Genomic DNA, 56,885 nt, shown 5'->3' on the forward strand with positions numbered 1-56,885 from the left:
GAAGTGAACTTCGACAGGCGCGAGGCCGTCGTCACCTTCGACGATGCCAAGACCAACGTCGCGGCGCTGACCAAGGCGACCGCGGACGCCGGTTATCCGTCTAGCGTCAAACGCTGATCTGCCAACTCAACCTAAGGAATTGGACACATGGGACTCCTCACACGCATTGCCGATAAAACCGGCACATTCGGCAGCATCGTTGCCGCGATGGGTTGTGCGGCCTGCTTTCCCGCCATCGCCAGCTTTGGCGCGGCCATCGGGCTTGGTTTTCTTGGCCAGTACGAGGGGCTGTTCATCAGCCGGCTACTGCCGCTGTTCGCCGTGATCGCCCTCATCGCGAATGCGCTTGGCAGGCTGAGCCACCGGCAATGGCACCGCAGCGTGATCGGCATGGTCGGACCAGCCATCGTGCTCGTCGCCACGTTCACCATGGCGGAGAAACTGCTCTATGCCGGCCTGGCCACCATGATGGCCGTGTCGATCTGGGATCTCGTCTCGCCGGCACATCGCCGCTGCGGGCCGGACGGCTGTGAACTGCCCGCTAAACGCGGATGACGGTTCTGGGCGCTCATGAAACGAAAGGAATGCAGTATGACCACGCTGAAGATCACCGGCATGACTTGCGACTCGTGCGCTACGCATGTCAAGGAAGCCCTGGAGAAAGTGCCCGGCGTGCAGTCGGCCACCGTGTCCTACGCCAAGGGGGCGGCGCAGCTCGCCCTTGACCCCGGCACCGCACCGGACGCGCTGATCGCCGCCGTGGTCGGGCTCGGCTACCAGGCAACGCTCGCCGATCCCCCACCACCGGACGGCCGCACCGGGCTGATCGACAAGGTGCGGGCCGCCGACGAAGGCGGCGACGGCGAACGCCCGCTGCACATCGCCATCATCGGCAGCGGTGGCGCGGCGATGGCGGCGGCGATCGAGGCGGCCGAACGCGGGGCGCGGGTGACCCTGATCGAGCGCGGCACCATTGGCGGCACCTGCGTCAATGTTGGCTGCGTGCCCTCGAAAATCATGATCCGCGCCGCGCATATCGCCCATCTGCGCGCGACGAGCCCGTTCGATGCCGGCATTGCGGCCGCGGCGCCCAGGATCGATCGCACCCGACTGCTGGCCCAGCAGCAGGCGCGGGTCGAGGAACTGCGGCATGCCAAGTACGAAGGCATTCTGGAAGGCAACCCGGCCATCACCGTGCTGCACGGTGAAGCCCGGTTCATGGACGCACGGCACCTTGCCGTCCGCCTGAACGCCGGCGGCGAGCACACGCTGGCGTTCGATCGCTGCCTCATCGCCACCGGCGCCCGCCCGGCCGTGCCGCCGATTCCGGGCCTGCAGGACACGCCGTACTGGACCTCCACCGACGCGCTGGCCAGCGACCACATTCCCGAGCGCCTGGCCGTGATCGGCTCGTCAGTGGTGGCGGTGGAGCTGGCGCAGGCCTTCGCCCGGCTGGGCAGCCAGGTCACGGTCCTGGCGCGCAGCACGCTGCTGTTCCGGGAGGATCCGGCGATCGGCCAGGCCATCACGGCCGCCTTCCGTGCGGAGGGCATCACCGTGCTGGAGCACACGCAGGCCAGCCGCGTCGACCATGAGGACGGCGCATTCGTGCTCGCCACCGCGCGCGGCGATCTCCGGGCCGACCGCCTGCTGGTCGCCACCGGCCGCACACCGAACACGCGCGAACTGGATCCCGACGCCGCTGGCGTGGCCGTGAATCCGCAGGGTGCCATCCGCGTCGATCGCAGCCTGCGCACCAGCGCCCCGCACATCTACGCCGCCGGCGACTGCACCGACCAGCCGCAATTCGTGTACGTCGCGGCCGCCGCCGGCACCCGCGCCGCGGTCAACATGACCGGCGGCGCGGCGACCCTGGACCTTGCCACGATGCCGGCGGTGGTGTTCACCGACCCGCAGATCGCCACCGTGGGACTGAGCGAGCACGAAGCCCGCGTGGCAGGCATCGAAACCGACAGCCGCACGCTCGCCCTCGACCACGTCCCGCGCGCGCTCGCCAACTTCGATACCCGCGGCTTCATCAAGCTGGTGACGGAAGCCGGCAGCGGGCGCCTGATCGGCATGCAGGCGGTCGCGCCGGACGCGGGCGAACTGGTCCAGACCGCCGCGCTCGCCATCCGCAGCCGGATGACGGCGCAGGAACTGGCCGACCAGCTGTTCCCGTACCTGACGATGGTCGAAGGCCTGAAGCTTGCGGCGCAGACCTTCCGCAAGGACGTGAAGCAGCTTTCCTGCTGCGCGGGGTGAATCCAGCACAGCCTGCTGCCCGTGAGCCGGATTTTTGAATTGCCCCTGATCGAGAGAGATCGACCAAGGGGCAATCGCTCATCCAGGATGTCACGAAGCAGGTTCTGTCGTCCCTCTCTGCCCTTCCGCACGTGACTGACGCATCAGCCGATAGGCCGCCGGGATCACGAACATCGACAGCAGTGGGGCGGTGATCATTCCGCCCACCATCGGTGCGGCGATACGGCTCATTACCTCTGAGCCGGTACCGCTGCCAAGCAGGATCGGGAGCAGACCAGCCAGGATCACCGCCACCGTCATCGCCTTGGGCCGCACCCGCAGCACCGCGCCCTGGTGTATGGCCTGATCCAGCACGTGTCCGCTCATCACCAAGCCCCGCTCTTGTCGCTCGGCGATGGCCTGTTTGAGATAAAGCAGCATCACCACCCCAAACTCCGCCGATACGCCAGCCAGCGCGATGAAGCCCACGCCGGTGGCCACGGACAGGTTGTAGCCTGCCAGATAGACCAACCACACCCCGCCCACCAGTGCGAATGGCAACGTCGCCATGATCAGCAACGCATCGTCGAATCGGCGGAAGGTCAGATACAGCAGCACGAAGACGATGAGCAGGGTCGCCGGCACCACCAGCTTCAAGCGCGCATTGGCCCGTTCCATGTATTCGAACTGACCGGAGTAGGCCAGGCTCATGCCGGGCTGCAGTTTCACCTTGTCGGTCACGGCCGCGCGCAAATCAGCCACCACCGACGCCAGGTCGCGCCCGCGCACGTCCACGTATACCCAGCCCGTGGGACGTGCATTCTCGCTCTTGAGCATCGGCGGACCGTCGCTGACCTCGATGCTGGCGACGGTGCCCAGCGTGATTTGCTGACCCATGTCGGTCACGATCGGCAAATTGCGCAGGCCATCCAGCGAATCGCGCAACTCGCGCGGGTATCGCACGCTGATCGGATAGCGCGCCAGTCCCTCCACCGTCTCGCCGACGTTTTCTCCGCCGATGGCGGAGGCAACGATGGATTGCACGTCCGCAATGTTGAGGCCATAACGCGCGGCGGCTGCGCGGTCGATCCTGACATTCACGTAGCGGCCGCCGGTCAGACGCTCGGCCAGCGCCGAACTGACGCCGGGCACGGTCCTGGCCACTCGTTCGACCTGCTGCGTCACCTGGTCGATCTCGGCCAGCCTGGTTCCGGACACCTTGACGCCAATCGGGCTCTTGATGCCGGTGGCCAGCATGTCGATGCGGTTGCGAATCGGCGGCACCCAGATATTCGCCAGGCCAGGCACCTTCACCACCCGGTCCAGTTCATCGACCAGTTTGGCGGGCGTCATGCCGGGACGCCACTGATCGCGCGGCTTGAACTGGATGGTGGTCTCGAACATCTCAAGCGGTGCCGGGTCGGTGGCACTTTCCGCTCGTCCCGCCTTGCCGAACACGCTGGCGACTTCTGGCACAGTCTTGATGAGCCGGTCGGTCTGTTGCAACAATTCGCCGGCTTTGGCCGCCGACAGCCCGGGCAAGGCAGAAGGCATGTACAACAAGTCGCCTTCGTCGAGCGGCGGCATGAATTCACCGCCGAGTCTGGCGATCGGCCACGCGGTGGTCAGCAGAGCAAGGCCCGCGATTGCGAGCGTGGCTTTGGGGTGCCGAAGTACGGCATCGATCAGGGGGCTGTAGCCGCGGATCAGCCAGCGGTTGAGCGGGTTTCGATGCTCATCGGGAATGCGCCCACGTATCCAATAGCCCATCAGCACCGGAACCAGCGTCACTGACAATCCTGCTGCGGCGGCCATCGCATACGTCTTGGTCAAGGCCAATGGACCGAACAGCCGCCCTTCCTGCGCCTGCAAGGTGAATATGGGGATGAAGGACAGCGTGATGATCAGCAGGGAGAAGAACAGCGCCGGACCGACTTCGGCCGCCGCCTCTCCAATCACCCGCCAATGGGCCTCGCCTTGCAGACGTTCACCGGGATGATGGTGTCGCCACGCCTCGATGTGCTTGTGTGCGTTCTCGATCATCACCACGGCAGCGTCCACCATCGCACCGATGGCAATGGCAATGCCGCCAAGCGACATGATGTTGGCATTGACGCCTTGATAGCGCATCACGATGAAGGCCATCATTACGCCCAGCGGCAAGGACACGATGGCGACCAGGGCCGAGCGCAGGTGCCACAGAAAGATGCCGCAGACTACCGCCACTACAATGAACTCTTCGAGCAACTTGTGCGACAGATTTTCGATGGCGCGGTCGATCAGCTGGCTGCGGTCATAGGTGGGCACAATCTCCACCCCACTCGGCAGACTCTTTTGCAGTTCTGCCAACTTTTCCTTCACGGCCATGATGGTTTCGCGCGCATTCTTGCCAGAGCGCAGGATGACCACGCCGCCTGCCACTTCTCCTGCCCATTCAACTCGGCGATGCCACGCCGCATTTCGGGGCCGATCTGAATGGTCGCCACCTCGCCCAAGGTCACAGGCACGCCAGCCGACGTCGTGGCGATCGGAATGGCGCGGAAATCGTCCAGCGTCTTCAGGTAGCCTGACGCCCGTACCATGTACTCCGTTTCCGCCAGTTCCAGCACGGAGCCGCCTGCCTCCTGATTGGCCTTTTGAATCGCCTCGATCACCTTGGACTGCGGGATGCGGTAGGCGGCCAGTTTCACCGGATCAAGCACGACCTGGTACTGCCTGACCATGCCGCCGATGGATGCGGCCTCAGCCACATTGGGCAGACTCTTCAACTCGTACTTCAGGAACCAGTCCTGCAGGCTGCGTAACTGTGACAGGTCGTGCCCGCCGGTTTTATCGATCAGCGCGTACTCGTAAATCCAGCCGACACCGGTGGCATCCGGCCCGAGCGAGGCCTTGGCCGCCGCTGGCAGGCGGCCTTGCACCTGGCTCAGGTATTCGAGCACACGCGAACGTGCCCAATACAGGTTGGTGCCATCCTCGAACAGAACGTAAACGAACGAATCGCCAAAGAACGAGTAGCCGCGTACCGTCCTGGCTCCCGGCACCGACAGCATCGTGGTGGCCAGCGGGTACGTGACCTGGTTCTCGACAATCTGCGGTGCCTGGCCGGGATAGCTGGTGCGAATGATGACTTGCACATCCGACAGGTCAGGCAGGGCATCGACCGGCGTGGTGTTGACCGCCCACACGCCCCATGCGGACAGGAACAAAGTGGCGAGTAGCACCAGAAAGCGGTTGGCAATCGACCAGTGAATGAGTTTCCCGATCATTGCCCGCCCCCCGTCTTGACGAGCTGCTCGATGACGAAGCTGCCATCGCCTTTCCGGAAACCGAAATGCACGCGATCTCCTTTCTGGATGCCGGCGGCGAGAGCTGGTTGCGCAAGCTGGAAGGACATCGTCATGGCACCCCAGCCCAGCGATTGGACCGGACCATGCGACAGCGTGATTTCCTTGCCAGAGATGGATTCCACCCTGCCGTCAGCCTCATGGAGCGTGGCGGCCGACGTGGTCGCCGGTGGCTTCGACATCGGCATGGGGACGTCTGCATTGGACTGGCGGGCCAGTATCCCCTTCAGGCTGGCCTCGGAATCGATCAGGAATTGCCCGGACGCTACGACGCTTTGCCCTTCCGTCAAACCGTCCAGCACCACGACCTTACCGCCAGCTTCGCGTCCAAGCTTGACTTCGATGGGCTGGAAGCGTCCGCCACCCAGCGCTGCCAATACGATGTTGCGTGTCCCCGTGCGGATCACGGCCTCGCTTGGCACCAGCAGTGCCGGGGCATCGTTGCTCGTTCCCAGGCCAAGTTGCGCGAACATGCCCGCTCTGAGGCGGCCGTCGTGGTTGGGCAGTTCGACGCGCACGCGCAGGGTACGGCTGTCGATGTTCATTTCCGGCAGGATCGCGGTCACCTTGCCTGTCAGGCGAACACCCGGATAGGCGGCCAGCGTCACGTGCGCCGGATTACCCACCGCGATAGTGCCCGCCGAATGTTCCGGCACGGCGGCTTCGATCCAGACCGGATCGATTCCATTGATCCTGGCCAAAGGCATGCCGGCACCCAGCGACATACCGCTGCGCACGTCCAGCGCCTGGATCGCACCCGCGATGGGGGCACGGATCGTGATGACGGGGCGTGTCTGGCCTGTGGCCTCGACCTTGGCAATCAGCTCCGGCGGCATGCCGAGCAACTTCAAGCGCTCGCGCGCTGCCTGCAACAAAGTGCTGTCGCCGGTATTGCGCAACGCCAGGAACTCGGCCTGCGCACCCGCCCAGTCGGGCATCAGCAGATCGGCGAGCGGCGCGCCCTTAGCGACCATGTCGCCCGGTGCGCGCGCATAAACGCGCTCGACGAATCCAGCAGTGCGGGTCTGTACGACGGCCACCTGGCGGTCGTTCCACTGCACACTACCAGCTACTTCCACGGGTGTGGCCAATACGCCGCGCTCGACCCTGGCCAGGCGCAGGCCGAGGTTCTGCATCACGCCTGGATCGATCTTCACGCTGGTTGCATCGCCGCCTTCGTCGGCATACCTGGGGACCAGTTGCATGTCCATGAACGGCGATTTGCCCGGTCTGTCGAAATGCTGGTTGGGCACCATCGGGTCGTACCAGTACAGCACCTTGCGGCCATCAGTGGCGTGATCTGCTGATCCTGCCGCCGGGGCCTCGGCAGATGCAGGGTGACGGTGCATGGCAAACCAGTAGCCGCCGCCGATGCCGGCCAGCAGCGCCGCCAGTACGGCCAGTAGCAGCATCGTCTGTTTATGCAGGCTCATTGCGCATTCTCCTCATAAGCAAAGTAGAGCCGCGCCGCCACACGAGCCAGGCTGTTCTCCAGATCGATGATGCGCAGACGTTGCTCGATGCGCTCCCGGCGCGCCATCAAAACGACTGCGAGATCACCTTTGCCACCTTGATAACTGGCGGTTTGCAGCATGACCTTCTGCTCCAGCAGGGGCAGCGTCACCTGTCTGGCGCGCTCCAGTTGCCGGCTGAGGGCCACGTACTCGGCCAGATCACTCTCAAGCTCGCTGGCGTGCTCGCGCAGCATGTTTTCACGCTCGGCATCGATACGGTCCAGCTCACGCTGCTTGGCCACAATCAAGGGCTCTTGCCGGGTCGATGGCGATACCGGCAGGTCGAACGTGAACTGGATCGAGACCATGTTGCCGAATTGCGGCGCGCGGCGCTGGTAGGCCAATTCGATGCCCCAGTCGGGCTTCTTCGTGGATCGGGCCTCGCCAAGCTCGGCTTCGGCCTTGTGTGTCTCGGCTGCGAACACCAGCAGTTCGGGATGCCGATGCAAAATCCCCCTTAGATGCTGTGCATCGATGACCAGGTTGGGTGGATCTCCCGTCAGGAGATCATCCGCAGCGCGGCCTACGAATTGCCGCAACCTCGATCTTGCCTGTGCCTGCGCACTGGACAGATCATCGCGCCGATCCGCGATTTCGACGGCTTCCTGCTGGGGCACCACGGCATCGGCCGCCTGGGCGCGACCGCTGGCGATTTGCGCCTTCACAGTCTGGGTGAGAATGGCGTTCTCCAGGTCCAGTTCGGCGAACAGGGCCTCCTTGCGTTGCAGGTAGTAGAGCTCGAGCCAGGCCATTGCGGTGTCTCGGCGCACGGCCAGCCGTTCCGCCCTGCGCCGGGCTTCGGCTACCTCCACACCAGCGGCGGCCACGGCTTTGCGGGCGCGGCGCTTGTCGGCGTTGGGAACGTCTTGCATCACGCCGATCTTCTGCATCGTCATGAAGTCAGCCTGCAAGCGTCCCGCTTCGGGGCCGGATACCGGGAAGCTGTCGATACCAGCGAATATCTTGGGGTCAGGCAACGCCCCAGCGGAGATCGCTGCCGAACGCGCTGCATCGATCTGCGCGTTGATGGCGGCCAACTTGGGAGATTGACGCTCGGCCTGTTCGAGCGCCGCTGTGAAACTCAGGGTTCCAGCCTGGGCAAGGCCGACCGCTCCTGCCAACAATAGGGGCAGGATGGCTTTCTTTCGTGCATGAGGTGACATGCTCCAACTCCATGACGGATCGATACGCAGCAAGGCGCACGCATGAACGACCCGCACAGCCAGGCCGCGCGGGTCACCAGTCGTCAGGAATCAGAGCGAACGAGGAGGTCGCCATAACCCACGTGGGTCATGGGAAGAAAGGCCAAGAGTCGAGAAACGGGCCACCACTTGCCCGATATCAGGGAAAGAACCCGCCGGCGAGCTCATCGGGATCACGACACAGGCGCCACACGCCTTGCATGCCTGGCCCACCTTGCACGCCTTGGATTGGGTTTGGTCCGTCGAACCGTGCGCGCAGCAGTCATGCATGCTGGTCATTGCAGGCGAGTCTCCGCCGCCTGTGTGCATCTGGCACCCGGTCAATACGGGCATCACAACGCTCGCCGTAGCCATGAAGGGCATGACAAACGCGATGATGACAACCGCTATGAACCGGATAAAACCCATCTTGCGGGTGATTCCAACGCAGCGACTGCGCAATGATAACCATAGATTTGCCCGGCAGCGAGGACCGAGCCGGACGCGGGCGAACTGGTCCAGACCGCCGCGCTCGCCATCCGCAGCCGGATGACGGCGCAGGAACTGGCCGACCAGCTGTTCCCGTACCTGACGATGGTCGAAGGCCTGAAGCTTGCGGCGCAGACCTTCCGCAAGGACGTGAAGCAGCTTTCCTGCTGCGCGGGGTGAAGCGCGATTTCACAGCAGACGGCTCATGCCCCACGCCACCCCCGCCGCCAGCGGCAGGGTCAACACCCAGGACAGCAGGACGTTGCGCAACGCCTGCCAATCCAGCGTGCGCGCGCTGGCGCCCACCCCGGCGATCGCGCCAACCGAAACGTGCGTCGTCGAGACCGGCAGCCCCAGTTTGCTGGCGAACAACACCAGCGAGGCGGTGATCAAGTTGGCGGCAAGGCCCGAGGTGTGATCCAGCCGGGTGACGCGCTGGCTCATGGTGCGTGCCACGTTTCTTGCGAACAGGACGCCACCCAGCGCCATCGCCAACGCAATCACGCCAACAGACACGTAAGAATTCCCGAGACCGTGCGCCATCAGCAGCAGGGCGACCAGCTTGGGCGTGTCGTTGACGCCGCGCGCAAGGCAGATCGCCATGGCCGATCCGATATGCAGGCGGTCGAGATGCCGTGCGATCGAAAACCGCACCGGCAGCGCCGCCCGCTCGCACTCGCTCTCCTTGTCGATGACGACGACCGGAAGCATGACGGACACCTGTTGTGCAGAGCCTATCGCCGGTGCGACAACGGGTTCGAGTGCAACGCAGGCGCAATCTTTCTCGATGGGTCTTGCCTTGAGCAGACGATAGGCCAGCACGCCCAGCGCGGCCGCAAGCAAGGGGCTGACGAGAAGCGGCAGCAGGAAGGCATCCGCCAGCCTGGCGACATGCACACCACCCGCCTGTGCCGCGCCAGCGCCAACCAGTCCGCCGATCAGCGCATGGGTCGTTGAAATCGGAAAACCCAATCGGGAGGCAAGAAATACCGTCAGCGCTGCGCCCATAGCGACGCTGACGATAAACGGCGGGCTCTGGATCGCACTCGCGGCAACCAGCCCCTTGCCGGAGAATTGCTGCACCAGGCCATCCGCCAGCACCCACGACAGCAGGCTGCCCACGACGGTCGCAAACGTTGCAAGCCAGAGCGCTTCCCTATAGTCGAGCGTGTCCGAGCCCCATACGGTGGCGAAGCCCTTGAAGTTGTCATTGGCGCCGTTGAAGACAGCCAGAAAAATAGCCGTGAGAAGCAATGGCAACACCATGCCCATGCTCCTTACGCCAACGCCCGCAGCCTGTCGGCGAGCGCCTGCGCGGTCAATTCTGGCTGCAGTTGCGGGCGCAGCGATTCGATGCGCGCACGCATCGCATCGAACGTCGCTGCGAATGCGGCTGACGCCACTTCTGCGGGCGCGGCGGCCGGATCTGCAAAGCCCCAGTGCACGTGCAGTGCCGCGCCTGGAAACACCGGACAGCGTTCCTGTGCGGCATTCGCGCAAACCGTCAACACGACATCAATCGGCTTATCCGAATGCGTTTGGGAAAACTGATCCCAACTTTTGCTGCGATAGGACGAACCATCGTCACCCAAGTGAGTGCGGATCTGCTCGAGGGCAAAAGGATTGACCCGACCCACGGGGTGGCTTCCGGCGCTGACGGCCCGAATCCACGGCTTACCCAGATGATTGAATAGCGCCTCCGCCATGAGGCTGCGCGCGGAGTTGCCGGTGCACAGCACCAGGATCGTCAAGGGACTGACCGCCACGCCAGCGGTGTGCGACTGGACGTCCGTCTTCAGCAGCATGCGCCACCTCCCGCCGCGCCGGCCGCTTCCGTATCGAACGGCATGCGGCTGCCGCACCCTTCGAACAGGCCGTAATGCCGGCTGAAATCGCCAATGAACTGGAAGTGCGGTGCAAAGCGGGTGCCGTGCAGCATGTGCCAGGTATTGCCGCATACCGGGAACACTTTCCCGGTGGAGATGTCGTGGTGCTTGTCCAGCACGAAACGGTGCGGGTGGTTGGGAACCGTCCCCTGGTAGATCACCGCCTGTCCGTAGTCCTCGCAGGCGCTCTCCAGCCCATCGAGCCTGAACAGGCGATAGGTCGCCGAGTAGAAGTGAACGTTGCCTGCCCGTTCCGCCAGCGCAGGGTCGGTGATCGCCAGCGGCCGGTCCTCGACCAGTCGCGGGTCGGCAAAGCCTGCAGCGTGCGCCAGGCGCAGGAAATCGTTCCAGTACAGCGCCCCGCCCAGGCACTCGCCGTACAGCACCGGGTCGCTGCGCACCGCCTCCGGCACACGGCGGTCGGCATAGACATCGGAGAAGTAGAACTCGCCACCCGGCTTGAGCAGGCGCTGCACACCGCACAGCACCGCCGGTTTGTCCGGCGAGAGATTGACCACGCAGTTGGAGACGATGACATCGAAACTTTCCGGCGCGAGATCGAGCGCCTCCAACTGTTCGATGTACCCATGCACGAAACGCACGTTGTCGAATCCGAAGGATTCAGCGTGATACGCCTGATGCTGGCGTGCCACATCGAGTTGCGCCTCGGTCATGTCCACCCCGACGACCTCGCCGCGCGGGCCGACCAGCTGCGCCAGCGCGTACACATCACGCCCGGCGCCGCACCCAAGGTCCAGCACGCGGCAACCCTCCAGCAGCGGCGGGCACACCAGTCCGCAGCCGTAGTAGCGGGCGAGCACGTCCGGATGGATGCGCGCCAGCAGTGGCTTCAGCCAGTCGGGCATCCGGCTTGCATCGCAGCAGGCGCTGGTCTTCAGATCCTGCGACCCCTGCAGCTGGCGGCCGTAATAGTCCTGGACGAGTTCATGCATGACGCATAACACCTGCGGAAAAGGGATACGCGTCAGTCGCCGTCGCAGGATATTTTCTTACAGCCTCATGGCAGCCCTGCGCCACCGCGTCATCCGTGCTTGCCGGGCGTCCAGCCGTGACTGCCGAGCACATCATTGGCCAACGCCTGCGCATCCGGCTCCAGGGTAGTGGCCATGCTGTCGTTCCAGCGGTTGAGGAACCCGAACAGGCTGATCACGCCCAGCAGTTCGACGATCTCGCCCTCATCCCAATGGGCGCGCAGCTCCGCCGCGATCGCGGCGTCCACGGCGTTTGGAATGCTGGCGGCGGCCACGGCGAATTCGAACGCGGCCTTCTCCGCCGGCGTGAACAGCGGGCTGTCGCGGAACTCCCACAGCGCCCGCAGGCGATCGGTGCTGGCGCCGTAGCGCTGCGCCGCCAGCGCTGCGTGCGCCTGGCAATAGCGGCATCCGGCGGCATTGCTAGCCAGCAGCGCGACCAGCCGCTTCTGCTCGCTGGTGACACGTCCATGATTGACCATCACCGCGCGGTTGAGCGCCACGAAGGCGCGCGCGATGGCCGGACGGTAAGCCATGGTGCGCACGCTGTTGGGCACGAACCCCAGGGTTTCCTGGAAGAACGCCATCAGCTCGGCCAGTTCGGGATCAGGGATGGCGGACGCGGGTGGCAAGAGAGGCATGGTGGTCATACTCAAAGACAATGGAAGCATGGCGACCGGGCGAAGACGCGCTCCAGTCGGGCGGTAGTGCCGCCAGATCGGCGGGCTCGTCGATGTCGTGCAGTGGCGGCCGACGCGCCAGGGTCCAGCCCAGCTGGCACAACCGCTCCTGCGTCTGGGCGGCGACCTGCGGCGTGCTCCAGGCGATGCCCTGGAACAGCTGCGGGCTGAAACGGCGCAGCCCCAGCAGCACGTAGCCGCCGTCATGGCTCGGAACCATCACCGCATCATGCGCGGCCAGCTGCGCCGCCGCATCGCGCAGCCGCGCGGCGGTAAGCCCCGGGCAATCGGTGCCGATCAACAGCACGGACGCACCGTGCGCCAGAGTCCGGGCGGCCGCGAGTGCCAGGCGATCGCCCAGGTCGCCATCCCCTTGCCCTTGCCATCCCAACGGCCAGGCCAAGTCGCGGAACGGCCGCCACACGGGGGTCCGCGGGTGCGGCGTGACGCACAGCTCGACCGGGCCCAGCGCGGCCGCCAATGCCTGCTGCACGGTGTACCGCAACATGCGCTGCGCGAGCAGCGCCGCTCCCTGCGCGCCCAGGGCCGGGATCAACCGCGTCTTGACCCTCCCCGGTTGTGGCGCCTTGGCAAAGATCACCGTACGCACCTGCTCGCTCACCGCGCTCATCGGTAGGTCCTCGCCAGCTGCTCTACTGGCGCGCCGCAGAAATGCCGCCAGCGCAGCCACCACATCAGCGCGATGGTGCGCCATACGCCGCGGGTCTCCCAACGCCGGCCGGAGGTGCGCGCGTGCAGCCGCAGACAGGCAGGCCGACCGAGCCTTCGCTTGAGTGCCCGGCAGATGTCGATGTCCTCCATCAAGGGCTGCTTGGGAAAGCCACCGACCGCATAGAAAGCGGCACGGGTCATGAACAACGCCTGGTCGCCGGTGGCGATGCCCGACAGGCGCGAACGCAGATTCATCATCATGGCCACGACCGGCAGCATCCTCGATGTTCCCTCGATCCGCACGTCGAAGCGCCCCCAGGCGCGCCCCTGCAACGCCTGCAGCAGCGCGAGGAGCGCGCCATCGGGCAGGCGCGTATCGGCATGCAGGAACAGCAGCGCCTCCCCCGTGCTGGCATGCGCGCCGACGTTCATCTGGCAGGCGCGGCTGGGGGTGCTGTCCAGCACCCGCAATCCCGCCGCGCGGGCGATCGCCGCGGAACCATCGCGACTCCCCCCATCCACCAGCAGCACCTCCGCGCCCGCACGCGCGAACCTCATCAGATGCGCGCACAGTGCCGGCAGCTGCGCCGCCTCGTCGAGCATGGGGACGATGATCGACACCCGCATGGTCAGTGCCTGCCGTCGTTGAGGCGCCAGTCGTAGTCGCCGAAACGCACCGGCAGCGCACCACTGCGCAGCGCGCTGGCCTGTGCCTGGCTGAGGCCCAGGTCCGCGGCGTGGCCGGCCAGGAAGTCCTCGAGGCGGTGCCAGCCGCCAAAGCCCTGCTCGAAGTCCCCGCGGTACCACTTGAAGATCGGCGAGACGACCAGCGCCTCGCCGCGCACCCCGTTGCGGCTCCGGTCGGAGAGGAAACGCCGCATCTGGTCTTCCAGCTGCGCATCGAGCCGCTCCGCGGCGTAGGCTTCCGGGCGCAGGGCCGGGCAGCCGATGCTGGCGCAGTTGAGTGCGAAGTGGATGCGTGGATCGCGGTAGCGTCTGGAGCCGCGAATCAGGCCATGCTCGATGTCGTCGAGCGAGCGGGTCTGCCCGAGCAGGGGAATGAACGGCTTCTGCCACGGAGAACGCAGCAGCGAGCCGAGGTCCTTGATCGACGCGATCCCCGGATAGCCGGTCAGGATCAGTTCCACCGTCCACGCGTTGTAGGCATTGATCAGGAACGCAAGCTGCGCCTTGTCCGACCATGTCTTAAAGGTCTCCGGCCGGACGGCCGGGAGGGCGGCGAGATAGGCGCGCAGCGCGACGCGGTCCGCCCGCATGCCGGCGTAGTCGACGGTACTGGCATGGCCATCGGGGCTCCAGTGGACGTGGGCCGCGAGAAGACGGTTCCACGCAGCGTGCTCGGGCCCGGTCTGGGCCGCTGCCGAAACCGCGAAGGCCCAGAGCCCGAGCGCGAGGACAACGGCGCGGATCCATGCATGCGATGCAAGGGAAGCGCGCATCGTTCAGCCCCGCATCCAGTCGTGGTAGCGCGCGAGCATGCGCAGCAGCGCTTGCGGGGCGTGCGCACGTTTCCATTCGCCGGCGGCGTACTTGTTTCCCTCGGCCCAGGTCGGGTACGGATGAATGGTGGCGAGGATCTTGTTCAATCCGAGCCCATGCTTCATCGCCAGGGTGAACTCGGCCAGCAGCTCACCGGCATGCACGCCGACGATGGTCACGCCGAGGATGCGGTCCTTGCCGGGCGGTGTCAGCACCTTGATCCAGCCTTCCGCGTATCCCTCGGCGATGGCGCGATCGAGATCGTCCAGCCCGTAGCGGGTGACCTCGAAGGCGACACCCCGCTCCCGCGCGTCCTGCTCGTTCAGACCGACGCGCGCCACTTCCGGATCGACGAAGGTCACCCACGGGATGACGCGGCCGTCCATCTTGAAGCGGCGGAAACGCCCAAACAGGGCATTGACGGCGGCATACCAGGCCTGATGGCTGGCGGTGTGGGTGAACTGCCATGGCCCGGCCACGTCGCCGGCGGCATAGATATTCGGATAAAGCGTCTCCAGGTATTCGTTGGTTTCGACCGTACGCTGGGCGGGGATGCCCAGCGCCTCCAGGCCATAGCCTTGCAGTCGCGCCTGCCGGCCCACCGCGACCAGCAGTTCGTCGAATCCGAAGCGCACCTCGCCATCCGGGCCTTCCGCCACCAGGTACCGCGCCTCGCCTTCGCGCTCGACCCGCAGCGCCCGATGCCCGGCGCGCACGTCCACGCCTTCGGATTCGAGCTTTTGCTGGACGAAGGCTGAAACGTCTTCATCCTCACGCCCCATCAGGCGCGACGCCATTTCCACCTGCACCACCTGTGAACCGAGGCGGGCAAAGCTCTGCGCCAGCTCGCAGCCGATCGGCCCGCCGCCAAGCACGACCAGCCGCTGCGGCGGCTGGTCGCGGTCCTCGAGGCGTTCCCACAGGGTGTCGGAAGTCAGGTAATCGACCGCCTCGAGCCCCGGCAGCGGCGGTACGGACGGGCACGCGCCGGTGGCCAGCACGATGCTGCGCGCGGTCAGGCGCTCCTTGCCGCCCCCGGGCGCGGTGATCTCCACCGTCCACGGATCGACCAGCTGCGCATGCCCCTGGCGTACGTCCACGCCGAGCGCGGTGTAGCGCTCCACGCTGTCATGCGGCGCCACCCGGGCAATGACCGCGTGCACCCGCTGCATCACCCGGCGGAAAGCGAATGTCGGACTGACGGGCGCAAATCCCCAGCGGTCGGCATGGCGCATCTGGTACGCGAGCCTGGCGCTCTGGATCAGCGCCTTGCTCGGCACGCAGCCGTAGTTGAGGCAGTCGCCGCCCATCTTGTGCGCCTCGACCAAGGTCACCTTGGCCTTGACCGCGGACGCGATATAGGCCGTCACCAGCCCCGCCGCACCGGCGCCAATCACGATCAGGTTGCGGTCGAAGCGCGCCGGACGCCGCCAGCGGGCATACACCCGCCGCCGCCGGAAGCGGGCGATGAGAACGCGCGCAAGCCACGGAAACAGGGCCAGCAGGGCGAACGCGCCGATCAGCTGCGGCGAAAGCACATCCCCGGGCGTCTGCACGTGCGCAAGCCGGGTACCGGCATTCACGTACACCAGGGTGCCGGCCAGCATGCCGAGCTGGCTGACCCAATAGAAGGTCCAAGCACGCATGCGGGTGAGGCCGAACAGCAGGTTGATCAGGAAGAACGGGAATACCGGCACCAGGCGCAGGCTGAACAGGAAGAAGGCGCCGTCCCGCTGCACGCCCTTCTGGATGGCCGCAAGGCGTTGCCCGAAGCGCGCCTCGACGGCCTCGCGCAGCAGGTAGCGCGAGGCCAGGAAGGCCAGGGTCGCGCCCAGCGAGGAGGCGAACGATGCCAGTATCGTCCCCCCGACGAGCCCGAACAGGGCGCCCGCAAGCCAGGGTGAGCGCCGCGGCGCCGGGCAGCGACAGCGCAGCGGTCAGCAGGTACAGCAGGAAGAAGCCGGCCAGGGCCAGCAGCGGATGGGCATCGCGCCATGCCGTCAGGGTGCCCAGACCCTCGCGGAGAGCCGGCAGCGACAGCCAGTGCTGGCCGCCGAACGCAATAAACAGCACGACCGCAAAGGCAATCAGCAGCAGCAGAATGCGCCTGCCGCGGGTCATGCCGACGCCCCAGGGTTCAGCGCGCCGCCGCAGCTGCTGCCGCAACCGGCGGTGCAGCCGTAGCAGTGGTCGGCCACCGCGATGGATTCGCCGGCGAAGTCTTGCGCCAGTAGCTCGCGCAGGTGGCGGCGGCGACCGGACAGCGGCAATTCGAGCTGCTGGTTGAAGTCGCAGTCGTACAGGTAGCCCTGCCAGTCCACGCTGATCAGACTGCGGCACATCACCGCATCGAGGTTTTCGTCATGGTGGTTGTCCTTGAGCAGCTTCATATAGGGCACGAACTGGCCCTTGGAAATCAGCCACGAACCGAAGCGGTTGATCGGCAGGTTGGCCAGCGCGAACAGGCGGTTGAAGACGATGCCGAAGTGTTCGGCGAGTTCGCGCTTGTAGGCGGCCTCCAGCGTCGCCTGTGCGGGCGGCAGGCTGGGGCCCTGTGGGTTGTAGACGAGGTTCAGCACCAGCCCACTGCCCGGCTGGCCGTAGCCCAGCGCGTTGAGGTTCTGCAGCGCCTTGATGCTCTTGTCGAACACGCCCTTGCCCCGCTGCTTGTCCACGTTGTCTTCGCTATAGCACGGTAGCGAGGCCACCACCTCGACCTGCTGCGCGGCGAGGAACCCGGCGAGATCCTCCTGCCCGGATTCGAACAGGATGGTCAGGTTGCAGCGGTCGATCACCTGCACGCCCAGCGCGCGTGCCTGCCGTACCAGCGCGCGAAAGCCCCCGTGCAACTCCGGCGCGCCTCCGGTCAGGTCAAGGGTCTGGATGTTGCGTGCCTGCAGCACCTGCGGGATCAGTGCCAGCGTCGCGGCATCCATCATCTCCTTGCGGTTCGGGCCCGCATTCACATGGCAATGCACGCAGGACTGGTTGCAGCGATAGCCAAGATTGACCTGCAGCGTGGCGAGCGCCTGGCGCGCGATGGCGGGGAAGTCACTGACCGCAAGCAGTGGCAGGGTGGCATGCATGAAACAGCTCCAGAACCGGCGAGCGCGCAGGTGCGCACGTGATCGCGATGGGACTCTGTCGCGTGCGCCAGCCGCTTTCTTACATCGCCCATTTGTCAACATGGCCTGCGAAGGGATGTGAAGACGGCGCACATGCGGAACGCGCTCCCCTCACCAGGGCCGGGATGGCCATGCGTGTAAGAACCACGCCCGCTCATCCGACCAAGCCCCCGTCCACGAATGCAGGCCGCGTATCGCCCGCCTTTGCGGACACCCACATCGACCGATCCACGCCACAATCCAGGAGAGTCCCATGAAATCCAGTCCCCAGCTCACCCTCGCGCTTGCCCTCGGCACCCTGCTCACGGCGGCCGCCCTGCCCGCCGCCGCACAGGACATGAAGTCCGGCGCGCACGACATGATGGCCGGCAAGGAAAAATGTTTCGGCGTCGCCCTCAAGGGCAAGAACGATTGCAAGGCCGGGCCTGGCACCACCTGTGCCGGTACCGCGAAGAAGGACTACCAGGGCAATGCCTGGAAGCTGGTGCCGGCCGGCACCTGCGAGAAGACCGTATCGAAGACCTCGCCGACCGGCTTCGGCCAGCTGGCCGCGTTCAAGGAAAAGGCCTGAGCCGGACGGAGCGCCGTGCGATGATGGCCTTTCCCTCCCGTCTTGCACCGTCACGCACGGCGCTCCCACCGCGTGCGGGCCTGGGGCTCAAGCCCGAGCACCTACGCGACATCTTCGCGGACGAGGGTGCCGCCGATCTCGGCTTTTTCGAAGTCCACGCGGAGAACTACATGGTGGAAGGCGGTGCCTTCCACCAGCACCTGGCCGCGATCCGCGAGCGCCATGCGCTATCGGTGCATGGCGTCGGGCTGTCGATCGGCGCTGAGGCCCCACCCGACCGCGACCATCTGAAGCGGCTGCGCGCCCTGCTCGAACGTTACCAGCCAGAAGCGTTTTCCGAGCATCTGGCCTGGTCCAGCCACGGCCGCAATTTCTACAACGACCTGCTGCCGCTGCCCTATACCGATGCCACCTTGCACCGCGTATGCGCGCATATCGATGCCGTGCAGTCCGCGCTCGGGCGGCGCATGCTGCTGGAAAATCCGGCCACCTACATCGAGTTCACCGCGTCCACCTGGGACGAGGCCGAGTTCATCGCGGAAGTCGTCCGCCGCAGTGGCTGCGGCCTGCTGCTGGACGTCAACAATGCCCACGTCAGCGCCGTCAACCACGGCCGCGACGTGGATGCCTACCTACAGCGCCTGCCGCTGGCGGCGGTCGGAGAAATCCACCTGGCGGGCTTTGCCGAGGAGCGCGACGCCGCAGGCGAACGGCTTCTGATCGACAGCCACGGCGCGCCGGTCGCGGATGCGGTGTGGACGCTGTTCCGGCAGGTGATCCAGCGCCTGGGCCCGCGCCCCACGCTGATCGAGCGCGACCAGAACATTCCTCCCTTTGCCACCCTCATGGGCGAAGCGCGCGCCGCGCAGGCGATCCTTGACGACGCGCGATCCCGGCAGCCCCATCACCTGCGGGAGACCGTGTGATGGACGCGTTCGCCCGCGCCCTGCTGGATCCGGACCAACCGCCGCCGCCCGGCATTCGCGTGCGCACCGGTGCCGATTCCGCCTCGCGCTTCGCGGTCTACCGCAACAACGTGACGGTCTCGCTGATCGAAGCGCTGGCGGAGACCTATCCCGTCGTGCGGCAGCTGGTGGGAGAGGCGTTCTTCGCCGCCATGGCGCGCGAATATGCACGCTGCCATCCGCCCATCTCGCCGGTGCTGGCCTGGTATGGACGGGACTTCCCCGAGTTCATCGCCGGCTTCGCCCCGGCGGCGGTGCTGTCCTACCTGCCGGACATGGCGCGCCTGGAATGGGCCTATGGGTGCGCCTTCCACGCCGCCGATGCGTCCTCGCTGCCAGCCCAGGCCCTGCTCGAACGGGCGGCGCAGCCCGAACTGCTCGCCCGCACGCGCCTGCGCTTCGCGCCCGCCGTGCGGCTGATCCGGTCCGCGCATCCCGTCGTCTCGCTCTGGCAGGCCCATCAGGTCGAGGGCGAGATCACGCTCTCCGGGGTCGACATGGCCCGCGCCGAGGCGGCGCTGCTGGTGCGCCCGCAGTCGCACGTCCTGGTCTTGCCGATGCCGGCCCATGTTGCCGCGTTTCTGGACGAACTGATGGCGGGTGAGCCGCTCGGCCCTGCATTCGAGCGCGCTTCGGCATCGGGCCCGCTGCCGCTGCCCGAACTCTTTTCGAAACTGCTGGAGATGGGCGCCGTGGTGGCGCTCGATCCCGCTTCACCCCAGACGGGAGAGATCGCATGACATCGCAAGCCAGCGCCTGGCCAGTCAGCGTCGCGCAGCGGTCCATCGCGCTGCTATCGCGGATACCGCACTCGCTCATCGCCTTCATCGGCCGGTTTTCGATCGCCGCCGTGTTCTGGCTGTCCGGCCAGACCAAGGTCGAAGGCCTGGCCATCAACCTGGTGAGCGGCGAGTTCCAGCCTGGCTGGCCGCACCTGTCGGACAGCGCGCTCGATCTGTTCCGCACCGAATACGCCCTGCCGCTGCTGCCACCGGAGCTGGCCGCGCTGATGGCCGCAACGGCCGAGCACGTCTTCCCGGTGCTCCTGCTGATCGGGCTGGCTACCCGGTTTTCGGCGCTGGGGTTGCTGGGCATGACCGCGGTCATCCAGATCTTCGTGTATCCCGACGCCTACCCCACCCACGGCACCTGGGCGACGCTCCTGCTGTACCTGATTGCAAGAGGCCCCGGCGTGTTTTCGCTCGACCATTGGATCGCCCGACGCTGGATGCCGAACGGCTGCTAGGATTGCACCGCATGAATGCCGTGCTCTCCCGCCTCGGCGCCGGTCTTGCTGGATACCTGTCGCGCCCAGTCCACGTGCATGGCACCGCACCCGCGGTGCCCGCGGCGAAACTGCTGGCCTGCCTGCAGCCAGGCGACGTACTGCTGGCGGAAGGCAACAGCCGCATCAGCACCGCGATCAAATACCTGACCCAGTCCACCTGGTCGCACGCCGCTCTGTTCGTCGGCTTCGACGCGCTGCAGCAGGCCGGGCGACCGCCAGCGCACTGCTTCGTCGAAGCCGACATCGTGGAGGGCATCCGCAGCGTGGGCGTGGAGGAGTTCGCAGACCTGCACACGCGCATCTGCCGGCCGGTGGGGCTGCGGGAGGCGGACCGGCAGCGCCTGCTCCGCTATGCCATCGACAGGATCGGATACCGCTATGACCTGCGCAACGTCCTCGACCTCGCACGCTACCTGTTCCCGACCCCACCGGTGCCGGCGCACTGGCGGCGCCGGATGATCCGCCTCGGCAGCGGCGATCCGACCCGCGCCATCTGCTCGACCTTGATCGCGCAGGCATTCCAGTCCATCCGCTACCCGATCCTGCCCATCATCGAAGAGCGGTCCGCGGACTACGCAGACTGCCCAGGCTGCGTCGGGGAAATCCTGCAGGCCCGCAATTACAGCCTGTTCGTCCCGCGCGATTTCGACGTGTCCCCGTATTTCGCGGTGATCAAGCCTACGCTGGAGGGCGGTTTCGATTACACCGCCCTGCGCTGGGATGCCGGCGAGGCGTGAGCATCGCGCCTCATTCTTCACCGTCCCTCATCTTCGTCCGCTTTCCGTTCGCGCCCGGCCCGCGCCCTTTCATCGGCGCCCCGGGCGAAGGCGCGGGTGGCCTGTCGCAGCACCCCAAGCTGCCGATCGAAGTTGCGGCAGCCGCTGCACAGCACAAGGTGCATGCGCAGGGAGATCGCCGTCGCCAGAGGCAACGGATGCTCCTGGGATTCGGACATCAGGCGGGTGGCCTCTTGGCAGTTCAACATGGCGCTTCTCGCAGGAACCAGTGGTTTTCGAGGCACTCGCGCAGGCGCAGTCGCGCGCGGTGCAGGATGACGTTGACATTGCCAACGCTCAGGCCGAGCGCCGCGCAAATCTCGGCGGTATCGAGCTCCACGAATTCGCGCATCATGAACACCTGACCCTGACGCCCTGGCAAATGCGACAGGCAGGTCTCGAACACGCGCCAGAACTGGGCGTTCTCGATCGCGCCCTCGGGATCATCCCAGCCGCGTGGACGCTCGTCGCGCCGCCAGTGCCCGTTGCGTTCGAACAGCATCTCCAGCACGTCCTTGTCCTCGTCGTCGCCCGCCAGCTGGCTGGCCTCGACGAGCCGGCTGCGTTGACGCAATACATCGGCGATCTTGTTCTTGAGGATCGCAAACACCCAGGTCTTGAACGCAGCGCGACCGGCGAACTTTCCAGCATTGGTCATCGCCCCGATCAGCGCCTCCTGCACCGCGTCCTCGGCCAGCTGCGCATCCGACAGCTGCAGGCTTGCAAAGCGCACCATCTGCACCCGCAACTCGGCCAAGAAAACCGAATCCCGCAGGGCATCCGTTGCGCTGGCCTGTTCCCCGGCCCGCCCGCTTCCTGCCTCACTCCCCATCCACTCCCCTCCTGTCGAGCTCGTTGCGCACCGCGGAATGACTGGCCACCAGATACGGCACCAGATAGTTGAGCGCCAGCCGCCAGCCATCCAAAGGCTGTCCATGCCACCAAGCACCGCCCTGATTGAGCAGATTCAGCAATGTACCGACGACCAGGCTGACGCGAACGGCCGCCGCCAGTATGCGCGGCGAGCACCACAATTGCAGACAGTCACGCACGGCTCAGCCCCCGGAAACCTGGCACAAGCGGATCAGCGTGTGGGACGGCAATGCTTCCACGGGACCGCCCACGCCATCGCCATCAGGCTGGCCAGCCATTGCCCAACCTGGGCGGCGAGCACCTGCGGATCGACACAGTCATCGTCGCTGGCGAGCCAGCGTTGCAATGCATGCCTCCGCTTCATCTGCGTCCCCCCATGCCGTTCACGCGTATTCGGTCCAAATGGCGTCCGCAGGCCACTGCTGGCGCGCGATGAAGCGGCGATCGATGGCGTCCTTCCAGCGCCAGGCCCAGCCTCCCTCGGCGCTCAACCCGCCCCAGGACACGATCGCGTGCTGCGCACCGCAGGCGAGCAGATACAGCGAGCGCCGGCGCGGCCGGTAGGCGCGCAGGCGCCCGCCCGACAGGCTCGCCAACAGGTTGTGCGCCAGCACCGGGCCCGCGTGCACGGCATGCACCCCGGAATGCGCCAGCGCCACGTCGGTGCGCCCGCAGACATCACCCGCAGCGAACACCTGCGCGTGCGAGAGCGAACGATGGCAGGCATCCACTGCGACGAAGCCGCGCTCATCCAGCACCAGGCCGGAGCCGGCCAACCACGCGGGCGCGCGCCCGCCGGTCGCGATCAGCGCAAGATCCGGCTGCAGTGAACGCCCGTCGGCCAACAGCAGCCCCTTCGCAGCTCCGGCCGCCACCTGCCGCTCCAGCACGATCCCGGCCCGTTCCAGGCAGCACTGCGCACGGCGCCGTACGCCTGCGGCATGGCCGGGTAGCAAGCCGGAATCTCCGGCGACCAGCGTCAGTTCCACCTGTCCGACCTGACGCAGGGCCGTGCGGGCGGCCAGCGCCAGTTCGAATCCGGCCGCGCCGCCGACGACGACCGCCAGCCGCACCGGCCCGTGCGCGGACACCCCGGCGCGCCAGGCGCTCCATCGCTCCACGAAATGCGCCAGCGGGCGAACCGGCAGGGCGCGATCCCCCAGCAGCGCGAACCAGGAAAGATCGATCTCGCTGCCGACATCCAGCGACAGCAGATCGTAATCCAGCGCTCGCCCATCGCCCAGCACGGCACGCCGGCGGTCCGCCTGCAGGCCCGCCAACTGACCTTCGATCAGGGTCACGCCCGCCGCCGCGCACAGCGGGGCGAGATCGACACGCAAGGCCTGCAGCGGATAGTGACCCGCGATCCAGCCGGGCAGCATGCCGGAATACAGGGCATACCGGGACGGCGTCACCAGGCAGGCCTCGAGCCCGCCGGGCCGCGCACGCGCCAGCGCGTGCAGGACGGCCAGCTGCGCATGCCCGCCGCCGGCCAGCAGCAGGCGTTTCATCCGCACGCCAATCCAAACCGACGCCACGCCGCCGGCGCCCCTTCGGGACCATCGCCGCCCCTGTAGCGCAAGCCAGCTTCGACTCCAGCCCGGAACGGGCGCGGCTCATCGACCATGAAGGCATTGGGCCTGGCCGGCAGGACGTTGGTGGACATCGCGATCTCTCCAGGCTTCTCTTCCAGGGATTGGTCGCAACAGACACCGGATTCTTACAGCGCCCCCCGGCTGGCCGCAGACGCGGCCTGCGTCTGCTCAATCGAGCTTGGGCAGCTCGCGCACGGCCAGCTGGAAGGCGGTTTGCAATGCCGCCACGTAGGCGGGCGCGCGGCGCGTGCCGGCGTCCTCGATCGCGCTCTGCAGCCCCTTGACATAGGCCACCCGCAGCTCACGCGCATTGAACTGCTCGCCCAGCTCGCGCAGCGTGTGCAAGGCCGCATCGCGCACGTGCCAGTCCACGTTCGCGCCGGTTTCAGCCTGGCGCGCGAGATCGATCACCTTGAGGACATGCGGCGTGACCAGGCCGACGACGGTCGCTTTCATGGAGTCACCTGCGGGGGAACAGGAACGCAGCGCGACGATACCGCAAGCGCCATGGCTGGCGCACGCCAGGCAGGCGATTCAGCCGGCCAGGTGCCAGCCCAGGGTTTCGCCCTGCGCCAGCGGCACCAGGGTGCGTGCGCCAAACGGCAGCTCGGCCGGGATCACCCACTCCTCCCTGCGCAGCGTCACCGTGCCGGTATTGCGCGGCAGGCGGTAGAAATCGGCGCCGAAGTGGCTGGCGAAGCCTTCCAGCCGCTCCAGCCGGCCCGCGGCCTCGAACGCGGTGGCGTACAGTTCCAGCGCGTGCAACCCGGTGTAGCAGCCGGCGCAGCCGCAGTCGGCCTCCTTGTCGCCGCGCGCATGCGGCGCCGAGTCCGTGCCCAGGAAGAAGCGCGTGTTGCCGCTGGTCGCCGCCTCCAGCAGCGCCTGGCGATGCGTCTCGCGCTTGAGCACCGGCAGGCAGTAATAGTGCGGGCGCAGGCCGCCGCTGAAGATCGCGTTGCGGTTGTACAGCAGGTGGTGCGCGGTGATGGTCGCGGCGATCCCGCCCTCGGCCTCGCGCACGTAGTCGGCCGCGTCCCGGGTGGTGATGTGCTCCAGCACCACGCGCAGGCCCGGAAAATCGCGCCGCAGCGGGATCAGCACGCGGTCGATGAACGCCTTCTCGCGGTCGAACACGTCGATCTCGCGGTCGGTCACCTCGCCGTGGATCGCCAGCACCATGCCCGTCTCCTGCATGGCCTCGAGCGCCGCGCGGGCGTGGCGCAGGTCGGTGACCCCGGAATCGGCATTGGTGGTAGCCCCCGCCGGGTACAGCTTCACCGCGTGCACGAAGCCGCTGGCCTTGGCGGCGCGGATCTCCTCCGCCGGCGTGTTGTCGGTGAGGTACAGCGTCATCAGCGGCTGGAAGTCCGACCCCGCCGGCCGCGCCGCCAGGATCCGCTCGCGGTACGCCGCCGCCTGCGCGGTGGTGGTCACCGGCGGCCGCAGGTTCGGCATCACGATCGCCCGCGCGAACTGCGCCGCCGTATGCGGCAGCACTGCCTCCAGCGCTGCGCCATCGCGCAGGTGCAGATGCCAGTCGTCGGGGCGCGCGATGGTCAGCGTGGTGCCGGGTGGCACCGCGGCGGGCGCGGGAACGTGGTGGGCAAGCGAGGGCATGGGGGTTCCGGGGCCGGGGGGCTGACGCAATTTTGCCAGAGCAGGCGCGGCGCCTGACGGAACGGCTCTGCCGCGGTTCCCGCGGATGCCTGGATCGTGCGCTTCACCATGCCCAGCACGTGGACGCTGGATATCCTGCCCGCCCGAACGATGGGCGGGTGCGCCTGCGGCGCGCTGACGCAATGCAGCGCCGCGTCAGTCTCCCCCTAACGGGGTCAGGTTCACTTCCCACGCGGATGCGACGCACACACCGACCCATCACGCCTGCCTTGACCGATGGGCCACCGGCGCCGCCCGGGCCAAGCTGCCGCCATGGCCCGACACCCCCGCATCGACCTCCCCGGCATCCCGCAGCACGTCGTGCAGCGCGGCAACAACCGCCTGCCCTGCTTCCTGGACGACGAGGACCGCGCCCGCTATCGCCAACTGTTGCGCGAAGCCCTGCTGGCCAGTGACTGCCGGCTGCACGCCTACGTGCTGATGGACAACCACGTGCACCTGCTGGTGACGCCGCCTCGGGCCGGTGCCGTCGGCCAGCTGATGCAGCGCCTGGGCCGCCAGTACGTGGGCCAGTTCAACGCCCGCCACGGCCGCACCGGCACGCTGTGGGAAGGCCGCTACAAGGCCTGCCTGGTCGATACCACCGACTACCTGCTGCGCTGCGCCCGCTACATCGACCTCAACCCGGTCCGCGCCCGCATGACCGACGACCCCACCGCGTTCGCCTGGTCCAGCTGCGCCGGCCTGTGCGGCCTGCGCGACGACCCGCTGCTGGCGCCGCATCCCGTGCAACGCGCCCTGGGCGCGGACGGCTATCGGGCGCTGCTGGCCGAAGCCCTGAGCGAAGAAGACCTCGCCGCCCTCCGCCTCTTCCTGCAACAGCAACGCGCCTACGGCCGCGACGCCTTTCGCGCGATGGTCGAAGCCAAGACCCGACGCTTCGCCGGCGTGCGCCCCGCGCATCGGCCGGCCAAAGCCAGATCAATCATTGAAACGGGATAAGTGAACCTGAAAACTCATATCGCCGCCTCCTGGCGATGGCGGTACGTTCGTGGTTCCTACACAACGAGCGTGCGCCACGCACCAGGAGACGACGATGGCACTGTATGCCGCTTGCGATCTGCATTCCAACAACAGCGTGCTGGCTGTGGTGGATGAGGCTGGCGCGCTGCGATACCGGCAACGCCTGCCCAACGACCTGTCCGTGCTCGATGCCGCGCTGACGCCTTTCCGCAAGGAATTGGCAGGCGTGGCGGTGGAGTCCACCTACAACGCCTACTGGCTAATCGATGGCCTGCAGGCGGCGGGCTACCCGATGCGGATGGTCAACACGCTGGCGGTGCCCCAATACGCCGGCCTCAAGCACGGCGACGATGAGTCCGATGCACGCCACTTGGCAGAACTGATGCGGTTGGGGCTGCTGCCGACATCGTACATCTACCCACCCGAGCAACGCCCGCTGCGCGACCTGCTGCGACGCCGGATGCTGCTGATGCAGCAGTCGGTGCGTCTGCTGCAATCGGTGCAAGGCTATTGGGCGCGCGCCACCGGCCAGCGGCTATCGGCCAACGGGTTCCGGCAGCTGACCCGTCAGCAACTGAGCGACACCTTCCCGGAGCCGACCGAGTTGTTTGCCGTGGTCAGTCTGATCCAGATGTGGCGCGCCCTGCAGGAGAAAATGGCGGCGATGGAGACCTGGTTGGCCGAGGATACGCGGCGGCGACGCGAGCTGATCGCACTGCGGACGGTGCCGGGCATCGGCAAGGTGCTGGGCCTGACGATCCTTCTGGAGAGCGGCGAGATCACCCGCTTCGACGCCGTCGGCCAGTACACCTCGTATTGTCGGCTGGTGCCTGCGCTGCGCTTCTCCAACGGCAAGAAGAAAGGCACGGGCAACCGCAAGTGCGGTAATCGTTACCTGGCCTGGGCCTGGATGGAGGCGGCCAACTTCGCAATCCGCTTCGAGCCAGGCATCCAGCGCTGGTATCAGCGCAATGCAGCCCGCAAGCCGCGTCTGGTCGCGCTCAAGGCCGTGGCGCACAAGCTGGCGCGCGCCGGCTATTACCTGCTGCGCGACGGCGGCGCGTTCGACGTCCATCGCGCCTTTGCCTGACCCTGCACGGCCGCATCCTGGAACAGGGGTCTGGCACAACCATCCACTCTGAAGAGGAGCGGCCGTGCAGCCATCTTCCACCGCCCGTCGTCCGAGCCAAGCAAGGGTGGTCTTCAAGACCACGACTCTGAGGCGAACATGCCTGTGGACGGCACGACGGCAGACCGAGCGAGTGTTGGGCGCAGACTGCGTGGGCTGCGAAAGCGGCTAGATCCCGAAGGGTGACGGAGGCGGTGGCCCGCCTCGCATCAGAAACACTGCGGAAGCCGGTGGACAGGTCGAGGCGATGCCTTCAGCCCGGATGCGGGAGATCTTTCCTCGTGCCTATTGACCACGGCGGCGAAATGGTGACCCCGTTTTGGTTCATCGCAATGGGGGAGACTCGCGTGGTGCGGATCGAGTCCCTCGCCGAGAGGATCTGGTTCAACTACACCAGACCCAAAGTCTCGGGGGTGGAGAGCGATGAGCAGAGGCCACGCAAAGAGCAGAGGCCACGCAAAGGAGGACGGCGACCTGCGCTCGATGGCCTTACCACGAGCCAGCGCAAACTGATCCGGGGTGCGATGAGTGCCATCGCAAAAATAGGGTGGTCGATCATCGAATCGTCGAACGGCAAGTTCAGCGTGACCCGTCCAACGTTCGGAGCGAAACCCGAAACCCATGGCACATCATTGGCTGAGAGGACGGCTTCCGACGAGGATTTGAATACCAAAGAGCAGTTGGACGACATCACGCAGGATGCCAACCAGTTGCCCTTGCCAGAGGCAGCCGAGAGGCATGATGTCAGCCAGCAGACCCTATCCCCGTGTCGAGAGCGAGACGAGCAGTTGAGGGTCATACTCATGGAGCAGCTGCGCAACTTGAAGCAGGAAAATGCACGGCTGAGGGAGCTGCTGGTCGCGCAAAGCCTAAAGATCCAGGAAATTCAAGAGATCATTGCGGGAAAGCGGTGAGCGCGCCGTTCGGTTTCTCTGGTTCCGCGCGGCATGTATACAGGCCCACGAACGCTGATCTAGGGAAGGTCTGAACAATCCGCCGAACCCTCGTGATTTCGCGGCTCGCAGGCCGAAATCGCGTCAATCCGGGGCTGTCTGAATTTTTGTGTGTGAGGCGGTTTTCTGAATCTGCCTTCGTGCCGCTCAGCGCGGCGCGAGGGTGAAGCGGTCGCCGTACAGTATCGCGAACTGGTTCATCGCGGACTTCCACTCCTTGCTCGCCCGCTTCCAGTCGGCGGTGATGTTGCGCAGGGCCAGCCAGATCAGTTTGGTCGCGGCCTCGTCGCTCGGGAAATGCCCGCGGCTCTTGATGATCTTGCGCAGCCGCGAATGGACGCTCTCGATGGCGTTGGTGGTGTAGATGATCCGCCGCACCTCGGGGGGGGAACGCGAAGAACGGGATCACCCGGCTCCACGCTCGCCGCCAGGCCGCGACGACGGTCGGGAAGCGCTGCCCCCAAGGGCCTTGCTCGAACGCGTCCAGTTCGGCTTCTGCGGCTTCCGCGCTGGGCGCGGTGTAGATCGGCTTGATCGCCGCGGCCAGCGCCTTGCGGTCCTTCCAGCTGGCAAAGTCGAGGCTGTTGCGGATCAGGTGCACGATGCAGGTCTGCAGCGTCGTGGCCGGGAACACCGCTTCCAGCGCTTCGGGCAGGCCCTTCAGCCCATCGGCCACGCCGATCAGGATGTCCTGCGTGCCGCGGGTCTTCAGGTCGTTGAAGACCTTCATCCAGAACTTCGCGCCTTCGGTGTTCTCGATCCACAGCCCGAGGATGTCGCGGGTGCCGTCCGGCAGCACGCCCAAGGCCAAGTACACCGCCTTGTTGCGCACCACGCCGTCCTCGCGGATCTTCACTCGTAGCGCGTCGAAGAACACCACCGGGTACATCGGCTCCAGCGGCCGGGTCTGCCATGCGCCCACCTCGGCCATCACCTCGTCGGTGACCGCGCTGATGAACTCTGGCGACACGTCGACGGCATACATCTCGGCCAGATGCCCTTGGATCTCGCGCACCGACATGCCGCGGGCGTACATCGAGATGATCCGGTCATCAAAGCCGGCGAAGCGGCGCTCGTGCTTCGGGATCAGCTGCGGCGCGAAGCTGCCGGCACGATCACGGGGCACGTCGATCCGGAGCGGCCCCTCGTCGGTCAGCACGGTCTTGCCGCTGCGGCCGTTGCGGTGGTTGCCGCGACCGCCCTCGGGGCTGGCCAGGTGCACGCCCAGCTCGGCGCCCAGGGCGCGCTCGATCACGGCCTTCTTCAGCTTCTGAAACACGGCCTCGACGCCGGCAGCGTCCACCGGGCCGGGGATCAGCTTCTCAAGCAGTTCGTCGGGAAGAATGGCGTCCGGCTTCGCGACTGGGGGGGTTTCTTGCGTGGCATGGGGGCTCCTGAACATCGTCATGGTAGGCCCCTCACACAAAAATCCTGACACCCTCGTCAATCCGGTCGCAATCCCACGTTTTGCCGCGCCGCCAGACGGGTTTCCCCGTCCAGCGGACGCACCTTGGTCTCAAGATTCAAGCGCAACACCCGGCTGAGAATTTCTCCATCTCTTCGGTCATCGCCTCGTCCGGGGTTCGCCAGCCGAGCGTCTTCCTCGGCCTGCCGTTGAGCAGGCGGGCGATGTCGTTGAGCATCGTCTGGCTGACCAGCGACAGATCGTAGCCCTTCGGCAGGAACTGCCGCAGCAGGCCATTGGTGTTTTCATTGCTGCCGCGCTGCCATGGCGCATGCGGATCGCAGAACCAGATGTCGAGGTTCAGGCGCCGGCTCAACTCCTTGAAGCACGCCATCTCGCTGCCGCGGTCGTAGGTCAGGCTTTCGCGCAGGAACGCCGGCAGCTTCTTCATCTGGCGGACGAAGCCCTCCAGCGCATCGGCCCCATGATTCCCTCGGCGATCTGACGCCCGCCGAGGTCCGCCAGCAGTACGAGGAAAGTTCTACTTTCGCGTTGTGTGCTTGACGGGGAAGCTTACGGTAGCGACAAGTAGCTGGGGCTGCAGGTCGGATAAGGGTCGTGAACCGACCGCGCAAAATAAGGGCTAGGCCGCAAAGCCTAACCATTTGTTTTTACTGGAACTCGAGTCCTCACCGTGTTACCACCGGGGGATTTTGAGTCCGCCCTGCCTCACATATTCCGCCTGTACTCCCCACCCACCTCATACAACGCATGGCTGATCTGCCCCAGCGAATGCGTCTTCACCGCTTCCATCAGCGATTCAAACACATTCCGCCGCTCGCGGGCGGTGGCCTGTAGCGCACGCAAGCCCTCGGCCGCATAGCCGTTGCGGTTGCCCTGATACCCCGCCACGTTCGCGATCTGCTGCCCCTTCTCCTCTTCCGTGGAGCGGATCAGCTCGATCTCGGTGACGATGTCGCCGCCGTGTTCCTTCGGCAGGAAGGTGTTGACGCCCACCAGCGGCAGGCTGCCGTCGTGCTTCTTGTGCTCGTAGTACAGGCTTTCTTCCTGGATCTTGCCGCGCTGGTACATGGTGTCCATGGCGCCCAGCACGCCGCCGCGCTCGCTGATGGCCTCGAACTCCTTGTAGACGGCCTCTTCCACGAGGTCGGTGAGCTTGTCCACGATGAAGCTGCCCTGCCACGGGTTCTCGCAGAAGTTCAGCCCCAGCTCCTTGTTGATGATCATCTGGATGGCCACCGCGCGGCGCACGGACTCTTCCGTCGGCGTGGTGATGGCTTCGTCGTAGGCGTTGGTGTGCAGGCTGTTGCAGTTGTCGAACAGCGCGTACAGGGCCTGCAGCGTGGTGCGGATGTCGTTGAACTGGATTTCCTGCGCGTGCAGGCTGCGGCCGCTGGTCTGGATGTGGTACTTCATCATCTGGCTGCGCGGGCTGGCGCCGTAGCGCTCGCGCATGGCGCGGGCCCAGATGCGGCGGGCCACGCGGCCGATGACGGTGTACTCCGGGTCCATGCCGTTGCTGAAGAAGAAGCTCAGGTTGGGCGCGAAGTCGTCGATCTTCATCCCGCGCGCCAGGTAGTACTCCACGATGGTGAAGCCGTTGGACAGGGTGAAGGCCAGCTGGCTGATCGGGTTCGCCCCGGCTTCGGCGATGTGGTAGCCGGAGATGGACACCGAGTAGAAGTTGCGGACGGCGTGGTCCACGAAGTACTGCTGGATGTCGCCCATCATGCGCAGGGCGAATTCGGTGCTGAAGATGCAGGTGTTCTGCGCCTGGTCTTCCTTCAGGATGTCGGCCTGCACGGTGCCGCGCACGGTGCGCAGGGTCTCGGCCTTGATGCGGGCGTAGGTCTCGGCGTCCACCAGTTGGTCGCCGGTGACGCCCAGCAGGGCCAGCCCCAGGCCATCGTTGCCTTCCGGCAGCGGGCCTTCGTAGCGCGGGCGGGGCTTGCCTTCGAACAGGGCGTCGATCTTTTGTTGCGCCTCGGCCCAGCGCGCCGGGTCGGCACGCAGGTACTTCTCCACCTGCTGGTCGATGGCGGTGTTCATGAACATCGCCAGGATGATCGGCGCCGGGCCGTTGATGGTCATCGACACGCTGGTGGTGGGCGCGCACAGGTCGAAGCCGGAGTAGAGCTTCTTCATGTCGTCCAGCGTGGGCACGTTGACGCCGGAGTTGCCGATCTTGCCGTAGATGTCCGGGCGCGGCGCCGGGTCCTCGCCGTACAGGGTGACACTGTCGAAGGCGGTGGACAGGCGCGCGGCCGGCTGGCCCAGGCTGAGGTAGTGGAAGCGGCGGTTGGTGCGCTCGGGCGTGCCCTCGCCCGCGAACATGCGGATGGGGTCCTCGCCGCTGCGGCGGTACGGGTACACGCCACCGGTGTAGGGGTAGTACCCGGGCAGGTTTTCCTTCTGCAGGAAGGTGAGCAGTTCACCCCAGGCCTTGTAGGTGGGCGCGGCGATCTTGGGGATCTGCTGGTGGCTGAGCGACTCGCGGTAGTTCTCCACCCGGATGGTCTTGTCGCGTACCTGGTACTCGTTCACCGGCGTGGTGATCGATTTCAGGCGCGCCGGCCAGTCGCGCAGCAGCTTCAGCGCCTCGGCATCCAGCGACTGGAGGGCGTCGTTGTAGCGCTGGCGCAGGGTCTTCAGGCTGCGGTCGTCGCCTTCGGTGAGGGCTTCGGCCGGGTACAGGTCCAGCGCCTTCGGCAGCGCGGGATCGCCCAGCTCCTTCAGCGCGTCCCACAGCGACTGCGCGCGGTCGGCGATCTCCGCCTGCGATTCGATGCGGGCGTTGATCTGGCGGCCCTGCTCGGCGATTTCCGCCAGGTAGCGCACGCGGTTGCCGGGGATGAGGACGGTGGCGCGGGGTTCCTTGAGCGTAGTGTCGATGTGCGGCGTCCACTTGCCCACGTCCAGCGCCAGCTTCTCGCGCAGCAGGCGGCACAGGTTGGCGAACATCCAGTTCAGGCCGGGATCGTTGAACTGGCTGGCGATGGTGGGATAGACCGGGACGTCCTCGTCCTTCAGGTCGAACTTCACGCGGTTGCGCTTCCACTGCTTGCGCACGTCGCGCAGGGCGTCCTCGGCGCCGCGCTTGTCGAACTTGTTGAGCACGACGAGCTCGGCGTAGTCCAGCATGTCGATCTTCTCGAGCTGGCTGGGCGCGCCGAAGTCGGAAGTCATCACGTACATCGGGAAATCGACCAGATCCACGATCTCCGAATCGCTCTGGCCGATGCCGGCGGTCTCCACGATCACCAGGTCGTAGCCCAGCGACTTCAGGAAGGCGATGCAGTCCTTCAGCACCACGTTGGTGGCGGCGTGCTGGCGGCGGGTGGCCATCGAACGCATGAACACGCGCGGGCTGCGCAAGCTGTTCATGCGGATGCGGTCGCCCAGCAGCGCGCCGCCGGTGCGGCGGCGGGTGGGATCGACGCTGATCACCGCGATGCGCATCTGCGGGAACTGCGCGAGGAACCGGTTCAGCAGCTCGTCGGTCACCGACGACTTGCCGGCGCCGCCGGTCCCGGTGATGCCCACCACCGGGGTCTTGTGGCCGGCCAGCTGCCATTCCTTTCGCAGGCGCACCAGCTCGGCCTCGGGCACCGCCGACTCCTCGATCGCCGAGAGCATGCGGCCGATGTCGATCTCGTCTTCGAATGCGACCTGATGCGGCATTTCGGCCGGCAGGCGCGCGGCACCGGCGCGCTTGACCACGTCCTCGATCATCGCCACCAACCCCATGTGCATGCCGTCGTTGGGGTGGTAGATGCGCTCGACGCCGTAGGTTTGCAGCTCGCGGATTTCCTCCGGAGTGATGGTGCCGCCGCCGCCGGCGAACACGCGGATGTGCGCGGCGTTGCGCGCCTTCAGCATGTCCACCATGTACTTCAGGTACTCGACGTGCCCGCCCTGGTAGGACGACAGCGCGATGGCGTCGGCGTCTTCCTGCAGGGCCGCGCGCACCACGTCCTCCACGCTGCGGTTGTGGCCGAGGTGGATGACCTCCGCGCCCTGCGCCTGGATCAGCCGGCGCATGATGTTGATGGCGGCATCATGTCCGTCGAACAGGCTGGCGGCGGTGACGAAGCGCAGCGGCGTGGCGTCAGGCTGCTGTGCAGGAATCTGGGTGGCGGGGGTGCTCATGGGGGGCATCCACGGATCGATGAATGGCAATCCCCGGATTGTAGCGCGCAGGGTTAGGATGGGCCGTCTTCCCCACCCGCCTCCTGCCATGCGCCTGCGCACGTTGCTGCTGCCGTTTCCCCTGCTCGCCATCCTCGCCACCGGCGCCTGCCAACACGCAGCCACTGCCAACGCCAGCGCGCCGCGCGTGCTGCTGCTGGGCGAGGTGCACGACAGCGCCGCCGGCCACGCCGCACGCGCCGCGCTGCTGCGCAAGGAGCTGAAAGCGGGCTGGCGCCCGGCGATCGCGATGGAGCAGTTCGACACCACCCAGCAGCCCGCGCTGGATGCGGCGATGCACGACTGCAAGGATGCCGGCTGCGTGATCGCGCGCGCGGCACCGGCCAAGGCCGGCTGGACCTGGGCCTACTACGAACCGGTGATCGCGCTGGCGCTGCAATACAGGCTGCCGCTGTATGCCGCCAACCTGTCACGCGACGACGCGTCGAAGGTGGTGAAGGGCGGCTTCGCTGCGGCGCTGTCGAATGAGCTCATCGCCCGCTACCGGCTGGACGCCCTGCCCGCGCAGGTGCTGGCCGCGCAGGAGGAGGAAGTGCGCGACAGCCACTGCGGCGCACTGCCCGAGGCGCTGGTGGCGCCGATGGCGAAAGCGCAGATCGCGCGCGACGTGGTGATGGCCGAGACCCTGCGTGCGCATGCGGCCAACGGCGTGGTGCTGATCGCCGGCAACGGCCACGTGCGCCGCGACATCGCAGTACCGTACTGGCTGCACCAGCAGGGACTGCCCGCGCGCGCGGTGGGCTTCCTGGAGCCGACCTCCGACGCCGCTGCGTTCGACGCGGTGGAGCGGATCCCGACGACCGCGCGGCCCGATCCCTGCGCCGGGTTCAAGGCCCCCTCCAGCGCCGGCTGAATGGGCGGGCACCGCGCCATACCGGCGCGTATGTCGGCCCGCGCCGGGCGAATGGCTTAAAATGCGCGGCTGCGGCGGGCGGCTTGCCCCTGCCGCAGCCCAACATTTTCCGTTTCCTCCCAACTGCCAGCGGTTCCGCCCCGTGCGGCGCCGGCCGGAGCTTTGCCATGATCTTCGAGACGCTCGACACCTACGGCCATGAACAGGTCGTGTTCTGCCACAACAAGGACGCCGGCCTGAAGGCGATCATCGCCATCCATAACACGGTGCTGGGCCCGGCGCTGGGCGGCACCCGCATGTGGCCCTACAAGAGCGAGCAGGAAGCCCTCAACGACGTGCTGCGGCTGTCGCGCGGCATGACCTACAAGAACGCCGTGGCCGGCCTGAACATCGGCGGCGGCAAGGCGGTGATCATCGGCAATCCGGCCACCGACAAGTCCGAGGCGCTGTTCCGCGCGTTCGGGCAGTTCGTGGAGTCGCTGGGCGGCCGCTACATCACCGCCGAGGACGTCGGCATCGATGTCAACGACATGGAATACGTCTACCGTGAGACCGAGTACGTGACCGGCGTGCACCAGGTGCACGGCGGCTCCGGCGACCCCTCGCCGTTCACCGCCTACGGCACCCTGCAGGGCCTGATGGCGACCCTCAACAGGAAGTTCGGCAACGAGGACGTGGGCAAATACGTGTACGCCGTGCAGGGCCTGGGCCACGTCGGCATGGAATACGTGAAGCTGCTGAAGGAGCGCGGCGCCAAGATCTTCGTCACCGACATCAACCAGGCGCTGGTGGACAAGGCCGTGTCCGAATACGGCGCCGAGGCGGTGGGGCTGGACGAGATCTACGACGTGCCGGCCGACGTGTACTCGCCGTGCGCGCTCGGCGGCACCGTCAACGAGCAGACCCTGCCGCGCCTGAAGTGCAAGGTGATCTGCGGTGCGGCCAACAACCAGCTGGCCAGCAACGAGATCGGCGACGAGGTGGTCAAGCGCGGCATCCTGTACGCACCGGACTACGCGGTGAACGCCGGCGGCGTGATGAACGTGGCGCTGGAACTCGACGGCTACAACCGCGAGCGCGCCATGCGCATGATGCGCACGATCTACCACAATCTGGCGCGTATCTACGAGATCGCCGACCGCGACGGCATCCCCACCTACAAGGCCGCCGACCGCCTGGCCGAGGAGCGCATCGAGAAGATCGGCAGGCTGAAGCTGCCGCTGGGCCGTGGCCGCACCCGCTTCCAGGGGCGCGTGCGCTCCTGATGCCGCCCGGGCCTTCCCTCGCGGGGTGAAGGCCCGGGCGCGGATGGCGCGCCCGCGCGCGCCGTCCGCATCCCGCGTCTCCTGATCGACCACCGTCCCCACCCGCCTTCTCCCCTTGCCGGGGAGGGCCCGATCCAGCAAGGCCCACACTCCATGCGCCCATTCCCCCTCGGCGACGACATCGACGCCCTGCGCGAAGCGGTCCGCCGCTTCGCCGATACCGAAATCGCCCCGCGCGCCGCGCAGGTGGACGCGGACAACTGGTTCCCGCAGGACCTGTGGCCGAAGCTGGGAGAAATGGGGCTGCTGGGGTTGACCATCCCTGCCGAGTTCGGCGGTAGCGGCATGGGCTACCTCGCCCACCTGGTGGCGATGGAAGAGATCAGCCGCGCCTCCGGCTCGATCGGCCTCAGCTACGGCGCGCATTCCAACCTCTGCGTCTCCAATCTGTACGCCAATGGCAACGCCGCGCAGCGCGCCAGGTACCTGCCCAAGCTGTGCAGCGGCGAATGGAAGGGCGCGCTGGCGATGAGCGAGCCCGGCGCCGGCTCCGACGTGGTCGGCTCGATGGCCTGCCGCGCCGAGCTCAAGGGCGACGTGTGGGTGGCCAACGGCAACAAGATGTGGATCACCAACGGCCCCGAGGCCGACGTGCTGATCGTGTACATGCGCACCGCCAGCCGCGAACTGGGCAGCAAGTGCATGACCGCCTTCATCGTCGAAAAAGACATGCCGGGCTTTTCCACCGCGCAGAAACTGGACAAGCTGGGCATGCGCGGCAGCAATACCTGCGAGCTGGTGTTCGAGGACTGCGAGATCCCGCAGGAGAACGTGCTGGGCGAGGTCAACAACGGCGTCAAGGTGCTGATGAGCGGGCTGAACACCGAGCGCCTGGTGTTGACCGGCGGCCCGATCGGCCTGATGCAGGCGGCGCTGGACATCGCCCTGCCCTATGTGCGCGAGCGCCGCCAGTTCGGCCAGCCGATCGGCACCTTCGAGCTGATGCAGGCCAAGATCGCCGACATGTACACCGCGCTGCAGTCCAGCCGCGCCTTCGCCTACCAGGTGGCGCGTGACTACGACGCCGGCCACAAGAGCCGGATCGACGCCGCGTCCTGCCTGCTGCATGCCAGCGAAGCGGCGGTGCAGGTGGCGCTGGAGGCCATCCAGTCGCTGGGCGGGAACGGCTACATCAACGAATATCCGACCGGCCGCATCCTGCGCGACGCCAAGCTGTATGCCATCGGCGCCGGCACCAACGAGATCCGCCGGATGCTGATCGGCCGCGAGCTGTTCGCCGGCAACCACTGACGGCCCAGACGGCCACGGAAGTGCCCTGCGAAGCCCGCCCCTCCGGCGGGCTTCGTGCTTCCTGCGCCCACCCGGCCAATGTCCCGGCCACCCCCGGCGGGTGATCGGATCATGACCAAGGTTTCATCCACGGTGCATGCGCGATTCACCGGCGCGGGCAGAAACTGGGCACGTGGAACCGCTGCCGGCATGGCCCGGCCCCACATCCCCAACAAACCTCGATGGAGAACGCCATGAAGACCCGTCTTGCCCCGATTACCCGCACCCTGCTGCTGGGCACCCTGGCCCTGGCCAGTGCCTCTGCCCTGGCCGCCCGACCCGCGCCCCAGCAGGCCACGCAGAAGAAGGCCAATGCCGAGCAGACCGTCGCCCGCCAGGCCGAAACCGCCGCCGCCGCCAATGCCGTGGCCGCCGACCTCAACGCCGCCGCTGCCGGCAACGACATGGCCGCCGCCGCGCGCGAAGCCAACCGCGCGGTGAAGGACGCACGCCTGGCCAAGCATGCCAAGAACGCGCATGTCCGCCACGCCGACCGCCGCAAGGAAGCGGCCAACGCTGTGGCCGCCGACCTCAACGCTGTCGCTGCCGGCAACGACATGGCCGCCGCCGCGCGCGAAGCCGACCGCGCCGCCGGCGACATGCAGTTGGCGGCGGAGGCCAAGCAGGGCTACGTGCAGACCGCGCAGACCACGTTCACTACGCCCGACGGCCAGCAGGTGACGGTGCGCTCCATCATCCCGATCGCAGGCAAGAACTGAGCGCAGAAACGGCAGCCCGCATGCCGGGATGCGAAGCATCCCGGCATGCGCCTCGCTCAGAAACGATAACCCGCCTGCAGCTGGGCCATGCCGGCCTGGCGCAGGCCATCGTCACGCTGCCCCAGATCGAAGCGCAGCAGGCCGTGGCGGCCGAATTGTGCACCCAGCCCGAGCCCGAACAGGCGCGCCTGCGGCGCCAGCGTCATGCCCTGCAGCGGCGCCCACTGCGCAAGGCCGGTGAAACTGGCATCGAACCCCGTCCCGGCGCTCGCCAGCGTGCGCCGCCACTCCATCCGCGCGTCCAGCGTCCACTGCACGTCGCCGCTGCGCCAGCCGCGCTCGGCGCGCAGCCCGGCGCCGGCCTGCCAGCGGCGACTGTCCCAGGCCCGCGCCTGCAGGCCGAAGCCGGTGGCACTGGCTTCCGCGAACCCGTCGTTGGCCACCTGCACGTAATCGATGGTCAGGTACGGACGCAACACCAGTGGCCCGGCCTGCAGCCGGCGGGCCAGTTCGAACGCCAGCCCGAAGTAGTCGCCGGACAGGCGGCTGCCGACGTGATCCTGCGCTCCGCCCAGCAGCAGGCTGCGCTGCATCTGGCGCTGGAAGCTGCCGCTGGCCAGCTGCGCCCGCGCCTGCCACGGCCCGCGCCAGGCCGCTGCGTACAGCTGCACCTCGCGCTGCACGCCGGCGCTGCGGTCGCCCAGTGCGCCCAGCCAGCTGGTCTGCTGCTGGCGATCGATCGCCAGCCCCAGCAGCGCCGACTCGCCTAGCCGCCAGTCATGGCCGACCAGCGTGCCACGGGTGTCCAGCGCCACCGTGTCGAACCCGGCCTGCGCCAGCTGGCCACCACCGGCGAGATCACGATACCAGCCGCCGCTGCGGGCCGGGGCCAGCGCCAGTGCGTCCAGCCGCTGCCCGAGCGCGCGCCGGCCGGCGTCGATGCCCTCCAGGGTCAGCGCCAGCGAGGCGCCGTGCAGCTGGCCGGACAGGCTGCGCAGCGACAGCGAGGCCTGCTCGGCGCTGGCCGTCTGCTGGAACGCCCCTGCCGCGTCGATGAAGGCCGCGCCAATGCCGCCGGGCGCGCTCCCGCCGAGTTGCGCATCGATCGCCTGCATCGCGGACTCCACCCGCACCGCGCTGGCCAGGCTCACCCCGTCCAGCCCCAGCGCCGCCACCGCCTTGCTGACGTCGATCCGGTTGATGCTCAGAAACACATGACTGGGGTCGTAGCCGAGGCTGGCGTCGAGAAACACGTTCGGCGCCGCCTTCAGGCTGGCGAAGGTGCCGCTGATGCCGCCGTTCGCGGTCAGCAGGGTTTCCTTGGCGCTGGTGGTGTAGCCGGTCTTCACGCCGAGGACGGACAGCGTGCCGGCCAGGCTGGCGCTGCCTCCTACCTGCAGCGGGCTGCCCAGCCACACTCCGAGATTGCCGCTGGCCGACTGCTGGAAGTTGCCGGCGATGGTGGCCGGATTGCTGGCACCGACCAGGAACCGGCCGCTGTTGGCGACGTTGCCGCCGAACGCCCCGCTGGCCCACACGGTGGCGCCATCGGCCACCGCGAGATTGCCGCGCAGCCCCTTGCGCACGTCCAGCCCGCCGGCATCGACGCGGGTGTCGCCGCTGAACTTGCCCGCCTCAGCCAGCGTGAGGATGCCGCTGCCACCCTTGATCAGCCCGCCGCTGCCGACGATCTCGTTGCGCCAGACCGAATTGCCGGAGAACGCCACGCTGAAATCGCCCCAGGCGAAGTTGCTGGGCCCCATCGCCGCGCGGGTCACATCCAGCAGGCCCCAGCCGAACACCGGGTCCACCCCGGGCGCGCCGAGGTCCTTGGCCCCGCCCAGGATCAGCTGCCGCACCTGGTCGTTGTTGAGATAGGGAAACGCCGACCACACCACCGCGGCCGCACCGGCCACCTGGGGCGCAGCGAATGAGGTGCCGCCGCCCTGGTACAGCGCGTAGCTGGCATCCCCCACCTTGGCCTGCGGGTCGATGAACACCACATTGCCCGGCGCCACCAGGCAATAGTTCATGGCACTGCCGCACTGCTGCGAATACGAGGTGAGCTGGGTCGGGTTGCCGGGGTCGAGCGCGCCCACCGTCAGCCAGCCCTTTTCCAGCTGCGCATCGTTGGCCAGGGTGGGCAGGCGGGCATTGTCGGACGGTTCGCCGGCATAGCGCGGATCGCCACCGCTGTTGCCATTGGCGAACACGATGATGCCGCCACGGTTGACCACGAAATCGCGCCAGGCGTTGGCCAGCTCGGTGGTCAGCGCCGGGTCGTTCCAGTACAGCCCGCCCCAGGAGTTGTTGATGATCTTCGCGCCGGCATTCGCCAGTTCGGTATTGATGGCCTGGAAGAAATCGCCGTAGCCCTGGCCGGCGTGGATCTCGTTGCCGGCGCCCGACCCGTCATCCGGCGGCGGAGAATCGCTGATGATGCGCGAGGACACGATGTTCGCGCTCTGCGCCACCCCGCCACCCCAGTTGCCGATGCCCTTGCCGGCAGCCATCTCCGCGACCACCGTGCCGTGCCCGACCACGTCGTCCACGCTGGTGTCGTTGGTGTTCGGATCGACGTGGATGAAGCTGGCCGTCACCCGCCCGGTAAGGGCCGGGTTCTGCCGGTTCACCCCGGTATCGACCAGCCCGATGGTGATGCCCTGCCCCTTCAACCCAGCGCCCAGGGCGCCGGCGGCATTCGTCAGCACCAGATGCTGGCTGTACTGCGGCAGGCTGGCCGGCCCGGCCAGGGTGGGAATGGCCGGTGGGTTCACCACCAGGCTGCTGTCGATGGCGACGGTCGGGTGAAGCCGATGCCGCCAGGCGTGGTCGGCGGCGACGGCGGTGGCGAGGACCGCACCCCGCTGCCACCACCGCCGCAGGCGGCCAGCAGCAGCGCGATCGCGCAAGGCAGGAGCGCCACGGCGGGGCGGCGCGCAGGAAAGGTCTGGATGATCGTCATTTGCAAGCTCCCCGGAAGCCGGCACCCCCATTGGCACCGCACATCCAATGGCGGATGTTTTAATCCGGGCACCCCGGCGCGCGCAACGCCACGACACCATGTGGCAATGCAGCATGCAAGCGCGATTCGCGCCATAATCGGGCTTTCCCGGCCCCCACGGCCGCACGCCTACCGGAGTTTGCCATGCGCGACGTCGTCATCGTCGGTGCCAAGCGCACCGCCATCGGTTCCTTCCTCGGCCAGTTCACCGGCACCCCCACCCCGGCGCTGGGCAGCGCCGCCATCGCCGCCGCGCTCGCGCAGGCCGGCCTGCCGGCGGGCAAGGTGGACGAGGTGATCATGGGCTGCGTGCTGCCGGCCGGCCTCGGCCAGGCCCCGGCGCGCCAGGCCTCGCGCCTGGCCGGCATCCCGGATGCGGCCGGCTGCACCACCATCAACAAGGTCTGCGGCTCCGGCATGAAGGCGATGATGCTGGCGCACGACATCATCCAGGCCGGCTCCGCGCAGGCGGTGGTCGCCGGCGGCATGGAGTCGATGACCAACGCCCCGCACCTGCTCAACGGCGCGCGCACCGGCATCCGCTACGGCAGCGCCGAATTCCTCGATCACATGGCCTACGACGGCCTGACCAACCCCTACGATGGCAAGGCGATGGGCGTGTTCGGCGACATGGCCTGCGGCAAGTACGGCTACGACCGCGCGACCATCGACGCCTACTCCGCGGAAAGCGCGCGCCGGGCGCAGGCGGCCCAGGCCAGCGGCGCGTTCGACGCCGAGATCGCGCCGGTGACGGTCAAGACCCGCAAGGGCGAGGTGGTGGTGACCAAGGACGAGGAGCCGGGCAAGATCGACCCGGCCAAGATTCCCGACCTGCGCCCGGCGTTCGGCAAGGACGGCGTGCTGACCGCCGCCTCGTCCTCCAAGATCTCCGATGGCGCGGCCGCGCTGGTGGTGATGTCCGCCGAGGCCGCGACCGCCGCCGGCGCCAGGCCGCTGGCCCGCATCGTCGCCCATGCCACCCATTCGCAGGCGCCGGAATGGTTCACCACCGCCCCGGTGGCCGCGCTCAAGAACGTGCTGGACAAGGCCGGCTGGAGCGTGGCCGACGTGGATCTGTTCGAAGTGAACGAGGCGTTTGCCTGCGTGGCGATGGCACCGATGACCGACCTCGGCATCCCGCACGAAAAGCTCAACGTCAACGGCGGCGCGCTGGCGCTGGGCCACCCGATCGGCGCCTCCGGTGCGCGTCTGCTGGTGACCCTGCTGCACGCCCTGCAGGCCCGCGGCGGCAAGCGCGGCGTCGCCTCGCTGTGCATCGGCGGCGGCGAGGCCACCGCCGTGGCGATCGAACTGGCGTGACCGGCGCCGCGCGAAGAACGGCTGAACGGGAAATTTTCGGTCAACCGCTTGACACGCGACACCAGCACGTCATCATGGTAGGGCACGCGCTTGTTGCGTTGCCCAATTTCAGACGAGGAACCCGCATCATGTCGATCAACAAGATCCTGCTGGCGATGGCACTGGGCCTGGCCCTGACTGCCTGCAGCAAGTCCGAGCCCGCCGCCGATGCCGCTGCCGCCGGCAACGAGGCCCCGGCCGCCGAGCAGGCTGCTGCCGACAGCGCCACCGCCCAGGCGGCCGACGCCACTGCCGAAGCCCCGGCCACCGACGCGGCTGCCCCGGCGGCGGAAGCGGCCCCGGCCGACGCTGCCGCTGCCCCGGCGGACGCCCAGAAGGCGGCCGACGAGGCGGAGAAGGCCGCGACCTCGGCGGAAGCTAAGAAGTAATCCGGCGGCGGAGCGATTTGCCGGCGTATTGCTGCTAGAATCCGGAAAGGCCGTCGGTGTTCCGACGGCTTTTTCGTGCCCCGGGCGACCGGGAAAGACGTAAGTCAGTGAACGACCCACCGGTGCAAGCCGGTACGCTAAGCGCACTGGCGTTGCCTGAAGTTCCACCCTTACCTGTTCCATCAGTCAACCCTCTGGAGATTTCCATGAACAACAAGCTTTTCGTGCTCCTCGCCGCTGGCGTCCTGGCCCTGTCGGCCTGCAAGAAGGAAGAGGCTGCTCCGGCCGCCGACGCCGCTGCCCCGGCCGCTGAGGCCCCCGCCGCTCCGGCCGCCGACGCCGCTGCCGCTCCGGCCGCCGACGCCGCTGCCCCGGCTGCTGAGGCCCCGGCCGCCCCGGCCGCCGACGCCGCTGCTCCGGCCGCTGCTCCGGCCGACGCCGCTGCCGCTCCGGCCGCCGACGCCGCTGCCGCTCCGGCCGCCGAGGGCGAGAAGAAGTAATCTTCTTCTGGCAAGCGTTCGACGCGAGCAGGGCCCGCTTCGGCGGGCCCTGTTTTTTGCGCACGCAGGACAACAACACGAAACGGCGGCGCGGGCGCGAAAAAAACCCCGCGCGAGGCGGGGTTCGGAATGCGGCGATGGGCTTGGATCAGGCCGGCTTGACGCCTGCCGCCTGCGCGCCTTTCGGGCCCTGCTGGACTTCGTAACTGACGCGCTGGCCTTCCTGCAGGCTACGGAAGCCCTTGGCGTCGATCGCGGAGAAATGCACGAATACGTCGGCGCTGCCGTCCTCGGGGGCGATGAAGCCAAAGCCCTTGGCGTCGTTGAACCACTTCACGGTGCCGTACTGCATGATGCGAAGACCTCTTGCGGATGCGGGTGGTGATGGAACCGGATGGTGGGGGGCGCACCGCCTTGCGGCGGCACCGCGCGAGTATGCCCGAACCGACTGCCCGCGCAAGCCGCGCACACGCCGCGGCATCGCCCTCACTTCGCCAGCAACGAACGCAGCAGCGGCGGCACCCCGGCCATCGCCGCCGCCACGTTGTCCAGCACGTCCTGCAAGGTGATCACCTCGTCCACGTCCGGCCCGGCACCGGCGGCCCAGTTGGCGACGATCGCCAGGCACGCATAGTCCAGCCCCAGCTCGCGCGCCAGCCCGGCCTCCGGCATCCCGGTCATGCCGACCAGGTCGCAGCCGTCGCGGCGCATCCGCGCGACCTCGGCGCGCGTCTCCAGGCGCGGGCCCTGGGTCGCTCCATAGCAGCCGCCATCGACTACGCTCACCCCGGCACGTGCGGCAGCGCGCAGCACCGCCTGTCGCAGCGCAAGGGTGTAGGGATCGCCGAAATCCACGTGCAGCACCTCGCTGCCCGGCTCCTCGCAGAAGGTGGAAATGCGACCCCAGGTGTAGTCGATGAGCTGGTCCGGACAGGCCAGCACGCGCGGCCCGTAGCCTTCGGTGATGCCGCCGACGGTGTTCAGCGCCAGCACCCGCTGCGCGCCCAGCGCCTTCAGCGCGGCGAGGTTGGCGCGGTAGTTGATGCGGTGCGGCGGCAGCGAGTGGCCTTCGCCATGCCGGGCCAGGAAGGCCACCCGCCGGCCGGCATACTGCCCCACCCGCACCGGGCCCGACGGCGCGCCGTAAGGCGTCACCGGCTGGTGGGTCTCGACGTCGGCCAGTTCGCCCAGCGCATACACGCCGGTACCGCCGATCACGGCGAGGTCGATGGTCATTGCACTTGCTCCTCCCGTTCACCTCACATGCGCGGCGTGCGTACGCCGGCAGGGCTTTGACGGACTTTCGGCGACAGGGATGTCGCCGAAAAGCCTACATGGACGTATCCACGGCGTGTCCGGCAAAGTCCTGCCGGCGCACGCATGACGCATCAGTCTCCCAGCGCATAGATCGCCGGCAGGTTGCGCCCCTGTTCGTGGAAGTCCATGCCGTAGCCGAACACGTAGGCATCGGGCACCCGCACACCCACGTGGTCGGCGGCGATGCCCTCCACGCAGCGGCCGTGCACCTTCTCGGCCAGCACCGCCACCCGCACCTCGATCGCGCCCTGGTCCTCGCACCAGTGCTTGACCGCCAGCAGGGTGTGGCCCTCGTCGAGGATGTCGTCCGCCAGCAGCACCTTGCGCCCCCGCATCGGGGTCGCCGGACGGTGCAGCCAGGCCAGGCCCGAGCCGCTGGTCTGGCCGCGGTAGCGGGTCGCGTGCAGGTAATCGAACTCGAGGTCGAGGCCGCGCTCGCCGAGCGCGAACGCCAGCTGCGCCGCGAACGGCAGCCCGCCGTTCATCACCGTGAGGTACAACGGCACCTCGCCATCGGCGTAGGCGGCGCGGATCTCGCCGGCCATGCGCACGATCTCGGCCTCCAGCGCCGCGCGATCGAACAGCCGATGGGCGGAGGCCAGCGCCTCGGCCAGGGTTGGAACCGTCATGCCACATCTCCCGAATGCACCGCGCCCGACAGGACGCCCGTCTCCAATGCCGGTGTCTGCAGTGCGCGCAGGCGCGCCTGCGCCTCGTCGCGACGCGCCTGCGCCAGCAAGCCATCCCAACCCAGCGCACCGCGCCCGATCAGCGCCGTCAGCGCCAGGGTATTGCTGCGCCGCCCCTCCAGCGCGGCCAGCGCCGCCTCGGCCTGCTGCGGCTGGCACACCAGCACCACATCGCAGCCGGCATCCAGATGGGCGTGGATGCGCGCCGGCAGGTCGCCCACGGCATCCGCGGCAGCCATGCCGAGGTCGTCGGAGAACACCACCCCGCGGAAGCCCAGCTCGCCGCGCAGCACGCCGTTGATCCAGCGCGGCGCGCATCCGGCCGGCTGCGGCGCAACCTGCGGATACACCACGTGCGCCATCATCACCGCATCCGCGCCGGCCGCGATCCCGGCGGCGAACGGCACCAGGTCGTGCGCGCGGAGTTCCTCCAGCGAGCGCGGGTCGATGGCCGCATCGAAGTGGGTGTCCTCCTGCACCGAGCCGTGCCCGGGGAAATGCTTGAGAGTGGCCGCCATCCCGGCTTCGTGCATGCCGGCCACATAGCTGCGCGCGAATGCCGCCACCACCGCCGGATCGGCGGCGAACGCGCGGTCGCCGATCGCGCGGTTGCCGCGCGCCAGATCCACGACCGGGGCGAAGCTGAGGTCGATCCCGCTGGCGCGCAGTTCGCTGGCCATCAGCCAGGCATGCTCGCGCGCCAGCGCCAGCGCGGCATCGGGATCGCGCCGGTACAGCGCCTCGAACCCATGCAGGGCCGGCAGCGCGCTGTAGCCCTCGCGGAAGCGCTGCACCCGCCCGCCTTCCTGGTCCACGCACACCAGCAGCGGCCGCGGCGCGGCCTCGCGGATCGCCTGCGCCAGCTCCGTCACCTGCGCGCGCGAGGCAAAATTGCGGGAAAACAAGGTCACCCCGGCACAGGCCGCGTGCGCCAGCAGGTCGCGCTCGCGCGCGGTGAGCGCGTGCCCGGCGAGGCCGATCAAGAGCATGTCGCCGTCTCCTGCAAGTCCAGTGCGCGCCGCTCGTCCTCGCGCCATTGCGAATACGGGCGCGCGGCCAGCGCCAGATTGTAGTAGCGCTGCGCATGGGTCGCCTCGACGCCGGCCCAGTCCGGTTTGGCCAGCGGCGCATCCACCGCCTCCAGCTCGACCTCCGCCACCACCAGCCCGGCGTTCGCGCCGAGGAATTCGTCCACCTCCCACAGCCGCCCGGCGTGCTCGACATAGTGGCGATTCTTTTCGACCAGGCCGCCGACACACAGCGCCAGCAGCGCGCGCGCATCCTCGACCGGGATCGGGTAGTCGAACTCCTGCCGGCGCGGGCCGGCCTCGCGCGACTTGATGTTGAGGAAGGCCGCATCGCCCTCGATGCGCACCCGCACCGAGGCCTGCATCGCGCCCGATTCCACCTGCGCCAGGTCGTTGAGGTAGCCCTGCGCCATCGGCACCACCCTGTGCGCGGCGGCGCGCCAGGCGTCGCTGCACGGCAGGAACTTGCGTTCGATCTCGATGCCCACGGCCTACCCCTTCTTCGGCGGATCGAACACCGCGATCGACTCGACGTGCGCGGTATGCGGGAACATGTCCATCACGCCCGCCTCGCGCAGCCTCCAGCCGGCCTCATGCACCAGATATCCGGCATCCCGCGCCAGCGAGCCCGGATGGCAGCTGACGTACACGATGCGCTTGAGGCCTTTCAGCGGCAGCTGCCTGAGCACCTCGATCGCGCCGGCGCGCGCCGGGTCCAGCAGCAGCCGGTCGAAGCCGGCCTTGAGCCACGGCTGGCCGGCCAGGTCCTGCGCGAGGTCTGCCGCATGGAACTGCACATTGCGCAGGCCGTTGCGCTCGGCGTTGGCGCGCGCGCGTGCCACCAGCCCGGCGTCGCCCTCGACCCCGACCACCGTGCCGTCGCCAACCACCCGCGCCAGCGGCAGGGTGAAGTTGCCCAGCCCGCAGAACAGGTCCAGTACGCGCTCGCCGGGCTGCACCTCCAGCAGTTCCAGCGCGCGCGCGATCATCGCCTCGTTCAGACGCGCGTTGACCTGGATGAAGTCCAGCGGGCGGAACTGCAGGGTGATGTCCCACGGCGGCAGGCGGAACGCCAGCGCCGCGCCCTCGCCCAGCGGATGCACCGACTCCACCCCGCCCGGCTGCAGGTAGATGGCGAAGCCTTGCTGCTCGCCGAATGCTGACAGCTTGGCCTTGTCGCCCCCGACAGCGGCTGCAGGTGGCGGAACACCAGCGCGGTGGCGGCATCGCCGGCGATGAACTCGATCTGCGGGATGTCGCACCGCGCGTCCAGCCCGTCCACCAGCATGCCCAGCGCCTGCAGCTTGAAGCCCAGCTGCGGCACCACGACATGGCATTCGGACAGGTCGGCCACGAAGCGCGGGTCCTGCTCGCGGAAGCCGACCAGGGTCTTGTCCTTCTTCTCCACCCGGCGCACCGAGAACCGCCCCTTGCGGCGGTAGCCCCAGGCCTCGCCGCGCAGCGGCGGCAGCACGGCGGCCGGCGCCACGTGGCCGATCCGCTGCAGGTTGTCCAGCAGCACCTGCTGCTTGTATTCGATCTGGCGGTCCTCGGCCAGGTGCTGCAGCACGCAGCCGCCGCAGGTGCCGAAGTGCGGACAGCGCGGCAACACCCGATCCGGCGAAGCGATCAGCACCTCGCGCGTGCGCGCCGCGTCGAAATGCCGGCTGCGCGCGGTCTGCTCGGCCAGCACGGTCTCGCCCGGCAGCGCGCCGGACACGAACACGGTCTTGCCGGCCTGCGCATGACCGTCCGGCCAGCGCGCCACGCCGCGGCCGTCATGGCTGAGGTCGAGGATGGAGAGGGTCTTGGGGGATTGATCGAGGCGGGCCAAGGCAAGCGCTGTCCTGCGGATGGCCCGCCATTGTCGCAGACCCGGCACGGGCCCGGCGCGGGCTGCCCCGGCACAGGCGGTATCCTTGTCGCATTCCCGCCACCCGCACACCCCATGCCCGCGCTGACCTCGCAACTCGACCCCCGCTCGCAGGACTTCCAGGACAACGCCGCCTTCCACCGCGAACTGGTGGTCGAACTCGAGCGCCGGCTGGCGCGGGTGGCCGACGGCGGCGGCGAGAAGGCGCGGGCCAAGCACACCGAGCGCGGCAAGCTGCTGGCGCGCGAGCGCATCGAGGCCCTGCTCGATCCCGGCTCGCCGTTCCTGGAGATCGCCCCGCTGGCCGCCGAAGGGATGTACGAGGACCAAGCCCCCGGCGCCGGCATCGTGTGCGGCATCGGCCGGGTGCTGGGGATCGAGGTGATGGTGGTGGCCAACGATGCCACCGTGAAGGGCGGCACCTATTTCCCGATGACGGTGAAAAAGCACCTGCGCGCGCAGGAGATCGCGCGCGAGAACCGCCTGCCCTGCGTCTATCTGGTGGATTCCGGCGGGGCCTTCCTGCCGCTGCAGGACGAGGTATTCCCGGACAAGGAGCACTTCGGCCGGATCTTCTACAACCAGGCGCGGATGAGCGCGGAGAACATCCCGCAGATCGCGGTGGTGATGGGCTCCTGCACCGCCGGCGGCGCCTACGTGCCGGCGATGTGCGACGAATCCGTCATCGTCAAGGAACAGGGCACCATCTTCCTCGGTGGCCCGCCGCTGGTGAAGGCCGCGACCGGGGAAGTGGTGGATGCCGAAACCCTGGGCGGCGCCGAGGTCCATACCACCATCTCCGGCGTAGCCGACCATTTCGCCGAGGATGACCACCATGCGCTGCAGATCGCGCGCGGCATCATTGGCTCGCTCAACCGGAAGAAGGGACTGCCGGTGGCGACCCGGCCCGTGCGCGAACCGCTGTATCCGGCCGAAGAGCTGTACGGCATCGTGCCGAAGGACGCGCGCCGGCCGTTCGACATCCGCGAGGTGATCGCGCACATCGTGGATGGCAGCGAGCTGCAGGAGTTCAAGGCGCGCTACGGCAAGACCCTGGTGACCGGCTTCGCCCACCTGCACGGCTATCCGGTGGGGATCATCGCCAACAACGGCATCCTGTTCCCGGAAAGCGCGCTCAAGGGCGCGCACTTCATCGAGCTGTGCAACCAGCGCGGCATCCCGCTGGTGTTCCTGCAGAACATCACCGGCTTCATGGTCGGCAAGAAGTACGAGCAGGCCGGAATTGCGAAAGACGGCGCCAAGATGGTGACCGCGGTGGCCTGCAGCCACGTGCCCAAGTTCACGGTGGTGATCGGCGGCAGCTTCGGCGCCGGCAACTACGCCATGTGCGGCCGCGCCTACGGCGCGCGCTTCCTGTGGATGTGGCCGAATGCGCGCATTTCCGTGATGGGCGGCGAACAGGCGGCCAGCGTGCTGGCGACGGTCAGGCGCGACGGCATCGAGGCCCGCGGCGGCACCTGGACACCGGAGGAGGAAGAAGCGTTCAAGGCGCCGATCCGCCAGCAGTACGAGGACCAGGGCAATCCCTACTACGCCACCGCGCGGCTGTGGGACGACGGCATCATCGATCCGGCCGACACCCGCCGCGTGCTGGGGCTGGGGCTGTCGGCGACACTCAACGCACCGATCGAGGAACGCACCCGGTTCGGCGTATTCCGAATGTGACGAAACTCGCATTCACGCGAAAATCCGACACGGGGCGCGCATTCATGCCGCAAACCGTCACCCGGTGGTGATAGCCTCGACCATTCTTCCCGTGGAGAGCCGCCGATGGCCATCTGGAAAGACCCCGCGCCCGCGTCCAAACCCGAACCCGCCCGCTTCGATCCGCCCACCCATCTGCCCGATCTCGCCGCCGCGCAGGCCGCGCCGGTACGCGCGGTGGAAACGCCCGCGCGCGAATCGGTGATCGCCGCCGACTTGTCGATCGAAGGCAAGATCGAAGGCGCCGGCCACGTCCGCATCGCCGGCAAGTTCAAGGGCGATGTCAAGGTGCAGGGCAACCTGGCCATCGACCAGGGCGCCAAGGTGTCCGGCAGCGTCACCGCCGGCAAGGTGACCCTGGCCGGCGAACTGGACGGCAACATCACCTCCGCCCAGCACGTGGAGCTGCTGGCCAGCGGCGCGCTCAGCGGCGACCTCAAGGCCAGCTCGCTCACCGTCGCCGCCGGCAGCCGCATCCGCGGCCACGTGGAATGCGGCTGGGAGAAGGACGCCAAGGCCGCGAAACCGGAGCCCGGCGCGGCCGCATGAGCGCCGTCCGCCCGGGCGAGGCCGGCGCCACCCGCGCCTGCCCGCACTGCAAGGCCACCATCCTGGAAAGCTCGGCGGTCTGCCCGGCCTGCCGCGGCCACCTGCGGTTCGATGCCACCGCCACCGATGCGGCCCAGCGCTTCGTGCCGCTGCACGTGGAAGGCACCCTGCGCGGCGACGACCACGGCAGTTTCGAGTACACGATGGTGGTGGTGATCCGCAACGAACGCGGCGAGGAAGTCGGCCGCCACGTCGCTGGAGTGGGTGCGGTCTTCCCCGGCGAGGCGCGCAGTTTCAGCGTGGCGGTGGAAGCGCTGCCGGTGCCGGCGGGCAGACGCCGGCGCCACTGAGCCGCAGCATTTTCCGCAACTTTTTTTCACGTTACGCCGATTAGAGTCGGGCTGCCGCTTCCGCGGCCACCGGCTCGCGGCTGCTCACCGCAACACGCCCGACCGCAGTGCAACTTCAACCCTCAGGAGTCCATGAGATGACCACGAAGCTGTATGTCGCCCTGGTGAAGCTGCCACGCTGGCGCTGACCGCCTGCAAGAACGACACCCAGGCTGCACAGGATGCCGCCGCCGATGCCAACGCGGCGATGCACGATGCCGCCGACGCCACCAAGGCCGCCGCCGACGCCACTGCAAATGCCGCCGACAAGGCGATGGATGCCACCGCTGCGGCTACCGGCGAGGCCGCCGGCGAAGCGAGCAACGCCATGCACGATGCCGCCGATGCCACCAAGTCTGCGGCCGACACTGCCGCTACCAAGGCCGCCGATGCCACCGCGGACGCCGCGCAGGCCACCGCGGATGCCGCCCAGAAGATGGCGGACAAGGCCAAGGCCGCGGCCGATCAGGCCAAGAAGAACTGACCAGGCGCCCGTTGCCGCTGCAACACCCCGCGAGGCCCGCTTTGCGGGCCTCGTGCTTTGCCGGGTGCCGGAAAAAAACAACCCCCGCCGACCAGTCGCCGGCGGGGGGTGGCGTATCCCAGGGACGCCAGTGCGTGGATCAGAATTTGTAGCTGGCCCCCAACAGCAGGGTGCGGCCCCACTTGATGTATTCCAGCGGACGGTCCTTGCTGCCGGCATAGGTGCGGTAGGCCGCATCGCCCAGGTTGTTGGCCTGCAGCAGCAGGGTCAGCCCGCCGAAGCCGCTGTCCTGACTGAAGGTGTAGCTGAGCTGCGCGTCGGTGATGTTCTCGCCGACCACGTAGCGCAGCGTGCGGTTGCCGGCGAAATTGCCGATCTCGCCGATGAAGTCCGAGCGGCGGCGGTTGTTGATCCGGAACTCGAAGCCGTTGCGCTCGTAATAGGCGGTGAGGTTGTAGACCTGCTTGGACAGGCCCGGCAGGGAAATCGGCCCGTTGCCGACGCTGCTGCTGCTTTCCGGATCGCGGATCTTGATGCTGCTGTCGGTGAAGCTGGCGCTGGCGATCACACCGAACCCGCGCAGGCGCTCGCCGAACACCATGTCCAGCGGCATCGAGGCGGTCAGTTCGAGGCCCTGCAGCCTGCCGCCCTTGCCGTTGAACGGCGCCGTCATGGTTCCGGTGGTCTGCACCGGCACGGTCATCCCCGGCGGCGGCACCCAGCCCTTCAGCAGCTCGGTGAAGTCGTAGCCATCGCGGGTCTGGGTATAGATGTAGCTGGTCAGCTGCTTGTAGAAGTAGGCGGCGGCGATATAGGCCTTGTTGCCGAAGTACTTCTCCCAGGAGATGTCGAACGCGTTGGCGCGCCACGGATCCAGCAGCGGGTTGCCGCCGCTAGCGCCGGGCCTGCCGGTGGCGGTATCCACGCCGAACTCGACCGAGGCACGCAGCTGGTCCACGCGCGCCCGCGCCACCTGGCGGGCCAGCGCCACGCGCAGGGTCTGGTCGTCGGCCAGCGAGAACGCCAGGTTCAGGCTGGGCAACACGTCGGTGTAGGTCTTGCCGTTGCGGTAGGGGGCGGATCTCCTGGCCGGACGGCTGCGAGCTGTCCCACACCCGCGAGGCCGAGGACTGATCGGTGCGCTGGACCTGCACGCCGATATTGCCGCGTACCGGTACCGAGCCCCACGTCGTGTCGATATTGCCCTGCACGTAGGCGGTGCCGATCTTTTCGAACACCTTCCACGCCTTCGGGATGAGATAGGGTGCCGCAGAGTCGCTGGGACTGAAGGTCATGTAGCGCGCCACCGCGCCCGGTACGTTCCACGAAGGAATGAAACCAACGCCGGCAAACCCCAGGTCCACCAGCCCGTACTGCAGGTCGGAGGCGATCGGGGTGACGCCCTGGCTGCCGAGCAGGATGGGCGCTTCGGGCTGGGTCTTGTCCTTGCTGCGATCGGCGTAGTTCACGCCCACGTCGATCCCGGAGAACACCGTGTCCATCGCGCGCGGCGCCGGCAGCGAGGCCACCAGGCGACCGCTCTTGAGCTCGTCCACCACCTTCGGCACCTTGCCGTAGCCGGAGCCGTAGATGGTGTTGGCCAGGTACAGATTGGCCGGATTGGAGTAATCGCGCCCCGGATGCAGCTGCGAGAAGCCGTTCGAGGTGAAGGAGAGCTGCACCGAATCCAGCTGCGGCGCCGGCAGCAGCTGGGTGTTGTTCTCCAGGTTCAGCTCGTCGCGCTTGGCGCGCGACCAGCTGGCATCGGCGGTCAGCTTGACGCCGTTGCCGAAGAAGAACTCGTTGCGCCAGCCGGCCGCATCGATCCTGTCCTTGCGGTCGTTGTACATTCCGCGCACCAGCGGATAGACGTTCTGCGCGGTGCCGCCGGTGAAGGTGCCGTTGCCGTTGATCTGCGCATTGACCACGTTCAGGCGGCCATACCCGCCGTTGTAGTCGCCGATATGCACCTCGAACTGGTTGGCGGTGTCTTCCTGGTGCGCCTGTGAATGAAACAGGTCCAGGGTGCTGGCCCAGGCATCGGACGGGCGGTACTCCAGGGTCGCCATCACGCCGTCGCGCTTGGTGTAGCCGGTGCGGCGCAGCGCCTTGATCCCGTCGGAGTAGTAGGTCCCGGCGGGTACGCCCGGCCGCCAGTTGGCACCGATTGCCTGCCACGGCTCGTACAGGCCGACCTGGTTCTCCTGGATCGGCGTATCGGAATGCGAGTAGCCGATCGAAAAGCCCAGCGTGCGGTCGGCGGACTGGCCGATGTAGCTCACGTTGAAGCGGTTGCCCGCCGATCCCTGGTTGGCGGCGGCCCCTAGCGAGTTCTGCTGCCAGCGGCCGCTGAGCGCGATCACCGGCTTGTCGTAATCCAGCGGGCGCACGGTGCGCATGTCGATGGTGCCGGACAGGCCCTGCCCCACCAGCGAGGCATCCGGGGTCTTGTAGATGGTGACGCCGGCCATCAGTTCGGACGGATACTGGTCGAACTCGACGCTGCGGTTGTCGCCGGTGCTGACCATCTCGCGGCCGTTGAGCAGCGTGGTGGCGAAGTCGGGCGAGAGCCCGCGCACGCTGACCACCTGCGCGCGGCCGGCCACGCGCTGTGCGGTGACACCCGGCAGGCGGGCGATGGACTCGGCGATGCTCACGTCCGGCAGCTTGCCGATGTCTTCCGCCGATACCGCCTCGACGATCGAGGTGGCGTCCTTCTTGATGTCGATGGCGCGCTCGATGCCGCCGCGGATGCCGGTGACGACGACCTTGTCGAGGGTCTTGGCGTCATCGGCCTTTTCTTGGCCGCCGCCTCCTGCTCGCCCTGCTCGGTCTTGCCGGCGGATTGCGCATGCGCCTGCACCGCCAGCATCAGCGCGGCCGAGGCCAGCGCCACGCTCAACAGATTCCGCTTCAACTGCACCATGGTCCCCTCCAGAAATGGTTTTGTGAGGTTCGGGCGATCTGCGCCGCCCGCGTTTCATGCCTGCATGCCGCGTGAATGCATGAACATTGCGATGGTGTGGCAGCGCCCGCGCAAACGAAAGCGCCTGCATACGTATTCATGGCCGGCTGCAATGCAAATCACGCAATGCCTTGCCCATGCGGGTTTTCTCCGGCATGCCGCGCCGCGATGAATGCGCGCCGGGCGCATTTGCAGGGACTCCGGCGGACATCTGCCCACTGCCGGCTCCGTTGCGCGATGCGGATCAGCCGTCCAGCGGCACCAGCCGGATCGCCGCGCCGCCGCCACCGGCCAGCCACAAGGACAGCACGTCGCCGCGGGCGACAGTCTTGTCGTCGCGCGCGAAGCGGAAGCGCGCCGCCCCTTGCAAGGAAGCGCCCTCGCCATCGCGGTAGATCTCCGCGCGGTAGCGCCTGCCCGGGTCGAGGAAGTCCAGCGCCAGCGCCAGCGTGCGCGGGTGGCGGTCGTTCATCACGCCCACGAACCACAGCGGCGCACCGCGCTGCTTGCGCGCGATGGCGACATACTCGCCCACCTCGCCGGCCAGCACCCGGCTCTCGTCCCAGTCCACCGCCACGTCCTTGATGAACTGGAAGGCGTCGGGATGCTGCGCGTAGTGCTCGGGCAGGTCGGCCACCATCTGGATCGGGCTGTAGATGCCGACGTACAGCGCCAGCTGGCGCGCCAGCGTGCTCTGAATCTCCTGGCCGTCGCGGCCGGTCAGGCTGACGATCCCCGGCGTGTAATCCATCGGCCCGGCCAGCAGGCGGGTGAACACCAGGGTCACCTCGTGCTCCGGCGGGTTCGGCGGGCGGCCCCAGGCGTTGTACTCCATGCCGCGCGCGCCCTCGCGCGCGACCCAGTTCGGATAGGTGCGGCGCAGGCCGGTGTCCTTGATCGGCTCGTGTGCGTCGATGGCGATGTGGTGGCGGGCGGCATCGCGTACCACCCGCAGGTGGTGGTTGCTCATCCATTGCCCTTCGTGCCATTCGCGCAGCACCGGGCCACCCGGCGCGTCCTGGCGCTCGATCTGGCCGGCATCGCACACGTAGCCGGTCTTCACCACGTCGATCCCCAGCCGCTGGAACAGCGCGAACGCGCTGTCCATCTGGCGCTCGTAGTGGCTCACCGCGCAGGCGGTCTCGTGGTGGCCGATCAGGTGCACGCCGCGCGATGCGGCATACGCGGCCAGGCCCTTGAGGTCGTAATCGGGCGTCGGCGTGCGGAAGTCGAAGTTCCAGCCGTTGGCGAACCAGTCGCCGTCCCAGCCCACGTTCCAGCCCTCCACAAGCACTCCGCGGAAGCCGTTGGCGGCGGCGAAGTCGATCATGCGGCGGGTGTTGGCGGTGGTCGCGCCGTGCTCGGGGCCGGTCGCCCAGCTCTGCTGGTTCAGGTGCAGCGACCACCACACGCCGACGAATTTCGAGGGCTTGAACCAGCCCACGTCGCCCAGCCGGTTGGGTTCGTTGAGGTTGAGGATCAGGTTGGACTCCACCAGCCCGCCGGCGCGCTCGCTGATCGTGATCGTGCGCCAGGGCGTGGCGAACGGGGTCGTGCGCACCACCGGCACCGGGCTGCCCGGGGTCAGCGCGGCACGCAACTCGCCATCGCCGCCGCGCACCAGGTTCATGCCGGCGTAGTCCACCAGCGCCGCCTCGTGAAGGCTCAGGTACAGGCCATCGTCGGTGCGCAGGGTCAGCGGGGTCTGCGCCAGGCCCACCTCGGCCAGCGGGGTCTTCCGGTACAGGTATTCCTCGCGGTTCCATTCCAGCGCCGGGATCCACCACGCGGTGGCCGGGCGCGCGATGGCGAACTCGGTGAGCTCCTGCACGATCTGCGCCTGCCGCAGCGCGGGCTGGCGCGGGATGTCGTAGCGGAAGCCGACGCCGTCGTCGAACACCCGGAACACCATGTCGAAGCGGCGGTGGTCGCCGTCCTTCTCGACGAAATGCGCGCGCAGCTCGTTGTGGTGGTCGCGCACGAACCGGCGCTCGCCCCAGGGCTGCTCCCAAGTGGTGTCCACCTGGGTACTGGCCTGCCCGTCCAAGCGCAGGTTGCGCAACAGCTGGCGGCCATTGCGGAAGATGAAGCCCAGCCGCGAATCGCGGATCACCGGCTTGCCGTCGCGCGACACCCGGTAGGCCAGGCGCCCTTCGCCATTGAGGTCCAGTTGGACCTCGATGCGGCCGTCGGGCGAGGCCACGCGGGCCACGGTCTCGGCCTGCGCCAGCGGCGAGAGCAGCAGCAATGCCGCCAGCAGCGGCGTCCCCGCCGCCGTCGCGAACGCAGCGCGCTGATGTCGGCGCAAGAATGATGGCAGCCGCAGGGACGCAACACGGAGGCAACGACGAAGGGCGACGGCCATCGGCTTC

At 67.7% G+C, this 56,885-nt stretch carries 49 protein-coding genes and 6 pseudogenes (2 of these 55 only partly in view); 23 read left to right on the forward strand and 32 right to left on the reverse strand.

The features are described from left to right. The 3 genes in view from merP to merA are tightly spaced (at most 36 nt apart) and all read left to right on the forward strand, a layout consistent with a single transcriptional unit that may run on beyond the window. Positions 1-117 carry the 3' end of a mercury resistance system periplasmic binding protein MerP gene (gene merP, locus LJB71_RS09515; protein ID WP_259303996.1) on the forward strand. 159 nt of this gene lie to the left of the window's left edge, so only the last 117 of its 276 coding nucleotides appear in the window; its start codon lies off the left edge, out of view; its stop codon occupies positions 115-117. 30 nt (positions 118-147) lie between these two features. Next, positions 148-555 carry an organomercurial transporter MerC gene (merC, locus tag LJB71_RS09520; RefSeq protein ID WP_259303997.1) on the forward strand — a complete coding sequence of 136 codons (408 nt, stop codon included), beginning with the start codon at positions 148-150 and terminating at the stop codon, positions 553-555. Positions 556-591: 36 nt separating this feature from the next. Then, positions 592-2,265 carry a mercury(II) reductase gene (gene merA / locus LJB71_RS09525; RefSeq protein ID WP_259303998.1) on the forward strand — a complete coding sequence of 558 codons (1,674 nt, stop codon included), beginning with the start codon at positions 592-594 and terminating at the stop codon, positions 2,263-2,265. A 90-nt stretch (positions 2,266-2,355) separates the two neighbouring features. Here the strand turns inward: merA and LJB71_RS09530 are convergent. From LJB71_RS09530 to LJB71_RS09540, 3 genes and pseudogenes are all read right to left on the reverse strand, one after another. Next, positions 2,356-5,513, reverse strand: a pseudogene (locus tag LJB71_RS09530) (efflux RND transporter permease subunit). Next, a complete protein-coding gene (locus LJB71_RS09535; protein ID WP_259303999.1) occupies positions 5,510-7,024 on the reverse strand; it encodes an efflux RND transporter periplasmic adaptor subunit in 1,515 nt (504 codons plus the stop codon). The pseudogene LJB71_RS09530 and the gene LJB71_RS09535 overlap by 4 nt, the downstream one beginning before the upstream one ends. Beyond that, the gene (locus tag LJB71_RS09540; RefSeq protein ID WP_259304000.1) at positions 7,021-8,301 is read right to left on the reverse strand and encodes a TolC family protein; all 1,281 of its coding nucleotides are present in this window, start codon (positions 8,299-8,301) and stop codon (positions 7,021-7,023) included. Before LJB71_RS09540 ends, LJB71_RS09535 begins: the two co-directional genes overlap by 4 nt. Positions 8,302-8,784: 483 nt before the next feature. Here LJB71_RS09540 and LJB71_RS09545 point away from each other — a divergent pair. Further along, positions 8,785-8,955, forward strand: a pseudogene (locus tag LJB71_RS09545) (mercuric reductase); the annotation flags it as partial. 9 nt (positions 8,956-8,964) lie between these two features. On the opposite strand, the gene LJB71_RS09550 reads toward LJB71_RS09545, so the two are convergent. The 9 genes from LJB71_RS09550 to arsS all read right to left on the reverse strand — a co-directional run bounded on the left by LJB71_RS09550 (position 8,965) and on the right by arsS (position 17,591). Next, positions 8,965-10,041 carry an inorganic phosphate transporter gene (locus tag LJB71_RS09550; RefSeq protein WP_259304001.1) on the reverse strand — a complete coding sequence of 359 codons (1,077 nt, stop codon included), beginning with the start codon at positions 10,039-10,041 and terminating at the stop codon, positions 8,965-8,967. An 11-nt stretch (positions 10,042-10,052) separates the two neighbouring features. Beyond that, complete coding sequence (locus LJB71_RS09555) at positions 10,053-10,580, reverse strand: arsenate reductase ArsC (RefSeq protein ID WP_259304002.1); 528 nt, start codon at positions 10,578-10,580, stop codon at positions 10,053-10,055. After that, entirely contained in the window at positions 10,571-11,614 is a 1,044-nt protein-coding gene (locus tag LJB71_RS09560) for a methyltransferase domain-containing protein (RefSeq protein WP_259304003.1), read from the reverse strand. Before LJB71_RS09560 ends, LJB71_RS09555 begins: the two co-directional genes overlap by 10 nt. An 89-nt stretch (positions 11,615-11,703) precedes the next feature. After that, positions 11,704-12,285, reverse strand: a complete 582-nt coding sequence (locus tag LJB71_RS09565; RefSeq protein WP_259304004.1) for a carboxymuconolactone decarboxylase family protein — start codon at positions 12,283-12,285, stop codon at positions 11,704-11,706. Then, on the reverse strand, positions 12,260-12,964 hold the full coding sequence (locus LJB71_RS09570) for a TIGR04282 family arsenosugar biosynthesis glycosyltransferase (RefSeq protein ID WP_259304005.1): 705 nt from the start codon (positions 12,962-12,964) through the stop codon (positions 12,260-12,262). Before LJB71_RS09570 ends, LJB71_RS09565 begins: the two co-directional genes overlap by 26 nt. Beyond that, positions 12,961-13,626: a TIGR04283 family arsenosugar biosynthesis glycosyltransferase gene (locus tag LJB71_RS09575; protein WP_259304006.1), complete on the reverse strand. Its 666-nt coding sequence runs from the start codon at positions 13,624-13,626 to the stop codon at positions 12,961-12,963. The genes LJB71_RS09570 and LJB71_RS09575 overlap by 4 nt, the downstream gene beginning before the upstream one ends. Positions 13,627-13,634: 8 nt before the next feature. Continuing rightward, a complete protein-coding gene (locus LJB71_RS09580) occupies positions 13,635-14,465 on the reverse strand; it encodes a DUF547 domain-containing protein (protein WP_259304007.1) in 831 nt (276 codons plus the stop codon). A 3-nt stretch (positions 14,466-14,468) separates the two neighbouring features. After that, positions 14,469-16,439 (reverse strand): FAD-dependent oxidoreductase, encoded by a 1,971-nt coding sequence (locus tag LJB71_RS09585; RefSeq protein ID WP_310649442.1) that lies wholly within the window; start codon positions 16,437-16,439, stop codon positions 14,469-14,471. A gap of 183 nt (positions 16,440-16,622) precedes the next feature. After that, positions 16,623-17,591 carry an arsenosugar biosynthesis radical SAM (seleno)protein ArsS gene (arsS, locus tag LJB71_RS09590; RefSeq protein WP_259304008.1) on the reverse strand — a complete coding sequence of 323 codons (969 nt, stop codon included), beginning with the start codon at positions 17,589-17,591 and terminating at the stop codon, positions 16,623-16,625. 292 nt (positions 17,592-17,883) lie between these two features. Between arsS and LJB71_RS09595 the strand changes: the two genes are divergently transcribed. The 5 genes from LJB71_RS09595 to LJB71_RS09615 are packed head-to-tail and all read left to right on the forward strand — an operon-like array spanning position 17,884 to position 21,191. Then, on the forward strand, positions 17,884-18,201 hold the full coding sequence (locus LJB71_RS09595) for a DUF2282 domain-containing protein (RefSeq protein WP_259304009.1): 318 nt from the start codon (positions 17,884-17,886) through the stop codon (positions 18,199-18,201). Positions 18,202-18,224: 23 nt separating this feature from the next. Continuing rightward, a complete protein-coding gene (locus LJB71_RS09600; protein WP_259304010.1) occupies positions 18,225-19,127 on the forward strand; it encodes a DUF692 domain-containing protein in 903 nt (300 codons plus the stop codon). Further along, positions 19,127-19,906, forward strand: a complete 780-nt coding sequence (locus tag LJB71_RS09605) for a DNA-binding domain-containing protein (protein ID WP_259304011.1) — start codon at positions 19,127-19,129, stop codon at positions 19,904-19,906. The genes LJB71_RS09600 and LJB71_RS09605 overlap by 1 nt, the downstream gene beginning before the upstream one ends. After that, complete coding sequence (locus LJB71_RS09610; protein WP_259304012.1) at positions 19,903-20,412, forward strand: DoxX family protein; 510 nt, start codon at positions 19,903-19,905, stop codon at positions 20,410-20,412. The genes LJB71_RS09605 and LJB71_RS09610 overlap by 4 nt, the downstream gene beginning before the upstream one ends. An 11-nt stretch (positions 20,413-20,423) precedes the next feature. Next, on the forward strand, positions 20,424-21,191 hold the full coding sequence (locus tag LJB71_RS09615) for a YiiX/YebB-like N1pC/P60 family cysteine hydrolase (RefSeq protein WP_259304013.1): 768 nt from the start codon (positions 20,424-20,426) through the stop codon (positions 21,189-21,191). 17 nt (positions 21,192-21,208) lie between these two features. Here LJB71_RS09615 and LJB71_RS09620 read toward each other — a convergent pair whose 3' ends face one another. The 7 genes from LJB71_RS09620 to pyrC form a co-directional block, all read right to left on the reverse strand. Then, a complete protein-coding gene (locus LJB71_RS09620; protein ID WP_310649414.1) occupies positions 21,209-21,439 on the reverse strand; it encodes a zf-HC2 domain-containing protein in 231 nt (76 codons plus the stop codon). After that, the gene (locus LJB71_RS09625) at positions 21,433-22,152 is read right to left on the reverse strand and encodes an RNA polymerase factor sigma-70 (RefSeq protein WP_310649415.1); all 720 of its coding nucleotides are present in this window, start codon (positions 22,150-22,152) and stop codon (positions 21,433-21,435) included. The genes LJB71_RS09620 and LJB71_RS09625 overlap by 7 nt, the downstream gene beginning before the upstream one ends. Next, positions 22,052-22,282: a nitrate/nitrite transporter NrtS gene (gene nrtS, locus LJB71_RS09630; protein WP_259304016.1), complete on the reverse strand. Its 231-nt coding sequence runs from the start codon at positions 22,280-22,282 to the stop codon at positions 22,052-22,054. The genes LJB71_RS09625 and nrtS overlap by 101 nt, the downstream gene beginning before the upstream one ends. 32 nt (positions 22,283-22,314) lie before the next feature. Continuing rightward, entirely contained in the window at positions 22,315-22,449 is a 135-nt protein-coding gene (locus LJB71_RS09635) for a hypothetical protein (RefSeq protein WP_259304017.1), read from the reverse strand. 37 nt (positions 22,450-22,486) lie between these two features. Beyond that, a complete protein-coding gene (locus tag LJB71_RS09640; RefSeq protein ID WP_259304018.1) occupies positions 22,487-23,614 on the reverse strand; it encodes an FAD-dependent oxidoreductase in 1,128 nt (375 codons plus the stop codon). Between the two features lie 252 nt (positions 23,615-23,866). Next, entirely contained in the window at positions 23,867-24,154 is a 288-nt protein-coding gene (locus tag LJB71_RS09645; RefSeq protein ID WP_259304019.1) for a hypothetical protein, read from the reverse strand. Between the two features lie 78 nt (positions 24,155-24,232). Continuing rightward, the gene (gene pyrC, locus LJB71_RS09650) at positions 24,233-25,315 is read right to left on the reverse strand and encodes a dihydroorotase (RefSeq protein ID WP_345779450.1); all 1,083 of its coding nucleotides are present in this window, start codon (positions 25,313-25,315) and stop codon (positions 24,233-24,235) included. Between the two features lie 312 nt (positions 25,316-25,627). Here pyrC and LJB71_RS09655 point away from each other — a divergent pair, with 312 nt between their 5' ends. The 3 genes from LJB71_RS09655 to LJB71_RS09665 all read left to right on the forward strand — a co-directional run bounded on the left by LJB71_RS09655 (position 25,628) and on the right by LJB71_RS09665 (position 28,381). Continuing rightward, on the forward strand, positions 25,628-26,317 hold the full coding sequence (locus tag LJB71_RS09655) for a transposase (protein WP_259304020.1): 690 nt from the start codon (positions 25,628-25,630) through the stop codon (positions 26,315-26,317). Between the two features lie 94 nt (positions 26,318-26,411). Beyond that, positions 26,412-27,428, forward strand: a complete 1,017-nt coding sequence (locus LJB71_RS09660) for an IS110 family transposase (protein WP_259304021.1) — start codon at positions 26,412-26,414, stop codon at positions 27,426-27,428. A 320-nt stretch (positions 27,429-27,748) separates the two neighbouring features. Further along, positions 27,749-28,381 (forward strand): hypothetical protein, encoded by a 633-nt coding sequence (locus LJB71_RS09665; protein WP_259304022.1) that lies wholly within the window; start codon positions 27,749-27,751, stop codon positions 28,379-28,381. 186 nt (positions 28,382-28,567) lie between these two features. Here the strand turns inward: LJB71_RS09665 and LJB71_RS09670 are convergent. From LJB71_RS09670 to LJB71_RS09680, 3 genes and pseudogenes are all read right to left on the reverse strand, one after another. After that, positions 28,568-29,822: pseudogene (locus LJB71_RS09670) on the reverse strand (IS256 family transposase). A 121-nt stretch (positions 29,823-29,943) separates the two neighbouring features. Then, positions 29,944-30,303 (reverse strand): annotated as a pseudogene (locus tag LJB71_RS09675) (IS30 family transposase); the annotation flags it as partial. A gap of 251 nt (positions 30,304-30,554) precedes the next feature. Continuing rightward, on the reverse strand, positions 30,555-33,995 hold the full coding sequence (locus LJB71_RS09680; protein ID WP_259304023.1) for a methylmalonyl-CoA mutase family protein: 3,441 nt from the start codon (positions 33,993-33,995) through the stop codon (positions 30,555-30,557). A gap of 88 nt (positions 33,996-34,083) precedes the next feature. On the opposite strand from LJB71_RS09680, the gene LJB71_RS09685 reads away from it, so the two are divergent. From LJB71_RS09685 to LJB71_RS09700, 4 genes are all read left to right on the forward strand, one after another. Further along, positions 34,084-34,908, forward strand: coding sequence for a ChaN family lipoprotein (locus tag LJB71_RS09685; RefSeq protein ID WP_259304024.1), 825 nt, complete (start codon positions 34,084-34,086; stop codon positions 34,906-34,908). 167 nt (positions 34,909-35,075) lie between these two features. Next, entirely contained in the window at positions 35,076-36,173 is a 1,098-nt protein-coding gene (locus tag LJB71_RS09690) for a Glu/Leu/Phe/Val dehydrogenase dimerization domain-containing protein (protein ID WP_259304025.1), read from the forward strand. Positions 36,174-36,326: 153 nt separating this feature from the next. Next, on the forward strand, positions 36,327-37,484 hold the full coding sequence (locus LJB71_RS09695; RefSeq protein WP_259304026.1) for an isovaleryl-CoA dehydrogenase: 1,158 nt from the start codon (positions 36,327-36,329) through the stop codon (positions 37,482-37,484). Positions 37,485-37,717: 233 nt separating this feature from the next. Beyond that, positions 37,718-38,242, forward strand: coding sequence for a hypothetical protein (locus tag LJB71_RS09700; RefSeq protein ID WP_259304027.1), 525 nt, complete (start codon positions 37,718-37,720; stop codon positions 38,240-38,242). A 56-nt stretch (positions 38,243-38,298) separates the two neighbouring features. On the opposite strand, the gene LJB71_RS09705 is transcribed toward LJB71_RS09700, so the two are convergent. Then, positions 38,299-41,154 (reverse strand): autotransporter serine protease, encoded by a 2,856-nt coding sequence (locus LJB71_RS09705; RefSeq protein ID WP_259304028.1) that lies wholly within the window; start codon positions 41,152-41,154, stop codon positions 38,299-38,301. 236 nt (positions 41,155-41,390) lie between these two features. Between LJB71_RS09705 and LJB71_RS09710 the strand changes: the two genes are divergently transcribed. The 3 genes from LJB71_RS09710 to LJB71_RS09720 all read left to right on the forward strand — a co-directional run bounded on the left by LJB71_RS09710 (position 41,391) and on the right by LJB71_RS09720 (position 43,494). Beyond that, entirely contained in the window at positions 41,391-42,566 is a 1,176-nt protein-coding gene (locus tag LJB71_RS09710; protein ID WP_259304029.1) for an acetyl-CoA C-acyltransferase, read from the forward strand. 128 nt (positions 42,567-42,694) lie between these two features. Continuing rightward, entirely contained in the window at positions 42,695-42,994 is a 300-nt protein-coding gene (locus LJB71_RS09715) for a hypothetical protein (RefSeq protein WP_259304030.1), read from the forward strand. 206 nt (positions 42,995-43,200) lie between these two features. Continuing rightward, positions 43,201-43,494, forward strand: coding sequence for a hypothetical protein (locus tag LJB71_RS09720; protein ID WP_259304031.1), 294 nt, complete (start codon positions 43,201-43,203; stop codon positions 43,492-43,494). Positions 43,495-43,642: 148 nt separating this feature from the next. On the opposite strand, the gene LJB71_RS09725 is transcribed toward LJB71_RS09720, so the two are convergent. From LJB71_RS09725 to rlmD, 6 genes and pseudogenes are all read right to left on the reverse strand, one after another. Beyond that, complete coding sequence (locus LJB71_RS09725; protein WP_114958977.1) at positions 43,643-43,846, reverse strand: cold-shock protein; 204 nt, start codon at positions 43,844-43,846, stop codon at positions 43,643-43,645. A 134-nt stretch (positions 43,847-43,980) separates the two neighbouring features. Then, on the reverse strand, positions 43,981-44,730 hold the full coding sequence (locus LJB71_RS09730) for an S-methyl-5'-thioinosine phosphorylase (RefSeq protein ID WP_259304032.1): 750 nt from the start codon (positions 44,728-44,730) through the stop codon (positions 43,981-43,983). A gap of 152 nt (positions 44,731-44,882) precedes the next feature. After that, positions 44,883-45,440: a hypoxanthine-guanine phosphoribosyltransferase gene (locus LJB71_RS09735; RefSeq protein WP_259304033.1), complete on the reverse strand. Its 558-nt coding sequence runs from the start codon at positions 45,438-45,440 to the stop codon at positions 44,883-44,885. Next, on the reverse strand, positions 45,437-46,489 hold the full coding sequence (gene nagZ, locus LJB71_RS09740) for a beta-N-acetylhexosaminidase (protein ID WP_259304034.1): 1,053 nt from the start codon (positions 46,487-46,489) through the stop codon (positions 45,437-45,439). Before nagZ ends, LJB71_RS09735 begins: the two co-directional genes overlap by 4 nt. Continuing rightward, positions 46,480-47,016 carry a CYTH domain-containing protein gene (locus LJB71_RS09745; protein ID WP_259304035.1) on the reverse strand — a complete coding sequence of 179 codons (537 nt, stop codon included), beginning with the start codon at positions 47,014-47,016 and terminating at the stop codon, positions 46,480-46,482. Before LJB71_RS09745 ends, nagZ begins: the two co-directional genes overlap by 10 nt. Positions 47,017-47,019: 3 nt before the next feature. Beyond that, a pseudogene (gene rlmD / locus LJB71_RS09750) lies at positions 47,020-48,362 on the reverse strand (23S rRNA (uracil(1939)-C(5))-methyltransferase RlmD). A gap of 114 nt (positions 48,363-48,476) precedes the next feature. On the opposite strand from rlmD, the gene LJB71_RS09755 reads away from it, so the two are divergent. The 4 genes from LJB71_RS09755 to LJB71_RS09770 all read left to right on the forward strand — a co-directional run bounded on the left by LJB71_RS09755 (position 48,477) and on the right by LJB71_RS09770 (position 51,548). Then, positions 48,477-50,087, forward strand: a complete 1,611-nt coding sequence (locus tag LJB71_RS09755; protein ID WP_259304036.1) for a carboxyl transferase domain-containing protein — start codon at positions 48,477-48,479, stop codon at positions 50,085-50,087. A 105-nt stretch (positions 50,088-50,192) separates the two neighbouring features. Then, positions 50,193-50,675, forward strand: a complete 483-nt coding sequence (locus tag LJB71_RS09760; protein ID WP_310649416.1) for a polymer-forming cytoskeletal protein — start codon at positions 50,193-50,195, stop codon at positions 50,673-50,675. Continuing rightward, on the forward strand, positions 50,672-51,025 hold the full coding sequence (locus LJB71_RS09765; RefSeq protein ID WP_259304037.1) for a hypothetical protein: 354 nt from the start codon (positions 50,672-50,674) through the stop codon (positions 51,023-51,025). The genes LJB71_RS09760 and LJB71_RS09765 overlap by 4 nt, the downstream gene beginning before the upstream one ends. A gap of 247 nt (positions 51,026-51,272) precedes the next feature. Beyond that, positions 51,273-51,548, forward strand: coding sequence for a hypothetical protein (locus LJB71_RS09770; protein ID WP_259304038.1), 276 nt, complete (start codon positions 51,273-51,275; stop codon positions 51,546-51,548). A gap of 139 nt (positions 51,549-51,687) precedes the next feature. Here LJB71_RS09770 and LJB71_RS09775 read toward each other — a convergent pair. The 3 genes and pseudogenes from LJB71_RS09775 to LJB71_RS09785 all read right to left on the reverse strand — a co-directional run. Then, positions 51,688-54,325, reverse strand: a pseudogene (locus tag LJB71_RS09775) (TonB-dependent receptor); the annotation flags it as partial. A 432-nt stretch (positions 54,326-54,757) separates the two neighbouring features. After that, the gene (locus LJB71_RS09780; RefSeq protein ID WP_259304785.1) at positions 54,758-56,773 is read right to left on the reverse strand and encodes a glycoside hydrolase family 97 protein; all 2,016 of its coding nucleotides are present in this window, start codon (positions 56,771-56,773) and stop codon (positions 54,758-54,760) included. Positions 56,774-56,883: 110 nt separating this feature from the next. Next, a protein-coding gene (locus LJB71_RS09785) for an alpha-glucosidase family protein (protein ID WP_259304039.1) crosses the window boundary here: on the reverse strand, positions 56,884-56,885 show a 2-nt sliver of it. It continues 1,609 nt past the right edge of the window; a 2-nt sliver of its 1,611-nt coding sequence is all that appears in the window; its start codon lies beyond the right edge, outside the window; only part of the stop codon is in view: it crosses the right edge, with 2 bases visible at positions 56,884-56,885.

Origin of the sequence: Thermomonas sp. S9 (assembly GCF_024704365.1) — a bacterium.
Lineage (GTDB): Bacteria > Pseudomonadota > Gammaproteobacteria > Xanthomonadales > Xanthomonadaceae > Thermomonas.

What these genes read in the sequence shown, in the direction of transcription:
- LJB71_RS09760 (WP_310649416.1), top strand. Translation starts at nt 50,193, where the DNA reads ATGGCCATCTGGAAAGACCCCGCGCCCGCGTCCAAACCCGAACCCGCC.
- merA (WP_259303998.1), top strand. Translation starts at nt 592, where the DNA reads ATGACCACGCTGAAGATCACCGGCATGACTTGCGACTCGTGCGCTACG.
- LJB71_RS09660 (WP_259304021.1), top strand. Translation starts at nt 26,412, where the DNA reads ATGGCACTGTATGCCGCTTGCGATCTGCATTCCAACAACAGCGTGCTG.
- merC (WP_259303997.1), top strand. Translation starts at nt 148, where the DNA reads ATGGGACTCCTCACACGCATTGCCGATAAAACCGGCACATTCGGCAGC.
- nagZ (WP_259304034.1), bottom strand. Translation starts at nt 46,489, where the DNA reads ATGCTCTTGATCGGCCTCGCCGGGCACGCGCTCACCGCGCGCGAGCGC.
- LJB71_RS09620 (WP_310649414.1), bottom strand. Translation starts at nt 21,439, where the DNA reads ATGTTGAACTGCCAAGAGGCCACCCGCCTGATGTCCGAATCCCAGGAG.
- LJB71_RS09560 (WP_259304003.1), bottom strand. Translation starts at nt 11,614, where the DNA reads ATGCATGAACTCGTCCAGGACTATTACGGCCGCCAGCTGCAGGGGTCG.
- LJB71_RS09570 (WP_259304005.1), bottom strand. Translation starts at nt 12,964, where the DNA reads ATGAGCGCGGTGAGCGAGCAGGTGCGTACGGTGATCTTTGCCAAGGCG.
- LJB71_RS09735 (WP_259304033.1), bottom strand. Translation starts at nt 45,440, where the DNA reads ATGACGGTTCCAACCCTGGCCGAGGCGCTGGCCTCCGCCCATCGGCTG.
- LJB71_RS09755 (WP_259304036.1), top strand. Translation starts at nt 48,477, where the DNA reads ATGCCCGCGCTGACCTCGCAACTCGACCCCCGCTCGCAGGACTTCCAG.
- LJB71_RS09640 (WP_259304018.1), bottom strand. Translation starts at nt 23,614, where the DNA reads ATGAAACGCCTGCTGCTGGCCGGCGGCGGGCATGCGCAGCTGGCCGTC.
- LJB71_RS09655 (WP_259304020.1), top strand. Translation starts at nt 25,628, where the DNA reads ATGGCCCGACACCCCCGCATCGACCTCCCCGGCATCCCGCAGCACGTC.
- LJB71_RS09765 (WP_259304037.1), top strand. Translation starts at nt 50,672, where the DNA reads ATGAGCGCCGTCCGCCCGGGCGAGGCCGGCGCCACCCGCGCCTGCCCG.
- LJB71_RS09695 (WP_259304026.1), top strand. Translation starts at nt 36,327, where the DNA reads ATGCGCCCATTCCCCCTCGGCGACGACATCGACGCCCTGCGCGAAGCG.
- LJB71_RS09700 (WP_259304027.1), top strand. Translation starts at nt 37,718, where the DNA reads ATGAAGACCCGTCTTGCCCCGATTACCCGCACCCTGCTGCTGGGCACC.
- LJB71_RS09580 (WP_259304007.1), bottom strand. Translation starts at nt 14,465, where the DNA reads ATGCGCGCTTCCCTTGCATCGCATGCATGGATCCGCGCCGTTGTCCTC.
- LJB71_RS09680 (WP_259304023.1), bottom strand. Translation starts at nt 33,995, where the DNA reads ATGAGCACCCCCGCCACCCAGATTCCTGCACAGCAGCCTGACGCCACG.
- pyrC (WP_345779450.1), bottom strand. Translation starts at nt 25,315, where the DNA reads ATGCCCTCGCTTGCCCACCACGTTCCCGCGCCCGCCGCGGTGCCACCC.
- LJB71_RS09725 (WP_114958977.1), bottom strand. Translation starts at nt 43,846, where the DNA reads ATGCAGTACGGCACCGTGAAGTGGTTCAACGACGCCAAGGGCTTTGGC.
- LJB71_RS09600 (WP_259304010.1), top strand. Translation starts at nt 18,225, where the DNA reads ATGGCCTTTCCCTCCCGTCTTGCACCGTCACGCACGGCGCTCCCACCG.
- LJB71_RS09715 (WP_259304030.1), top strand. Translation starts at nt 42,695, where the DNA reads ATGTCGATCAACAAGATCCTGCTGGCGATGGCACTGGGCCTGGCCCTG.
- LJB71_RS09595 (WP_259304009.1), top strand. Translation starts at nt 17,884, where the DNA reads ATGAAATCCAGTCCCCAGCTCACCCTCGCGCTTGCCCTCGGCACCCTG.
- LJB71_RS09625 (WP_310649415.1), bottom strand. Translation starts at nt 22,152, where the DNA reads ATGGCTGGCGGCTGGCGCTCAACTATCTGGTGCCGTATCTGGTGGCCA.
- LJB71_RS09710 (WP_259304029.1), top strand. Translation starts at nt 41,391, where the DNA reads ATGCGCGACGTCGTCATCGTCGGTGCCAAGCGCACCGCCATCGGTTCC.
- arsS (WP_259304008.1), bottom strand. Translation starts at nt 17,591, where the DNA reads ATGCATGCCACCCTGCCACTGCTTGCGGTCAGTGACTTCCCCGCCATC.
- LJB71_RS09615 (WP_259304013.1), top strand. Translation starts at nt 20,424, where the DNA reads ATGAATGCCGTGCTCTCCCGCCTCGGCGCCGGTCTTGCTGGATACCTG.
- LJB71_RS09555 (WP_259304002.1), bottom strand. Translation starts at nt 10,580, where the DNA reads ATGCTGCTGAAGACGGACGTCCAGTCGCACACCGCTGGCGTGGCGGTC.
- LJB71_RS09610 (WP_259304012.1), top strand. Translation starts at nt 19,903, where the DNA reads ATGACATCGCAAGCCAGCGCCTGGCCAGTCAGCGTCGCGCAGCGGTCC.
- LJB71_RS09645 (WP_259304019.1), bottom strand. Translation starts at nt 24,154, where the DNA reads ATGAAAGCGACCGTCGTCGGCCTGGTCACGCCGCATGTCCTCAAGGTG.
- LJB71_RS09685 (WP_259304024.1), top strand. Translation starts at nt 34,084, where the DNA reads ATGCGCCTGCGCACGTTGCTGCTGCCGTTTCCCCTGCTCGCCATCCTC.
- LJB71_RS09605 (WP_259304011.1), top strand. Translation starts at nt 19,127, where the DNA reads ATGGACGCGTTCGCCCGCGCCCTGCTGGATCCGGACCAACCGCCGCCG.
- LJB71_RS09730 (WP_259304032.1), bottom strand. Translation starts at nt 44,730, where the DNA reads ATGACCATCGACCTCGCCGTGATCGGCGGTACCGGCGTGTATGCGCTG.
- LJB71_RS09720 (WP_259304031.1), top strand. Translation starts at nt 43,201, where the DNA reads ATGAACAACAAGCTTTTCGTGCTCCTCGCCGCTGGCGTCCTGGCCCTG.
- LJB71_RS09770 (WP_259304038.1), top strand. Translation starts at nt 51,273, where the DNA reads ATGCACGATGCCGCCGACGCCACCAAGGCCGCCGCCGACGCCACTGCA.
- LJB71_RS09535 (WP_259303999.1), bottom strand. Translation starts at nt 7,024, where the DNA reads ATGAGCCTGCATAAACAGACGATGCTGCTACTGGCCGTACTGGCGGCG.
- LJB71_RS09690 (WP_259304025.1), top strand. Translation starts at nt 35,076, where the DNA reads ATGATCTTCGAGACGCTCGACACCTACGGCCATGAACAGGTCGTGTTC.
- LJB71_RS09550 (WP_259304001.1), bottom strand. Translation starts at nt 10,041, where the DNA reads ATGGTGTTGCCATTGCTTCTCACGGCTATTTTTCTGGCTGTCTTCAAC.